The sequence below is a fragment of the Limnobacter sp. 130 genome, from assembly GCF_902506325.1.
Lineage (GTDB): Bacteria > Pseudomonadota > Gammaproteobacteria > Burkholderiales > Burkholderiaceae_B > Limnobacter.
This window is the reverse complement of the sequence record NZ_LR732328.1, coordinates 743,330-800,487: the sequence shown is the minus strand read 5'-3', so window position 1 is coordinate 800,487 and position 57,158 is coordinate 743,330. Positions and strand designations below refer to the sequence as shown.

The 57,158-nt window shown below is 52.1% G+C and carries 56 protein-coding genes (2 of these 56 running past the window's edge); 19 read left to right on the top strand and 37 right to left on the bottom strand.

All coding sequences use genetic code 11. The features are described 5' to 3' along the window. The 8 genes from FRIGORI9N_RS03860 to FRIGORI9N_RS03825 all read left to right on the top strand — a co-directional run. Positions 1–128 carry the 3' portion of a hypothetical protein gene (locus tag FRIGORI9N_RS03860; protein ID WP_159568561.1) on the top strand. 448 nt of this gene lie to the left of the window's left edge, so 128 of the gene's 576 nt are visible here — the last part of the coding sequence; its start codon lies beyond the left edge, outside the window; it ends in the stop codon at positions 126–128. Positions 129–130: 2 nt separating this feature from the next. After that, positions 131–1,861, top strand: a complete 1,731-nt coding sequence (locus FRIGORI9N_RS03855; protein WP_159568560.1) for a GspE/PulE family protein — start codon at positions 131–133, stop codon at positions 1,859–1,861. A 2-nt stretch (positions 1,862–1,863) separates the two neighbouring features. After that, entirely contained in the window at positions 1,864–3,015 is a 1,152-nt protein-coding gene (locus FRIGORI9N_RS03850; protein WP_159568559.1) for a type II secretion system F family protein, read from the top strand. 115 nt (positions 3,016–3,130) lie between these two features. Beyond that, positions 3,131–3,685 (top strand): type 4 pilus major pilin, encoded by a 555-nt coding sequence (locus FRIGORI9N_RS03845; protein WP_159569613.1) that lies wholly within the window; start codon positions 3,131–3,133, stop codon positions 3,683–3,685. A gap of 69 nt (positions 3,686–3,754) precedes the next feature. After that, positions 3,755–4,759: a hypothetical protein gene (locus tag FRIGORI9N_RS03840; RefSeq protein ID WP_159568558.1), complete on the top strand. Its 1,005-nt coding sequence runs from the start codon at positions 3,755–3,757 to the stop codon at positions 4,757–4,759. Positions 4,760–4,761: 2 nt separating this feature from the next. Further along, the gene (locus tag FRIGORI9N_RS03835; RefSeq protein ID WP_159568557.1) at positions 4,762–5,292 is read left to right on the top strand and encodes a D-Ala-D-Ala carboxypeptidase family metallohydrolase; all 531 of its coding nucleotides are present in this window, start codon (positions 4,762–4,764) and stop codon (positions 5,290–5,292) included. 153 nt (positions 5,293–5,445) lie between these two features. After that, a complete protein-coding gene (locus FRIGORI9N_RS03830) occupies positions 5,446–6,027 on the top strand; it encodes a hypothetical protein (protein WP_159568556.1) in 582 nt (193 codons plus the stop codon). A gap of 7 nt (positions 6,028–6,034) precedes the next feature. After that, positions 6,035–6,649: a hypothetical protein gene (locus tag FRIGORI9N_RS03825; protein WP_159568555.1), complete on the top strand. Its 615-nt coding sequence runs from the start codon at positions 6,035–6,037 to the stop codon at positions 6,647–6,649. Here the strand turns inward: FRIGORI9N_RS03825 and FRIGORI9N_RS03820 are convergent. Together FRIGORI9N_RS03820 and FRIGORI9N_RS03815 are read right to left on the bottom strand one after the other, a co-directional pair. Then, positions 6,646–6,903 carry a hypothetical protein gene (locus tag FRIGORI9N_RS03820; protein ID WP_159568554.1) on the bottom strand — a complete coding sequence of 86 codons (258 nt, stop codon included), beginning with the start codon at positions 6,901–6,903 and terminating at the stop codon, positions 6,646–6,648. The genes FRIGORI9N_RS03825 and FRIGORI9N_RS03820 overlap by 4 nt on opposite strands. A gap of 50 nt (positions 6,904–6,953) precedes the next feature. Then, positions 6,954–7,778 (bottom strand): cobalamin-binding protein, encoded by an 825-nt coding sequence (locus FRIGORI9N_RS03815; RefSeq protein WP_236550793.1) that lies wholly within the window; start codon positions 7,776–7,778, stop codon positions 6,954–6,956. Positions 7,779–7,894: 116 nt separating this feature from the next. Between FRIGORI9N_RS03815 and FRIGORI9N_RS03810 the strand changes: the two genes are divergently transcribed. Together FRIGORI9N_RS03810 and FRIGORI9N_RS03805 are read left to right on the top strand one after the other, a co-directional pair. Then, positions 7,895–8,794, top strand: coding sequence for a recombination-associated protein RdgC (locus FRIGORI9N_RS03810; RefSeq protein ID WP_159568552.1), 900 nt, complete (start codon positions 7,895–7,897; stop codon positions 8,792–8,794). Positions 8,795–8,987: 193 nt separating this feature from the next. Next, the gene (locus FRIGORI9N_RS03805) at positions 8,988–10,151 is read left to right on the top strand and encodes an acyl-CoA desaturase (RefSeq protein ID WP_159568551.1); all 1,164 of its coding nucleotides are present in this window, start codon (positions 8,988–8,990) and stop codon (positions 10,149–10,151) included. A gap of 13 nt (positions 10,152–10,164) precedes the next feature. Here FRIGORI9N_RS03805 and FRIGORI9N_RS15440 read toward each other — a convergent pair whose 3' ends face one another. From FRIGORI9N_RS15440 to FRIGORI9N_RS03785, 3 genes are read right to left on the bottom strand one after another with little or no spacing between them, the layout of a single operon-like run. Then, complete coding sequence (locus FRIGORI9N_RS15440; RefSeq protein WP_236550792.1) at positions 10,165–11,079, bottom strand: demethoxyubiquinone hydroxylase family protein; 915 nt, start codon at positions 11,077–11,079, stop codon at positions 10,165–10,167. 43 nt (positions 11,080–11,122) lie between these two features. Further along, a complete protein-coding gene (locus FRIGORI9N_RS03790; RefSeq protein ID WP_040513673.1) occupies positions 11,123–11,335 on the bottom strand; it encodes an RNA-binding S4 domain-containing protein in 213 nt (70 codons plus the stop codon). Between the two features lie 36 nt (positions 11,336–11,371). Further along, positions 11,372–13,018, bottom strand: a complete 1,647-nt coding sequence (locus tag FRIGORI9N_RS03785) for a GMC family oxidoreductase (protein ID WP_159568550.1) — start codon at positions 13,016–13,018, stop codon at positions 11,372–11,374. Positions 13,019–13,237: 219 nt separating this feature from the next. Between FRIGORI9N_RS03785 and FRIGORI9N_RS03780 the strand changes: the two genes are divergently transcribed. Continuing rightward, complete coding sequence (locus tag FRIGORI9N_RS03780; protein WP_159568549.1) at positions 13,238–15,427, top strand: malate synthase G; 2,190 nt, start codon at positions 13,238–13,240, stop codon at positions 15,425–15,427. A 108-nt stretch (positions 15,428–15,535) separates the two neighbouring features. Here FRIGORI9N_RS03780 and FRIGORI9N_RS03775 read toward each other — a convergent pair whose 3' ends face one another. The 14 genes from FRIGORI9N_RS03775 to FRIGORI9N_RS03710 all read right to left on the bottom strand — a co-directional run bounded on the left by FRIGORI9N_RS03775 (position 15,536) and on the right by FRIGORI9N_RS03710 (position 26,071). Continuing rightward, positions 15,536–15,931, bottom strand: a complete 396-nt coding sequence (locus FRIGORI9N_RS03775; RefSeq protein ID WP_159568548.1) for a lysozyme inhibitor LprI family protein — start codon at positions 15,929–15,931, stop codon at positions 15,536–15,538. 28 nt (positions 15,932–15,959) lie between these two features. Further along, entirely contained in the window at positions 15,960–16,718 is a 759-nt protein-coding gene (locus FRIGORI9N_RS03770) for a CPBP family intramembrane glutamic endopeptidase (RefSeq protein ID WP_159568547.1), read from the bottom strand. Positions 16,719–16,992: 274 nt separating this feature from the next. After that, entirely contained in the window at positions 16,993–17,637 is a 645-nt protein-coding gene (locus tag FRIGORI9N_RS03765) for a hypothetical protein (protein ID WP_159568546.1), read from the bottom strand. A gap of 70 nt (positions 17,638–17,707) precedes the next feature. Continuing rightward, a complete protein-coding gene (locus FRIGORI9N_RS03760; protein ID WP_159568545.1) occupies positions 17,708–18,388 on the bottom strand; it encodes a hypothetical protein in 681 nt (226 codons plus the stop codon). A 302-nt stretch (positions 18,389–18,690) separates the two neighbouring features. Then, positions 18,691–18,930 (bottom strand): VF530 family DNA-binding protein, encoded by a 240-nt coding sequence (locus tag FRIGORI9N_RS03755; protein ID WP_159568544.1) that lies wholly within the window; start codon positions 18,928–18,930, stop codon positions 18,691–18,693. A 23-nt stretch (positions 18,931–18,953) separates the two neighbouring features. After that, the gene (locus FRIGORI9N_RS03750) at positions 18,954–19,601 is read right to left on the bottom strand and encodes a hypothetical protein (RefSeq protein WP_159568543.1); all 648 of its coding nucleotides are present in this window, start codon (positions 19,599–19,601) and stop codon (positions 18,954–18,956) included. A gap of 582 nt (positions 19,602–20,183) precedes the next feature. Next, complete coding sequence (locus FRIGORI9N_RS03745) at positions 20,184–20,600, bottom strand: hypothetical protein (RefSeq protein WP_159568542.1); 417 nt, start codon at positions 20,598–20,600, stop codon at positions 20,184–20,186. 327 nt (positions 20,601–20,927) lie between these two features. Then, entirely contained in the window at positions 20,928–21,635 is a 708-nt protein-coding gene (locus FRIGORI9N_RS03740) for a hypothetical protein (RefSeq protein ID WP_159568541.1), read from the bottom strand. A gap of 95 nt (positions 21,636–21,730) precedes the next feature. After that, entirely contained in the window at positions 21,731–22,072 is a 342-nt protein-coding gene (locus FRIGORI9N_RS03735; protein ID WP_159568540.1) for a hypothetical protein, read from the bottom strand. Positions 22,073–22,211: 139 nt separating this feature from the next. Next, positions 22,212–23,042 (bottom strand): class I SAM-dependent methyltransferase, encoded by an 831-nt coding sequence (locus FRIGORI9N_RS03730; RefSeq protein WP_159568539.1) that lies wholly within the window; start codon positions 23,040–23,042, stop codon positions 22,212–22,214. Positions 23,043–23,177: 135 nt separating this feature from the next. Further along, the gene (locus FRIGORI9N_RS03725) at positions 23,178–23,747 is read right to left on the bottom strand and encodes a hypothetical protein (protein ID WP_159568538.1); all 570 of its coding nucleotides are present in this window, start codon (positions 23,745–23,747) and stop codon (positions 23,178–23,180) included. Positions 23,748–23,810: 63 nt separating this feature from the next. Further along, complete coding sequence (locus FRIGORI9N_RS03720; RefSeq protein ID WP_159568537.1) at positions 23,811–24,026, bottom strand: DUF4365 domain-containing protein; 216 nt, start codon at positions 24,024–24,026, stop codon at positions 23,811–23,813. 105 nt (positions 24,027–24,131) lie between these two features. Next, the gene (locus FRIGORI9N_RS03715) at positions 24,132–24,695 is read right to left on the bottom strand and encodes a hypothetical protein (protein ID WP_159568536.1); all 564 of its coding nucleotides are present in this window, start codon (positions 24,693–24,695) and stop codon (positions 24,132–24,134) included. Between the two features lie 461 nt (positions 24,696–25,156). Then, positions 25,157–26,071 (bottom strand): metal-dependent hydrolase, encoded by a 915-nt coding sequence (locus FRIGORI9N_RS03710; RefSeq protein WP_159568535.1) that lies wholly within the window; start codon positions 26,069–26,071, stop codon positions 25,157–25,159. A gap of 292 nt (positions 26,072–26,363) precedes the next feature. On the opposite strand from FRIGORI9N_RS03710, the gene FRIGORI9N_RS03705 reads away from it, so the two are divergent. After that, complete coding sequence (locus FRIGORI9N_RS03705) at positions 26,364–27,224, top strand: pirin family protein (protein WP_159568534.1); 861 nt, start codon at positions 26,364–26,366, stop codon at positions 27,222–27,224. 72 nt (positions 27,225–27,296) lie between these two features. Here the strand turns inward: FRIGORI9N_RS03705 and FRIGORI9N_RS03700 are convergent, their stop codons facing one another. The 8 genes from FRIGORI9N_RS03700 to FRIGORI9N_RS03665 form a co-directional block, all read right to left on the bottom strand. Continuing rightward, positions 27,297–28,772 (bottom strand): hypothetical protein, encoded by a 1,476-nt coding sequence (locus FRIGORI9N_RS03700; protein ID WP_159568533.1) that lies wholly within the window; start codon positions 28,770–28,772, stop codon positions 27,297–27,299. A 154-nt stretch (positions 28,773–28,926) separates the two neighbouring features. Further along, a complete protein-coding gene (locus tag FRIGORI9N_RS03695) occupies positions 28,927–30,618 on the bottom strand; it encodes an AMP-binding protein (protein WP_159568532.1) in 1,692 nt (563 codons plus the stop codon). After that, positions 30,615–31,910 (bottom strand): thiolase family protein, encoded by a 1,296-nt coding sequence (locus FRIGORI9N_RS03690; protein WP_159568531.1) that lies wholly within the window; start codon positions 31,908–31,910, stop codon positions 30,615–30,617. Before FRIGORI9N_RS03690 ends, FRIGORI9N_RS03695 begins: the two co-directional genes overlap by 4 nt. Beyond that, positions 31,907–32,788 (bottom strand): MaoC family dehydratase, encoded by an 882-nt coding sequence (locus tag FRIGORI9N_RS03685; protein WP_159568530.1) that lies wholly within the window; start codon positions 32,786–32,788, stop codon positions 31,907–31,909. Before FRIGORI9N_RS03685 ends, FRIGORI9N_RS03690 begins: the two co-directional genes overlap by 4 nt. A gap of 23 nt (positions 32,789–32,811) precedes the next feature. Next, entirely contained in the window at positions 32,812–33,954 is a 1,143-nt protein-coding gene (locus FRIGORI9N_RS03680; RefSeq protein ID WP_159568529.1) for an acyl-CoA dehydrogenase family protein, read from the bottom strand. 106 nt (positions 33,955–34,060) lie between these two features. Next, positions 34,061–35,077, bottom strand: a complete 1,017-nt coding sequence (locus tag FRIGORI9N_RS03675; RefSeq protein ID WP_159568528.1) for an AraC family transcriptional regulator — start codon at positions 35,075–35,077, stop codon at positions 34,061–34,063. A gap of 9 nt (positions 35,078–35,086) precedes the next feature. Continuing rightward, the gene (locus FRIGORI9N_RS03670) at positions 35,087–37,126 is read right to left on the bottom strand and encodes an NADPH-dependent 2,4-dienoyl-CoA reductase (protein WP_159568527.1); all 2,040 of its coding nucleotides are present in this window, start codon (positions 37,124–37,126) and stop codon (positions 35,087–35,089) included. A gap of 92 nt (positions 37,127–37,218) precedes the next feature. Next, a complete protein-coding gene (locus FRIGORI9N_RS03665) occupies positions 37,219–38,253 on the bottom strand; it encodes an AraC family transcriptional regulator (RefSeq protein ID WP_159568526.1) in 1,035 nt (344 codons plus the stop codon). Positions 38,254–38,376: 123 nt separating this feature from the next. Here FRIGORI9N_RS03665 and FRIGORI9N_RS03660 point away from each other — a divergent pair, with 123 nt between their 5' ends. Beyond that, the gene (locus FRIGORI9N_RS03660) at positions 38,377–39,537 is read left to right on the top strand and encodes an alkane 1-monooxygenase (protein WP_159568525.1); all 1,161 of its coding nucleotides are present in this window, start codon (positions 38,377–38,379) and stop codon (positions 39,535–39,537) included. Here FRIGORI9N_RS03660 and FRIGORI9N_RS03655 read toward each other — a convergent pair whose 3' ends face one another. The 5 genes from FRIGORI9N_RS03655 to FRIGORI9N_RS03635 all read right to left on the bottom strand — a co-directional run bounded on the left by FRIGORI9N_RS03655 (position 39,538) and on the right by FRIGORI9N_RS03635 (position 44,873). After that, entirely contained in the window at positions 39,538–39,975 is a 438-nt protein-coding gene (locus FRIGORI9N_RS03655; RefSeq protein ID WP_159568524.1) for a thioesterase family protein, read from the bottom strand. A gap of 7 nt (positions 39,976–39,982) precedes the next feature. Continuing rightward, on the bottom strand, positions 39,983–41,662 hold the full coding sequence (locus FRIGORI9N_RS03650) for a GMC family oxidoreductase (protein ID WP_159568523.1): 1,680 nt from the start codon (positions 41,660–41,662) through the stop codon (positions 39,983–39,985). Between the two features lie 117 nt (positions 41,663–41,779). Beyond that, the gene (locus FRIGORI9N_RS03645) at positions 41,780–42,868 is read right to left on the bottom strand and encodes a nitronate monooxygenase family protein (RefSeq protein ID WP_159568522.1); all 1,089 of its coding nucleotides are present in this window, start codon (positions 42,866–42,868) and stop codon (positions 41,780–41,782) included. Between the two features lie 100 nt (positions 42,869–42,968). Next, complete coding sequence (locus tag FRIGORI9N_RS03640; protein ID WP_159568521.1) at positions 42,969–44,576, bottom strand: hypothetical protein; 1,608 nt, start codon at positions 44,574–44,576, stop codon at positions 42,969–42,971. A gap of 15 nt (positions 44,577–44,591) precedes the next feature. Then, positions 44,592–44,873, bottom strand: coding sequence for a hypothetical protein (locus tag FRIGORI9N_RS03635; RefSeq protein ID WP_159568520.1), 282 nt, complete (start codon positions 44,871–44,873; stop codon positions 44,592–44,594). 258 nt (positions 44,874–45,131) lie between these two features. Here FRIGORI9N_RS03635 and FRIGORI9N_RS03630 point away from each other — a divergent pair, with 258 nt between their 5' ends. Further along, positions 45,132–45,443, top strand: coding sequence for a pyrimidine/purine nucleoside phosphorylase (locus tag FRIGORI9N_RS03630; RefSeq protein ID WP_159568519.1), 312 nt, complete (start codon positions 45,132–45,134; stop codon positions 45,441–45,443). Here FRIGORI9N_RS03630 and FRIGORI9N_RS03625 read toward each other — a convergent pair whose 3' ends face one another. Continuing rightward, entirely contained in the window at positions 45,444–46,499 is a 1,056-nt protein-coding gene (locus FRIGORI9N_RS03625; RefSeq protein ID WP_159568518.1) for a hypothetical protein, read from the bottom strand. A gap of 86 nt (positions 46,500–46,585) precedes the next feature. On the opposite strand from FRIGORI9N_RS03625, the gene FRIGORI9N_RS03620 reads away from it, so the two are divergent. Genes FRIGORI9N_RS03620 through FRIGORI9N_RS03610 form a run of 3 tightly spaced genes read left to right on the top strand, consistent with a single transcriptional unit; the run spans position 46,586 to position 49,200 of the window. After that, positions 46,586–47,221 carry a TetR/AcrR family transcriptional regulator gene (locus FRIGORI9N_RS03620; protein WP_159568517.1) on the top strand — a complete coding sequence of 212 codons (636 nt, stop codon included), beginning with the start codon at positions 46,586–46,588 and terminating at the stop codon, positions 47,219–47,221. Beyond that, positions 47,218–47,874, top strand: a complete 657-nt coding sequence (locus FRIGORI9N_RS03615; protein WP_159568516.1) for a hypothetical protein — start codon at positions 47,218–47,220, stop codon at positions 47,872–47,874. The genes FRIGORI9N_RS03620 and FRIGORI9N_RS03615 overlap by 4 nt, the downstream gene beginning before the upstream one ends. 3 nt (positions 47,875–47,877) lie before the next feature. Beyond that, positions 47,878–49,200: an NADH:flavin oxidoreductase/NADH oxidase family protein gene (locus FRIGORI9N_RS03610; RefSeq protein ID WP_159568515.1), complete on the top strand. Its 1,323-nt coding sequence runs from the start codon at positions 47,878–47,880 to the stop codon at positions 49,198–49,200. On the opposite strand, the gene FRIGORI9N_RS03605 is transcribed toward FRIGORI9N_RS03610, so the two are convergent. The 4 genes from FRIGORI9N_RS03605 to FRIGORI9N_RS03590 form a co-directional block, all read right to left on the bottom strand. Then, on the bottom strand, positions 49,197–50,495 hold the full coding sequence (locus FRIGORI9N_RS03605) for a GDSL-type esterase/lipase family protein (protein ID WP_159568514.1): 1,299 nt from the start codon (positions 50,493–50,495) through the stop codon (positions 49,197–49,199). The genes FRIGORI9N_RS03610 and FRIGORI9N_RS03605 overlap by 4 nt on opposite strands. Before the next feature lie 151 nt (positions 50,496–50,646). Next, positions 50,647–53,757: an efflux RND transporter permease subunit gene (locus FRIGORI9N_RS03600; protein WP_159568513.1), complete on the bottom strand. Its 3,111-nt coding sequence runs from the start codon at positions 53,755–53,757 to the stop codon at positions 50,647–50,649. Next, a complete protein-coding gene (locus FRIGORI9N_RS03595; protein WP_159568512.1) occupies positions 53,754–54,866 on the bottom strand; it encodes an efflux RND transporter periplasmic adaptor subunit in 1,113 nt (370 codons plus the stop codon). The genes FRIGORI9N_RS03600 and FRIGORI9N_RS03595 overlap by 4 nt, the downstream gene beginning before the upstream one ends. Beyond that, on the bottom strand, positions 54,863–55,510 hold the full coding sequence (locus tag FRIGORI9N_RS03590; RefSeq protein WP_159568511.1) for a CerR family C-terminal domain-containing protein: 648 nt from the start codon (positions 55,508–55,510) through the stop codon (positions 54,863–54,865). Before FRIGORI9N_RS03590 ends, FRIGORI9N_RS03595 begins: the two co-directional genes overlap by 4 nt. Positions 55,511–55,685: 175 nt before the next feature. Between FRIGORI9N_RS03590 and FRIGORI9N_RS03585 the strand changes: the two genes are divergently transcribed. Both FRIGORI9N_RS03585 and FRIGORI9N_RS03580 read left to right on the top strand, forming a co-directional pair. After that, positions 55,686–56,102: a hypothetical protein gene (locus FRIGORI9N_RS03585; protein WP_159568510.1), complete on the top strand. Its 417-nt coding sequence runs from the start codon at positions 55,686–55,688 to the stop codon at positions 56,100–56,102. Positions 56,103–56,115: 13 nt separating this feature from the next. Continuing rightward, positions 56,116–57,158: the 5' portion of a hydroxymethylglutaryl-CoA reductase gene (locus tag FRIGORI9N_RS03580; protein WP_159568509.1), read on the top strand. It continues 127 nt past the right edge of the window; 1,043 of the gene's 1,170 nt are visible here — the first part of the coding sequence; the start codon lies at positions 56,116–56,118; its stop codon lies off the right edge, out of view.

Sequence of the window (57,158 nt, the reverse complement as noted above, 5' to 3'; positions counted from 1 at the left end):
GCACGCTTCGTGAAGGCGAACAACTGGGAAAATTCAATATCAAACGAATTACTCAAAATGGACTTGAACTGATCGCAAGCAACGGCAACACGCAGCATGTCTCCGTGGGTGCGCAAGTGAGGTTTTGATCATGAACAGAGATCCTGCACTGAATGTGTTGGCCACGCAGGCGGACAAATCACTGAAAGTTGAAAAACTCAGCGAGTTGCCCGCGTTTTCACGCGTACTGACGGACGGCAGTGCGGGGGCTTTGTTGAAGCTGCCAGCGGCGGTAGAAAAACATGTGTGCGCCATTGAAACCGGCGTAAAACGCGCAATCATTTTGTACGACGCCGAAAAAGTTGCGCTGGTCCGCCCTTTCATATCCCACCTGCGCGGCAAACTGATCGCTGAAAAATTTACGTTCGAACGGCCGGAAATTGGCTGCGGCGGCGGTGTTATTGAACACCTGATCGAAAACTCAAGAACCAAAACAGACAACACCGACGGGGAAGAAGACCCCGCCTTGGCACAGTCCAAAGCCAAGGAAATTTTTGAATCCTGGGTGGCATTGGCCGTGCAGGAAAGAGCCACCGACATTCACGTGCAGGTGGTCAATAATATTGCTGAAGTCAAACTTCGTGTAGACGGCGAACTGGAATTTCTGCGCGACCAGCAAGGCGGCGTGTACACCCCCCTTCAAGCTGAGCGTGCCGTGGCCTGGGCCTACAACAACGCATCGGGCAAGGGCTCCAACAGCAACAGCCAGTTTTCTGTCGGCGAAAACCTGTACTGCATGATCGCCGCACGGGAAGTGGGTGGCAAACGCGTGGCCATGCGTTATCAATCCATTCGCGGCTGGGCGGGCATCAAGGTGGTGTGCCGTTTGCTGTACGTGGACATCGATGCGCCAACCCTTAGCTATGAACAGTTGGGCTATGCGCTCTCGCACATGAAGCAGTTAAAGAGCGCATCCAACACCCCTTCGGGCACGATCATTTTTGCGGGGGTTACGGGCTCCGGCAAAACCACCACGCTAAAAACTTTTATTGAAACCCATCCGGGCAATGGCACCGATGCTTTTTATTCCATTGAAGACCCCGTGGAATATCCGCTTCGGGGCGTACACCAAATTCCGATTCAGCGCGATTTGCTGGACCGCAAAGGTTCAGCCGCGAAATATGCGGAGGTGGTTGCCGGCCTGATGCGTGCCGACCCTGGCTGTGTGTTGATGGGTGAAATTCGTGACCCGGCCACTGCGATATCAGCCCAGCAAATTGTTGAAACAGGCCACATGGCCTGCGGTACAGTGCATGCGCATTTGATCTCGGGCATTGTGCCCCGCCTGACCAATGAGGAAATCGGGATGAGTCGCGATGTGCTGACCAACCCGAATATTTTGACCTTGCTGGTTTACCAGGCCTTGGTGCCCAAACTGTGCCCCCACTGCAAAATAGGTGGTCGACTTTATCAACAAGGCATGTCCGACGCCGAGCATGTGTTTGAACTGCTCGACACGCTGGAAAACCGGTTTCAACTGGAACGCGATCTGTTTTACTTCAAGAAACAGGGTGGCTGCCCACATTGCAAACACCGGGGAACTGCGGGCCTAAGCGTGGTGGCTGAAATCTTAACGCCCGACCGAAAGTGGCTGAACCTGATACGCCAAGGCAAGGACTACGAGGCCATGATGTATTACCGTTCCAAATCGGACGGCAATTTCCGATCGGAAAACATGGATGGCAAAACCGTGTTTGAACACACCCTGTACAAAGCACTACTGGGCGAAGTGGATCCACGTCATTGTGAACGTTTTGACAGCTTTGATCGATTCGAAATCATGAACGACGCTGACCGCGCCGAAACCGCCTGCTACACCTGAACATGACATTCAAAAAGAAACTGACCAACCTGTTCAATGCCATCAACTTGATGGATTTTCGCGGCAAGCGTGAGGCGTTCTATGAGCAACTCGCCAAGTCGATTGAGAACAAAGAACAGTTCAAAACCTTCCTTGAAGAAGAACTGAAAATTGCGCGCCACAAGCGAACACGCAACAGCAGTCGGGAAGCGGCGTTGAAGCTGATGGTTCGCAAACTCAGCCTGGGCGATGATTTTTTGATCAGTCAAATTCTGGGCGCGGTTATGCCCCAGAACGACCGCATGATGCTTGCCGCAGTGGATGAAGCCAAAGACAAACCAGGCACGCTGCGTGCCTTGGCCGCTGCAATTAAATCGCAAAAAGATGCAAAAAGCGTGATCTGGAAAGCGATATTTCCCCCCATGGTACTGATACCGGGCGTAGCGGGCTTTAGCTATGTACTTGCCACGCAATCCATTCCGATTATTGTGAAAGTGGCACCGCCCGAGGTGTGGACACCGTTCAACATGTCAGTCCGAATCGTGTCGGAAATTGTTGCCTCTCATGGCGGTTTGATTGTGCTGTGTATCATTGGCACTATCGCAGCATTTACTTACGCGCTGCCCCGCTGGAAAGGCAATTTGAGAAGCCAATTGGAGCAAGTGCCACAGGGCTGGGGCTTCTTGCTGTTTCCGGTTGCGCCGTTTTTGTTGCCACTGTCGATTTACCGCGACTTTCAGGTCAGCTTGTTGGTCACTTCACTGGCGGTGTTGCTGAAAAGTGGTGCAACACTTTCCTCCGCGCTTGACACACTGAAACGCAACGCCGACCCGTGGATGCGCTGGCATTTGAAAAAGATCATGAACCACTTGAACGTGGCCCCCACCGATTACATTCCTGCGTTTAGCAAGGGATTGATGAGCCCGAAACTGCTGGCTCGCCTGGCCACCACCATACGCAACAACCCGCAATTCGACAAAATTCTGATTCAGCTTGGCACTGAGGGCGGTGAAGACATTCGCAATGAAATTGGCAACACCGCCAAGGGTTTGAATGCTGTTTTACTGAGCGTTGCAGCGGCTGTAGTGGTGTTTTTGTACGTGGGGCAACTGTCGATCAGCCAAAGCATGACCGAAGAACTGGACCCTGTGAAAAGAATGCAACGCATGCGTTGAAATAAGTGCTTGACACTGCACGCATTTAATCTACAATTAATTCGTCTGTTGGTATATATACGGAATGCTTGGGCCAACACGTACTACACAATTTCCCTTCGGAGAGGAATCAAAAATGATGACATCACACACACTGAATGCCCGCCGCAAACAAAGCGGTATTACCCTGATTGAAGTTTCAATCGGCCTGATCATTGCAGCGATTGTTGCTGCTGCAGCCTTTATCGCATTCCAGAACAATGCGCGCCGTACTGAAGTGCAGGACAACATTAAGCAGATTACAGAAGTGATCAGTGAGTCTAAACAAAAAGTGGGTTCCACTTCTGGCTACACCGGCTTTGACCAAGATGTTGCTGCCCAATTAGCGATCTTGAAAGTTGATAGCACTGGAGCCGTACTACCCAACAGCTATAACGGTGATGTGACTATTGCAAGCACTGATCCCAATGAAGCGGTTCTGACTTGGGAAGCTGTAGAGGGTGATCAATGTGCAGACATCGTGCTGGCAGTATCCAACGGCGTTACATCAATTCAGGGAACTATTGGTGGAACCGCAGGCACTGCTGTGCCGGTGGTTAACGGTCAAATTACGCTTACTGACGCTACTACTACTATCTGTGGAAGCGGCGATGAACCAGTCAATATCGCAATGACCTTCGGTCGTCGTTAATCACATCAATTGAAATACTCAAGGGGGCAGCATTGCCCCCTTGTTCATTTGAATCAAGGCGGCTTGCACATGCTTGACTCACTGAAACGGAGCAACAAAAACCACACCGGCTTTCTCAGCATTGAGTTGGCACTGGTGCTGATCATCAGTGCAATCATTGCTTTCGCAGTGGTTCAGCAACAAGCACGTTCTGCAAAATCTTCTGTCGCAAAAATACAAGCCGACCAGCTTAACCAGGTTGGCAACGCACTGAATTCTTACACTGATCTTTACCGGCGTGGCCTGTCCGCCCCAGGCGATTTGCGAGTCGACCTGAACAACGACGGCATTACCGACGTGACCATTCCCGAGAACCCGGTCAGTGGTAACGAGGGCAGCAAATTGACTCCCACAATGCAAAACCTGATTGATGTAGGTCTGCTGCCTGCAAGTTTTGTGAACCGCCCTGCTGCATCGAATGGTCAATTTATTACCCGTCTGTCTGTGCTTCCGGCCAACTGTTCGGTCGCAGCAGACAACTGCCGCATTGAGGGCTACATTACGCTGAGCCAGGCAGTCACCATTGGCGCGCAAGATCCTACTGCGGGTGAATTCGACAACGACATTGCGGGTGACATGCTGAGCTTCATGGGCGGCAATGGTTTTGTCACATTGCAAGCTGATACTCCTGCAGTGAGTGCTGGCGGCAACTTCACAGTGGCACTGGACATTGATGGTGACCGAGTAACCGACTCAACAACACCGGCAGGTTTGCCCGGAGTTCGAGTGGGCGCACTGGCCTCTCGGTACGATGTACGTAATCCCATTGCCGATGTTGACTTTTGCCGGGGCAACCGCACTTTGAACTGGGTACAAAGCGGAGTTGCGTGCACAACAATCATTTTCAATGACACGCCTGTTGGCTATCGCTTTGTAGCAGTGGACGCCGACACGGGCGGTGGCGCAGGCGCTGGCGGCAGCGCCTTTATTCGCTGTGTGTACAACCCCAATGCCAATCCGCCAGCGCAATTGTCCATTCTTAGCAGTTGCTGTCAGAACGGTAACCAGGCCTGCACACCACCCGCAGTGCCTTAATCATGAACAGGCGACAGTTTCTTGCTGCAGCAAGTTCGGTTTCGCTGGCAGTTCACCTGGACAAACTGGCTTGGGCCACACAATCCCCAAGCTACACGCTGCTGGATGTTCAGCGTGGTTCTGACCGCTTTCAAATCGATTTCAGCACGCAAGAAGGTTTTCGCACCGCGGCCTGGTTGTTAAGGGACATTCGAGCAAATCGTGTTGGAATACCCAACATTGAAATGTTGCAACTGGCGGCATGGGCCCAGGTGGTTTTGGCTGAACACCATGCCTACACCGTGTTCGAAGTTACCTCGGGTTTGCGAACCCAACAGACCAATTCCGTGGTGGAAGGCGCCGCCAGAAACTCCCGACATCTGCCCGACGCCGGTGGGCAGTTTTTCGCCATGGACATTAAACCAATTGGTGTGAATATTGATCAATTGGCTAAAATCCTACAGTACCCCGCATTCGGGGGGGTTGGGATTTATCGCAGCCATGTACATTTTGACATTCGAGAAAAAGTGGTGCACTGGAACTCAAAAAAGTGATTTATTTCATTCACTTGAACGATTTTTAGTCAACCACGAAGCGACATGATGCGTTGTCTATTTGTGTTAAATATTCTTTTTTAACTCAAATTACAATTTCAGTGCCTGAATTCCGTATCATTACTAACCAACGAGATTGCTTTATCACGCGTCATGCCTCAAATTAACAATAAAAACAAACCACGTACAGGTGCCTATCTCAACCTGTTCAAACAGAAATACGGTTTAACCGTGTCCAAAATGTGTGCCTTGTTCGGCATTAGTACTCAGGCGAAATTCAATTCGATTGTTCGCCCTGCGGTGGGAAGCTCAAGCGATGAATTGCTAGATCCAACCGTTGCATTAATTTTACGGCTGTACGAAACCCACGAGTCTCTGGTGCCTTTGAACAATGAACTCAGCCTGGAAGACACCTACAAAATGTTTCAAAGGGTGTTCGGAAAAACCAAAGTGACTGAAAGTACATTTGGTCAATTATTGGGTCGTAGCGCGGGTTCAGGTTATAGGTGGCTAAACGGGTCTGGAAATGCCACACCGCAAGTGGGCATTGTGCTGGAAAGGCTGCATCACATGCTGTCCAGCGGAATGGAAGAACCCGAGGTGTGTTACTTGTGGCTGGATATTGTTCATCAAGAGTACAGAGCACGCAATCAGGTGCCACCGCTTAGTGATACAGACGCAGTGAAGTTATTGATTCAGAAGTATCCACTCAAATACAAACACATGGCGTCATGAACACAACATGGAATACACCGAGGTCAAACTGATTGCAGTGTGGAGCGGCCCCAAAGCCCCACCCAGCCAGTTGAAACTTTCTGATTACAAGTTGCCGGTTGCAGGCCGCATGCCGAAGAATTACTTCAATGCGCTGTATGGCAACCGCAATGCCTACATGGCCTTGGGCGAGCTATTGGCACAGGCTCAAAAATCGGGACATTATTTTTCAACAGCCACCATCACCGTGGGCATAGAAACGCCTCGCAAACCTGGCGTGGTTCATCTTGAAGACATTGGAGAGGACACCGGCGCCCAGTTTGTCAATTTGTCGCGTGTGTCCAAAGAGGTGGTGTCTGAGGTTGCCGACATTTACAGAACGTGCAGCGCTTTTAAAAACCTGCCCGATGACGAAGTGGACTGGCGCAAACCCTTTCGCTTCATGCCGGAATGTCCCGAACATTTGCCAGTTGTATTCGACTTGCTTCAGTGCTCGGTACTGGTGCACCCGGTTGCCTTTACGACCACGCCGGAAGGCAAGCACCACTTTATCGCCAGCTTTGATCCTGAACGGATCACGATTCTGGACGCTCAACCCAATCGGCATGAAATCGGCCCGCACCCGGACAAAATCATCCTCTAAATTTGGTACTGGGGCTTCGAACGCCCGGGCACGTCAGGACCCGGTTGCTGTGACGGAATAATAGTAATCACGGGTTGCGAGAGCTGGTTGCTAAGCGAAAACGCCTTCGGAACCATGCCATTTTCATCGGCATGCATGTAAATAATCGACATGACTGCCGCGCAAAAGCTAATCACCAATACAGCGACCATGGTGAAAATCACCGCCAGTATCCGTGTTGAACGCCGTGGCCTTGTCGGGTTGAGTCCGTTCATGCTGCAATCCTCCGCACCTTGGCATTTAACATTACAACTTCTGTAAAAAATTACAAGGCATTCCTTTGCTCAAGGAAATGCCATTGTTTGATGATTTCATGCAGGGCGGCCAAGCCGTCTGTAAGTGCTGCAGGCCCGGGCTGCAAAATCAAAGGCGATTTCACCTCGACAATCTGCCTGTTTTTCACGGCATTCACATCGCCCCACCCTGCCCGCGCAGCCACGGTTTCCGGGCGAAACTTCTTTCCACACCATGAACCAATGATGATGTCGGGATTCCGGCGAACAATTTCTGCGCTGTCGGCAATAATTCGGTTTTTACCCAAACTTTGCGTGGCCAGTTCGGGAAAACAATCATCACCCCCGGCAATTCCAACCAACTCGCTGACCCATCGAATCGCACTAATGGGCGGCTCATCCCATTCTTCAAAATAAACCTTGGGGCGAACTGCCCATTGGCGGGTTTCCGCCCGGATGCCCTCTACTTTCGCCTGAATGTCGGCGATCAACTGCAAGCCCTTCTCGGCTGCACCCACCATGGCTGCGACCTGATACATCATGCTGAAAATTTCAGGCACAGACCGTTGATTGAACACCGTGACTTGAACGCCATGACGAATCAAGGCGCTGGCAATGTCGGCCTGAAGATCAGAAAAGCCGAATACACAATCGGGTTTCAAGGCCAGAATTTGATCAATTTTGGCGGTAAGGAATGCGCTAACCTTTGGTTTTTCAAGGCGTGCCTTACGCGGGCGCACCGTGTAACCGGAAATACCAACAATTCGATGTTCTTCACCCAACAGGTAAAGCCATTCGGTGGTTTCCTCGGTGAGGCAAACAATGCGTTGGGGGCCGTAGCCAGAACTGGGCAACAAGGAATCTCCGCAAATGAACGTTAGAAATCGCCCTTATAGTACTGGAATTGAAATCACCCGCAACTTTGTTTTGCGTTACACTGCGTGCCCCAATCTTTACTCTACGGATCCTAAGCATGTGGTTTAAAAACCTGTTCATCTTTCGCCTTACCAAATGGGAAGAAACACCCGAGTCGCTGGAGGACAAACTGGCCAAACAAGCGCTGCAAGCCTGCGGCGGCATGGATTTACAAACACGCGGCTGGGTTTCTCCCAAAACCGAAGGCGAGCCTTTTGTACACAAAAGTGGCAAGCAGTTATTGATTTCTTTGGGTCTGGAAAAAAAGCTGCTGCCCAGCACGGTGATCAACCAGTTCACCAAGGCACGTGCCGCTGAAATTGAAGAACGCGAGGGTTACAAGCCCGGCCGCAAGCAAATGAAAGAAATCAAGGAAGGCGTGACGGATGAGTTGCTACCCCGTGCCTTCGCAATTCGCAGCCGGATCAATGCCTGGATCGACACTGAGGGCAAATGGCTGGTGATTGATGCAGCCAGCCCCGCCAAAGCCGATGAACTGGTGGGCATGCTGATGAAAAGCGTAGAAGGTGTGGCCATGGCCTTGGTGAAAACCAAAACATCGCCCACGGTGGCCATGACCGCCTGGCTGGCCGAAAATGACAACCCCCCACCCTTTACCATCGACCAGGACTGCGAACTGAAAAGCCGTGGCGAACAGGCTGCCACCGTGCGCTACGTGAAGCATTCACTGGAAGCCGAGGAAATTGCCAAACACATTAAGGGTGGCAAGGATGTAACCAAACTGGCCATGACCTGGGCCGACAAGGTTTCTTTTGTACTGCATGAGAACCTGCAGGTAAAACGGGTTGCGCCTTTGGATGTGATCAAGGAGCAAGCCGCCCTGAGCGCTGATGACGACGCCTTCGATTCGGACTTTGCCTTGATGACCGGCGAATTGCGCAAGTTGATCCCCGGATTGATCGATATTCTGGGCGGTGAACTGACTGGCGCGAATTAACAAGTACCCCGGTAAACTTCCGACACTCAGTGTACAAGTGTTACTTTTTGCCGCATCGAAATTTACGATTTCGTTGCGGCAGAACCTCAACAAATAAGAACAATTATTAAATATTTAAATTGGGGTTCATCAGAAGGCCAAGAATCAGTATGATTCATCATCCTTTGAACCAACTGGTAAAAACCAACCTTCAATGACCACTCGAGTTGACCCCAATAGCCCGATCCACTGGCCCGGCGCAATCACCCTGTTTGGAACCACCATCGCTGCACTCATTCTTGTACCGGCCTACGCCTGGTTCAACGACTACAGCACGGCTGCCTGGGTGTCGTTCGTCGTATTGGCAATTCTGAATGGCATTTCAATTACCGCCGGTTACCACCGCCTTTGGGCGCACCGCACTTACGAGGCGCATTGGTCGGTTCGCTTCGTGCTGATGTTCTTTGGCACCATGGCCGTTCAAAACAGCGTTCTGGTTTGGGCCTCGGGCCACCGCACGCACCACCGCCATGTGGACGACACGGAAAATGATCCCTACTCGGCCAAGCGTGGTTTCTGGTTCTCGCACATGGGCTGGATGATCCGCAAATATGAATCTGGCAAAGAAGATTTCAGCAATTCACCCGACCTGTTGAAAGACCCGCTGGTGATGTTCCAGCACAAGCACTACACCGTATTGGCCTTGGGCATCAACTTCATCTTGCCAGTGTTGCTTGGCCTGTTGGTGGGCGATTTGTGGGGTGTTGTGCTGCTGGGTGGCCTGGCCCGCCTGGTGTGGTCCCACCAAACCACGTTTTTCATCAATTCGCTGGCGCACATTTGGGGTCGCCGCCCTTACACCGATGAAAACACAGCCCGCGACAACGATTTCCTGGCGATTTTCACCTACGGTGAGGGCTATCACAACTACCACCACCTGTTTCAGTACGACTACCGCAACGGCATTAAGTGGTTTCACATTGACCCCACGAAATGGCTGATCGCCGGTTTGTCGTATGTAGGTTTGACCAAAAACCTGAAGCGCTGCGACAAATTCGCCATTGAAAAAGCACGCATTGCGATGCAATTCAAGCGTGCCGAAGAAAAAATGCTGGCCCACCCTTCTACCATGCAAGCACATGTGGATGCCATGAAAGCCCGCTTGGCGCTGGAATATGAGCACTACAGCAAAGCCTTGCAAGAATGGGCCAAGCTGAAAGAAGCCTGGTACCAGGACACCAAAAACGCCATTAAGAACGGCGACACATTGGCAGCGTACAAAGCGAAATTCAAGGCCATGGAAGTTGAAATGCGCCTGCAGCGCAAGCGCTTGCAAGCCTTGGTGCGCCAGGTTCAAAAACCGGCCCTGGCCGCTTGATTGGTTAAACCTTTCAGATAAAGCGGGCCAAGGTCACCGCGACCCTGGAGCCTGTACCAATGGCACCCACCCAAAGCCTGGCGAACAAACCGCCGGGCTTTGTTGTTTTTGCGGCGGCTTCGTCGCGGTGCGCGCATTCGTCCATTTGAAACTCAATCAACTGCGCCTTGAGCGCTTGGTGAGTACCTAATGCGTTCAGCTTCTCGATTTGTTCCTGGTAGTGCAGGTTCACAAAAGTTTCCACTGCGGCAATGGTTCGGTACACCGCAGCGTGCCCAAACAACACTGGCAAAGCGCCTGTGATGAATCCTGCAATGCGCCAAGGCACCAATAACCAGCTACGCCTGAACACGGGCAGCAGTTCATTCATTGCGTTTAAATGGCGCAGTTCAGTTTGCAAGTGTTCACTGGAAAAAGCGCGAATTTCCGGGTCTTTGGACACCGCCAGAATGCCTTTGTAAATCCACACCGCACCGGTTTCACCAGCGTGGTCGGTGCGAATATCGGCCACCAATGTTGGCGGCAAATGGCTGGTGTCGAATTTCAAAATGAACCGCTGAATTTTCGGGCGCACAGGCAAAAAACCGGTGTAGGCCTTTTCCATCACCCACAACATGCCAGGCACTTTGGCAAGCCAAGCCAACACCCGCCAGCCTGGCAATTGCGCCCACACATGCACGAAGGCAGCCGCGCCACTGAGCAACTCACCTTGCGCCGTTTGCGTGTGAAACCGCGCCATGAGCTTTTCTTTGGACTGGCCTTGGGGAAGTGGTGTGTCGGGTTTGGACACATCAACCCAAGCAATGGGCTGATCGGGGGTAATGTTTTGGTACACCGCAATTTCGCGGCGACACATGGGGCATGAGCCGTCGAAATACACTTCAACACACCGGGATTGATTTGAAACTGCCTGGTCTTTTACTGCCATGACCGTACTGCCTTACTGTTGAGAACGCGTAGAACTTAAACGCTTAACCCAGTTTAACTGTGTACTTCACCCCGTCAAACTCAATCACATCGCCACCCACAATTTTCTTGCGCTTCTGGGTTTCAATTTGACCGTTGACCAGCACGTGGCCGTCGGCAATCACGTTCTTGGCTTCGCCACCGCTGGACAACCAACCCTGAAACTTCAGGATTTTGTATAGCTCAACGGGTTCTTTGTTGATGATGACTTCGTTCATGGCGAAATGTTCCTTGCGATCAATGCCCGAAGTGTATCAGCCTTCGAGTATCCACCTAGCCGCCTTCTCTGCAATCATCAACGTGGGGCTGTTGGTGTTGCCACTGGTAATGGTCGGCATTACGCTGGCATCGGCAATTCGCAAATGCTTCACACCAATGACGCGCAAGCGCGAGTCAACCACCGCAGCGGGGTCATTGGCTGCACCCATTTTTGCCGTGCCCACCGGGTGAAAAATGGTGGTGGCAATGTCGCCGGCCAGCCTTACCAATTCCTCATCGGTTTGAAACTCCACACCAGGCTTGAACTCCTCGGGCTGGTACTTGGCCAAAGCGGGTTGTTGCGCAATGTTGCGCGTGACGCGCAGGGAATCGGCCGCCACCTTTTGGTCTTCTGTTGTGCTGAGGTAATTCGGAGAAATGGCAGGTGCATCGGAGAAATTGCCATTCTTGATGTGCACAGCACCACGGCTTGTGGGGTTCAAATTGCACACACTGGCCGTGAAGGCATTGAAGTTGTGCAAAGGCTGGCCAAACGCGGGCAAGCTAAGCGGTTGCACATGGTATTGAATGTTCGGGTATGGCCGGTCAGCACTGCTTTTGGTGAAAGCACCCAGTTGCGAGGGTGCCATGCTCATGGGCCCGCTGCGCTTGAACACATACTCCATGCCAATTTGAGCCTTGCCCCACAAGCTGTTGGCCAGCGTGTTCAGGGTTTTAACACCTTGCACCTTGAACACCGCGCGAATTTGAAGGTGGTCTTGCAGGTTGGCGCCCACACCGGGTTTGTCGAGCTTGACCTCGATGCCGTGTTGTTGCAGCAAACTGCCCTGCCCTATACCCGACAGTTCAAGAATTTGCGGCGTACCAATGGCGCCTGCGCACAGCACGGTTTCGCGCACGGCCTTCACCACCACTTCTTCGCCGCCCTTGATCACAACTGCGCCGTTGCACACCAGCTCGCCACTTGGGTTTCGTTCGATGGACAAGTTTTTAACCTGCGCATGGGTCCACACCGTAAGGTTGGGGCGTTTCATGATGGGGCGCAAGAAAGCTTTGGCCGTGTTCCACCGCCAGCCACTGCGCTGGTTCACTTCAAAGTAACCCACGCCAAAATTGTTGCCACGATTGAAATCATCATTGGCCGGAATGCCCGCTTGCTGCGCCGCCTGCGAGAAGGCTTCCAGAACTTCCCAGCGCAAACGCTGCTTTTCCACGCGCCATTCGCCCTGGCCGCTGTGAAACTTGCGCAATTCAGTGTCGGCCAATTCAGCATGCGGGTTGTCGTAACGCCAGTTGCTTTCATGGGCCAGAAAGTCGTGTAAACAACTTTCCCAGTTCCACGCTTCATCGCCGGTTTGGGCAGCCCAGCTTTCGTAATCGCGGGCCTGACCACGCATGTAGATCATGCCGTTGATGCTGGAACAACCACCCAGCGTTTTGCCGCGCGGGTAAATCAGCGAGCGGCCATTCAGGCCTGCATCGGGCTCGGTTCTAAAACGCCAATCGGTGCGGGGGTTGTCAATGCAATACAGGTACCCCACCGGAATGTGGATCCAGTGGTAGTTGTCTTTGCCGCCCGCTTCCAGCAGCAACACCGAATTGTTGGGGTTGGCGCTCAGCCTGTTGGCCATCAAAGCACCTGCCGTTCCCGCACCCACCACAATGTAATCAAAAGTCCGCATGTCTACCCCGAGTTGATTTCTAGATAGTAACCAGCATCGAAATGGCGTGGAGCGCTACGCTGCAATGATTGGATTGGGGTTTTCCAGAGTTTTGCAAAAAAGTTAAAGATGAAATGACCAATCACCCGCGCTTGTGACGATTCCAAGCATGTCAGAATGACACCCAATTCCTTTACAATCACAGGCTAATCACCTATTCCAACAGCTCGAGGTTTCAAAATGACAGAACGCACCACCGTGCATGGCTTGAAAGTAGCCACCCCACTGTACAACTTCATCAACAATGAAGTGCTGCCCGGCACCGGCATTGATCAGGCTGGTTTCTGGAAAGGCTTCGACGCCATCGTGAGCGAATTGGCGCCCAAGAACGCCGCCTTGCTGGCCGAACGCGACCGCATTCAGCTGGAAATGGACGCGTGGCACAAAGCCAACCCCGGCCCCATCGCCGACATGGCCGCTTACCAGGAATTCCTGAAGAAAATTGGCTACCTGGTTGAACAGCCTGCCAAAGTGCAAGCCACCACCGCCAATGTGGACAGCGAACTGGCCACACAAGCTGGCCCCCAGTTGGTTGTACCCATTTTGAACGCACGCTATGCACTGAACGCTGCGAACGCACGTTGGGGCAGCCTGTACGACGCACTGTACGGCACCGATGTAATTTCCGAGGAAGGCGGTGCAGAACGCGCAGGTGGCTACAACCCCGTGCGCGGCGCGAAAGTAATTGAGTTTGCACGCAACTTCCTGGACCAGTCCTTCCCACTGGAAGGTGCTTCACACAAAGACGCAACTGGCTACGCAGTGGCTGGTGGCAAGTTGCAGGTTAAATTGCAAAACGGCAACACTGCTGGCCTGAAGAATGCCGCGCAACTGGTTGGCTTCCAAGGCGACGCAGCAGCGCCCTCTTCTATATTGCTGGTGAACAACGGCATTCACGCCGACATCATCATTAACCGCTCAACACCGATTGGTTCTAGCGACGCAGCCGGTGTGGCCGACGTGGTGCTGGAAGCAGCGTTGTCGACCATTCTGGACTTGGAAGATTCTGTTGCAGCCGTAGATGCTGAAGACAAAATTGTGGCCTACAAAAACTGGCTGGGCATTTTGAAAGGCACGCTGACAGAAAGCGTGAGCAAGGGCGGTAAAACCTTCACCCGTGGCTTGAATGCCGACCGTGTTTACACTGGCGTGAATGGCGAGAAAGTGACCATGCATGGCCGCTCCATGTTGTTCTTGCGCAATGTGGGCCACTTGATGACCAACCCTGCCATTTTGTGGGGCGACAACAAAGAGATTCCCGAAGGCATTCTGGATGCAGTGGTGACCACCACCATCGCTTTGCACGACCTGAAAGGCAATGGCGTGAACGGCATTCGCAACAGCCGCAAGGGTTCTGTTTACATCGTGAAGCCCAAGATGCACGGCCCGGTTGAAGTGGGCTTTGCTGCCGAGTTGTTCACCCATGTAGAAAAGCTGCTGGGCCTGCCCGACAGCACCGTGAAGCTGGGCATTATGGACGAAGAGCGCCGCACATCGGTTAACCTGAAGGCCTGTATTGCTGCTGCTGCCAGCCGCGTGGCATTCATCAACACTGGCTTCTTGGACCGCACTGGCGACGAAATGCACACTGCCATGCACGCAGGCGCAATGATTCGCAAAGCCGACATGAAGAGCAGCGCGTGGATTGCCGCTTACGAGCGCAGCAACGTGCTGGTTGGTTTGAGCTGTGGCCTGAAAGGCCGTGCGCAAATTGGCAAGGGCATGTGGGCCATGCCCGACCTGATGAAGGCGATGCTGGAACAGAAAATTGGCCACCCCAAAGCCGGTGCGAATACCGCTTGGGTACCTAGCCCAACGGCTGCAACACTGCACGCCATGCACTACCACCAAGTTAGCGTAGCGGCTGTTCAAGCCGAGCTGGAAAAGATTGATGCCGACGCAGAACGCCCAGGCATTTTGGCCAACTTGTTGCAAGTGCCAGTGGCCACCAACACCAACTGGAGCGATGCAGAAAAGCAGCAGGAACTGGACAACAACGCCCAAGGTATTTTGGGTTATGTGGTTCGCTGGGTTGACCAGGGTGTGGGTTGCTCGAAGGTGCCCGACATCAACAACGTGGGCCTGATGGAAGACCGCGCCACTCTGCGTATTTCCAGCCAGCACATTGCCAACTGGATTCTTCACGGCATTGTGACTGAAGCCCAGGCCATGGAAACCATGAAGCGCATGGCCGCCGTGGTTGACCAGCAAAACGCCGGTGACCCCGCGTACAAGCCCATGGCTGGCAACTTTGAAACATCAGCCGCGTTCAAGGCTGCATGTGATTTGGTGTTCAAAGGCATGGAACAACCTGCCGGTTACACCGAGCCACTGCTGCATGCATGGCGCTTGAAGGTGAAAGCTGCTTAAGCTTGAGTGGTTTGTTTTGAGAAAGCCAGGTGCTGAAAAGTGCCTGGCTTTTTTGTTGTGTGAGTTGGATATTTTGTATTGTCGATTAGCGATTTACTCAGACGCTATTCACTCCCCTAAAGCATCCTCATATTCCTTTAACTGAAGCGCGCGGGCTCGAACCAATTCCATGCCTTCGTTGGTGGCTGTGACTTGCCACATGGTGCCTTCTTTCGATGCGATGATTTTTGAAATTACTTTGCCCTCGGCATCGCGAAACTTCAACCAAGCCCGTTGCGCTTCCTTTAACGAGACTCGCTGCTCTTTATTCAATCGAGACATCAGCCGAGTGTAGATTTGGTTCATTTCCTGATCCCACTTTTCTCTCGCTGTGTTCATGGCAGCGCGCATGCCCATGGTGGTGTAATCTTTTTCAAGGGTTTGCTGCAACCAAGTGTCGATTGGGTGCGCGGTAGGCGCTTGCGCAAAAGCGCTGTTCGCAATACACAGCAGCAATGCAATCAATATTTTTCGAATGTGCTTGCTCGCAAAGTTAAGTGTTAAATGCAGACTGCAACACGGCAACTGAAACCAAATGGGCAGTTGCATGCGCCAGCATGGCGGCTTCCAGGCTCAGGCGCCAGTACAGCACTCCAAACAAAATTCCGGGCAAGGTGTTTCCAAGCATGACATACGCAACAACTGGTGCGCTCAGCCCACCGCCCATGGCCACCACAGCAGGCAAATGCCCCGCCGCGAACAACAGGGCTGCGGTAACAATACCGAACACAATAAATGCTGTTAGCGGGGGCCCCGAGCGCTGCTGCAGAAAGCGCCAAGGCAGCCAGATCAGCAAGGTCATCAACCCCCAACGCATCAAGATTTCTTCAGTGATACCGCCGTAGAGAACCTTGGCGACAAGGGGAATTTGGAACTGGGTACCCAAGGATTGAATTTCGGGAGGAGCCGCCCCATTCAAGTAGACGAGCAAGGCTGCCACAAGCAAACCAACAAGCAATGCAGGGAGCAGTTGGCGCCTTAGGGGATCGGTACAATTTCGACCGAGGACGAAAGCCTCAAACACAGGTGAACCAAGACCAAGTGGCTTGGATAGCGCAACGCCAACCCACACAGCCAATGCCAGTAAAGCCCCACTTTGCAACAAACTTGCGGCGATTGCCAGGCCGGCAGGTACCTGTTCCGGTGCAGAAAGCAACAGCAGAGGAATTACCGCGAACGATATGGCAGCAACACCTGCCATTCCGGCCAACCAAAGGGCTACGCCGAGGCGTAACCGGGGATTCTTAAACACTCAAATTTCCTTGAAAGCAAAAAAACATTTAAATCGCCCTGCTTTGCATTGGGCCGTATTTAATGTTGACACACCATGCCGGGAAAATTTGAAAGTCGGAACCTATTTTACCAACAAGACTTCTTCGATCCCTTGTTGCGTAACGTTTAAACGCACTTGGAAAAAATTCTTGGCATGACACTTAAATCATTTGGTGGTGATATCAACTAATGTCGAGTTCAAGTACTGGCTCTGATTGCCCTGTGACAGCTCCATCCGAAGATCAGACCGAGCGCTATTGTAGTTTTACCAACAAACGTTTGACTGTAACTTGCGACGCTTTTGCAAGTGCAGCTTTTAACGTGGCAGGTTCATTTTGATAAGTTTCCAAAGACTGCCCTTGGTCATTCTCAGAGGCAAAATCTGAAACAAATTCACTTTCTTGCCAGATGATCTCATTATTTGGTTTGATGAGTTTTGCAGTCATTCGAATCATCGGATTCATATGAGTTCCGAACGGGTGCGTTTTATTGAAACCATACATATCAACCGCGAATGTCAGGGTGGCATCACTTTTATCAACACTGCTTATCTGATAAGTTTTCAACGCTGCCGTCTGCTTGGAAACTTCTGAATAGACGATTTCAGAAATATCTATCTTGTTCTTTTCCATGAATTTAATCATTTTTTCTGCGTCTGTCATGCCAGCGTCAGCAGTAGCAAATGCACCAAGCGCGCCAAACAAAGCGCCACCCCAAGCTTGAGTAGTTCCGCGCCAATATATTGCGCTTGGCTTTGATACATTCTTTTCAAGATGAATATTTTTAATTGGAGATCTGTTTTCCACACTCAAGGGAATCGATTGTGGTGTGCTGCAACCGGCAAGCAGGATAACGGGCAACGCGATAAAAACCATCAAAAAACGTAATTTATCCAACATCACTATTCCTTCAATTAAAAGTTGAAATTACGCAGCCGTTCTCGGTCCGATCCCTAGTCTGCACGGCAAATCAAGGTAACAAACCCAGCCCTTGCAGCGATGTTCGCGCATTCGTAGTGACACTCGAAATAACAGCTTTCCGAATCGATTCCTTTTCGTCTGCAGTGTACTTCTCGAAGCTGTCTTTCCATACTGGATCGGTGGCTTGATTGCAGGGGATACTTTCCCACTTCGGAAAACTCCATGCAATTCCCATCTCCTTTCCTGACTTGACGTTATAAGCTGTTGTTACAAACAAACTGTAGATGCAAGACCTGTCCATCGCAAACAGCGTCCTTCTGTAAAACCCATAACCGGGGCGGAAATCAGGTTGATTGCTGTTTCCTGCAAGCGTCACCAACAGCAATGTATCTGCATTCCTCGCCGCAGCGGCTTTAAGTAACTCAGGCAATTTCGCACTCGATGTCAGCATCGATGCGTTTAGCTTTCCACCTTGATTAATCGCCTCAACAGCGCTTTCAGCGAGTTTTTCGTCAACCTGCCAATCGCTAACATTCACTTTGTAACTACTGTTGCCGAATACTGTGGTGGCAGTCAGGGAACCATTAAAAGTGTCGCCCAGCTGAGAGACAACCACCACTTTGCGGACTGACTGAATATCGGCTTGATCGACCTGACGGATCATGCCGGTACAACCAGCCAAAGCAAAGCTGAGAGTCGCAACTACAAATAACCTACTGACTAAATTCATGATGAAGTTTCCATTTCAATTCATTCGGTTTTATCAACCAAAATTATCCAGAAAATTGATATACCAATCCAAGCCATAAACAATGGCTACAACAGCGACAGAGACGACGTAATACAAACCTACCTCGCGACCTGAGAGCATCATTGTGTAGAACTTAAACACACGTTTTTTGCACTCGGGGCATCGTCCGCGAATGCGAAGATCTTCTCCCCACATTGAATACAACTGCGCAAAACAATGCGGACATATCTGAGCAGTCTTTATTCTCTGAATTGGACTTTCAGGAGTGTCCAAAGGATTCTTCATGTTCTCGGATGGCTTTGTGATGCGAGTGTAGAAAGATACAGTTGCTCCACCTGCTCTCTGGCCCAAGGCGTTTTTCGAAGAAACTTCAAACTGGATTTAACAGAAGGATCATTCTTGAAGCAATTGATTTTGATTCTATTGGCGAGCTCATCCCAGCCGTAGTGCTCAACAAGCTTTACGACGATGGTTTCAAGCGTGACTCCATGCATGGGGTTATTTGTCTGTTCCATTTTCATGCTTTAGGTATGCTCTTCGGGCTTCATTTCACAACAGGATCTTTGAGTGAATACGAGTTACCAAAAAGTTGTGTTTCAAAGAGTCCATGTCGAACTGGCACATGCTTCACGAACGGAAATTGTTGCCTGAAGCCATTCACATACCGTTCGAAATCTTTCCGACCCTCGATATAGTTTCGCCACAAGAATGGTTCTGCTCCACAGTCAAGACCGAAGTGGCCTATGTAAACCACTTCTCCGGGACCCACTGTAAATGAACCACCAATCGGTTTTCCGTCCTTGATCAGATCGTCTTTGGATCCTTTGATGTGAGCAACCTCCGTCACTGAGCGAGCAACTTTTACGTCGAAGGCAGTCAACACATATTCACCCGGTTCGATCACAAACGTATACGGCAAAAATTGATTGTCTGCAGACAACTTGGAGGGTGTTTCAAGCGCCAAAGCTGAAGACGTTTCGTTATCGATAGGTGATTTAGTGAATGTAAGTGCTTGTAGCTGCGCATTTTCGAACTGCCCACATTTCCAGGCACGACCCCAATTTACCTGAACGACGATCATTCCAAGGTCGGCTTTGTAAGTGTCTTCAGTGAGCTTTACGGGTTCTACCGCAGTAGCCATTGTTGGCAACAGTCCAACCATTAGTAATAAATGCGATAAATACTTGGACATTCTCATCTCCTCGTGATTGAGCCCAATGCCGGCTGCAACAAGTTCAATGATGGCAGCATAATCAACGTGATAATACGCAGTGTTCTCATGGAAGTGTCCTACGTGAAAGTGAGCAACTGGGCTGAGTGGTCCGTTTGAATGTGAGGCTAAAGATCATGCGTCTTCATGACTCTCACACAGAAAATTGACGCGTACAAACCAATTCCAATATGGGACAAAACTAACGCCATCTGCTCATGCAAGGACAACGTAAAAATTGATTCTGTCGCAACAAAGAAGATGAATAACATTACAAATACCAAAGTTAGGCCTAATTGAAGCCTATCGGCCAACACTGCACGCCAGCATCCATAACAAATTAGTCCTGCTAAGACATTCCCAAAAATAAACCACGCCCCTGGCCTGAAGAGAACATTTAAAATGATGGCGATCAGCAGTAGCGCAACTAAAGTAGGGCCAGCGCTTCGCTCCATGATTAGAAATAATGATTTAGCGTCTTGCTGAGGTGGCTTATGTAGGCTCATTGGGTTTAACGTTCAGTCTAAGGCGCGTGGCTTTGCCACGTCGCTCTTGAGGCTGTTGTTATGCACTAAGCACCTCGATAAACCATTTGGGCTGCATAGCCTCGAAGTCGTTACGAATATTGGAGGGCAGGTAGCGAGCTGAATCCAGCACGAAAGGCTGGCCATCCACGCGTTTGAACACAACCCAGTGCCAGAAATTCACACCATTTTCTTGATGATGCGTGATGGACAGCAGCGCCAGATCAGGCAATGCCTCCCAAGATAAAAAAGGAATTTCGCTTTTTGATGTTTGAATGCCTGCGTACGCTAACATACGACGAACATACTGTGTGTCAGACCACAAGGCCTCGTCCGACGCATAAATATCCATACCGTTTGCGATGGCCTTCATTTCTGCATAAGTTTTGCCGAGGATGTTAGCAACCGATGCAATTCCGCAACCGCTAGTTTCTTCTTGTATTACAGGTGCACGCATTGGTAGCCCTTAATGCATAACGTAAAAGTCACGGGCTGCCGAAGGCAGTCCCGTGAATTGTTGGATTGGGCAAGTTATTTGCCAAGAACATGGCCTTTTGATGGACTTTTTTGGCACATACCGCCAGCACTGACCTTATTGCCACAATAAATACACTTGTCAGGTCCATTGTTCACCTCGTGCGATTTATTTGGGCTTTTGCCACACAAACCACCCGCACTCACCTTATTTCCGCAGTAAATACACTTTCCGGGAATCTCTACAACGTGAGTCTTAATCGGACTTTTTAAACATGCACCACCAGCACTGACACTATTCCCGCAATACCTACAACGAAACATGACTTTCTCCATTTTTCATTTGTTTTTCAATTATCTTGTGAATGACGTGAATTGGTGGTTTCAAAGCAGCGACATATTCATCAGAAATACCTCGCGCTTGAGGGTGTGGCAGACTGATAACTTGTGTCTCTCCGAATTTTTGAGCAAGTAACTTGAACTTTGTACCTGTGTAGTTAGGAAGTTCGGCGCGATAAATCTTCGCGTTGCCAGACCTTTCGCCGAGAATCGAAACGACTCGCTCACGTATTTTTATATCGTTTAAGGCTTCAATCATTAAGCTACCAACAAAAACAATGACGGATGGTTTTCTTGTTTCCAATAATCTTAAAAAACCATCGGATTCTTGTACCAATATTCCTGTCGTAATTGAGCCGCTGCTCGTGATGCTTCTCGTTTGCGTATCAAGCCAGTTAGTTTGAAAAAAAGCATGCTCAAATGCACCCTCTTTGCCATTTTCAGTGACAAACTCAAAACCCCAACTCGACAGCCAAGCCAGAACCCTGTTTTTAAAGCGTGTGTTATTGACAGCATTGTCTGAGAAAAATGATAGGGGTTCTTGTGCAGCAATAACTCCAGATTTTTCCAAGGCTTCATCCTCGACAGAGTAGCCAAAGTTAATGCCGCAAATCATGATTCCGCCGAAAAGATTTTCGGGGTATTCCTTGGTGATTACTTGATGCGTTAAATTACTCATGTGTACCCAGTGATGCCCAACGTAAAGATGACCGGACCATCAAAACACGCGGCGACGCTGCAGCTTGCTGTTGTGGGTCCGTGTCGATTGAGATGTTATTTATTAACGCCGCCTCGCTGCAAAGGCTTCCATACGTATAAAAACCAAAACACAGGCATTGCGATTATGTTCCCCATGAACAGGACGACGGCCCAAAGCGCCTTTTTGTCTTTTGGAACATGCTCAGTCCTGAACAAGTAAACGATGTAGATAATGAGTAGGCCTACCATAAGGGCCATGGTGCTCAGATGGAGTCGGAAGAGCAACTCAAATTTAACTTGAAACTCTTCGGGTGTCATTTGATCATCCATCTGACCGAAGGCGGCAAAAAAATAGAACATATACCCGACAGGTAAAAATGTCGCGATTGCCAACACGATTGCAGCGCTTCGATTCATATGGACCTCATCTGTGCCACATAACGCTTTAGCTCAAGTGCGCTTGAGGCGATGCGTGCTTTTGCGAAAGCAAAAGTGGGCAGCGGGTCAAGCGTCACCTGCAGCGATTTGTTGGGCGTCACCCGGGCTATCACAGGTCTCACACCTTCCGAGCAATTAGTTCAACTGGCGCAATGATGCCCCGCGCAACATTCTCGACCATGTTCTGAATCTTCATAGGCGCTTGCGCGCCCATAATCACCGGCAGTCCAAGTGGTGGTGGTCCATCGGCGGCACTTGCACGAGCCTTGAGGTCTGCGAAGAACTTCAAAGCAAACTTGCCACGATTTCTCTCGCAAATGATCTCGAAGCCACTTTCCAAGAGCGCATTTTTGTATTCTTCCGGCGATGCAAGCCAACTTCCCTCTGGAACGGATGCCCAAGGGACTGGAAAAGTAACGGTTCCCTCGCCACATTTCATAATGTCGTAGATTCCGAATACTGCCCCTGGTTTCAACACTCGAAAGATCTCCGATCCAAGGGCGACCTTATCTGGAATATTCATGCCGACATGGAGCATAAACGCTTTGTCGAAGGTGGCATCGGCGAAGTCGAGTTCGAGCACATTCCCCTGAACAAGGCTGACGCTGGTGTTCAAGCCAAGCCAGTGACACAACGTGCTCCCCGTTTCAATGTACTCGTCAGTCAGGTCAACGCCAGTTACTCGACACCCGAACTCTTTCACAGTAAATCGACTTGCGCCTCCGATTCCACACCCGACATCCAGTACATGATCGCCAGATGAAAGCGACAGTTGACTAAGAAACTCACAACTAGCCTCGCGACCGCCAATATGAAACTCATCTACAGGAGCGAGATCATCAATCGTTACCGTTTCCGGAGTTTTCCCCATCTTCTCCATGCCAGCGAGAATCGCATCCAGTAGATCTCCACGTGCGTAGTGGCGAGAAATGTCGTTGTCATGATCCATGCTTAAGTACCTTTTCGAAGTTTTGACGCCCAACGCTTGAGTTCAGCGGCGTTTGAGGCGACGACCGTTTTTGCGGTAGCAAAAATGGGCGGCGGGACAAACGTCCGCTGCAACGATTTGTTACCTTCGTACTGATTAGTACGCCGAAAGACCGTCGTTTTCCAAAACAAAATTCTGTACCATGTCCATCCCGGCCATGCTTTGTGCAAGCATCTCGAAATTATGCGCCTCTGGAGGCTCGGTGCTGCGACCTTCCGGCGTATCGAGGCCAGTGATGTATTGGATCAATGCATCGACACTTTGCCTACTGATGCAGCATTCATTGCGCGTAAGTAGCACATTTAGCCGTCGGGCACGATAAGCACGATTTTTGAGTTCTGCTATCACCTCCTCGCTAACGTCGTGCATACCAGCGCGAATGGCGCTAATTCTGTTTCCAATATCCCCGTATATCTCTGAGAACTCAGCAAGCTCCTCCAAGTACTTTGGACGAAAAGCAATCCCCTCAATTTTATTTATGCCGTCGGGGAGATTGTTTTCTGGGGGAATGCGAACTGTTATTGAATGTTCCTCGTCCTCACGCCACATTGGCGTCTCACAATCCATGACATCCTTGATGTAACGTTGAATCCAAAGGAAATAAACCTTCTGAGGATTGGCAACGCTCACACGAAACAGGAAAAACGGAATACTAAATTTCTCCACATAGGAGAGCGATTTTTTGTCGATGCAGTAGTTGATTGTGCCCGCACGGACCGGCTCAAGCGACTATTCAGTGCCCTTGATCTGAATATGGAATACGGAACCAGTTGCGGCGAAAGCTTCTTTGCCCTTCGCATCTTTCAGGCCCGGTGAAAAAATTTCCACCATCAGATCAATGCCATAGTCGCGTTCGGTAAGTTCTCGCAAGACCCAATGGTGCGGCAACTGTGCCATGACGGCCTTGACGGCCCTGGAATCGACGATGTGTGTTTGAGTTCTCATCTAAGAAGCTAACATATTTGTTCAGCGGCGACCTTTGCGCCGCGAAGCGGAGAAAAGGGCGTCCGGTGGAGGGCTATGAGACCCGGAACGACCTGAAACTGATAGTTAGGTATCCGCTCCAAATTTCCCCATAAACGTCTTTGCCGCTTTAAAGTTCTCAGCCGCAACTAAGCACATGATAGCAATCAAGAGCAAAGAACCTGAAAAAGCAACCAAGGGCAACTCACCTAAGGCCGAAGTGCCTCTGATGTACACAGGGATAAGCCCCAAAAACGCGGTTATGGAATACCAAAAGTAGTACCATTTCACTCTATGCTTTTGGGCAAGTCTACTCTTGAGCCGACCTTTCCATCTGTAGTGATTTTCATCTGGCCTGAACTCCACAAATCCTGCGGCATCAGATCTTTCGTTTATTGATGAGCTTGGGTCTGTACTGCTTAGAAGTAGCTTCATTTCTTCGACCGGATAAATTTTTCCCGTAAGCGCTAAGAATCCCTTTTCAAGGGTGAGTCTGTGTATGTTCTCGTTGTACAAGTCACTAATAAACTTTTTAGAAAATTCGTACTCATCTCGCCTTTTATTGGAACGAAAAACGACCACCTCAATGATGATTTTGTACAGGGCAAATAGGCTGGCTAGCATCCCAACTATCTTTACTGCGAGTTCCATATTTTTCCTTGCCTAACTAGTTTTATAGAACAATAACGGCGATATTCATTTATCCGAACATCACCCCTGAGAGCACCTCAACCGAGTAAAACCTTTGCACAACTTGGCAACCAAGAAACAAACTGTACTTATGAGGCGTATATTCTAAGAAAAAGTCGCTACGTCTGCCTGACCAATATGACGACCACAGCCCACCATAGCTACCGCAAGCCAATACTGAAGCCCACTCTTATTGCGCAAAGTTTTTTGAATTGTTTTGAAAAGTAAAATAATCCCGCACCAACATCAAGCATTTCTCTTCCCCCACCCCGCTGCTTAATAAATAATCAACCACCAAAACCCGCACCCAGCCTTGTTATCAGCCATACAGCAAAAAACACCACCCCTCATTTGCGGGAATAAAAAAACCGGACCCACCCCGCTACGAATGGTCCGGTTTTTAAAAACGCGAAGTTGCTGTTTTATGCAGCCACTGGCGCTTTGCTTACAGCTTTGCTCATGCGTGCACGCACCGCTTTTTTGACTTCTGGATTGGGATTGCGCATGGCCTGGTTGACCTTCTCCACGAATGAATCAATTTCGTTCATAAAGTGGCTGTTGTCATGGTCCCAAGGGTGGAAGTCGGCGCGGAAGTAGTCGAAGAAATCGCTCATCGCGTTGCGGAAAATGCCTTCCTTGCCCAGCAACATTTTGGCCACGGCTTTGTAGCCACTCAAGTGCTTGCCCTTGGTGTTAGGATCGGCAAATACCAGGCGTGCGTGGAAGTACATAATCACTGGCCAGAAAATTACAGTGGCCAGCACCATGCCGAAGCGGCGAATGAAGCGGTTGTACACATTGTCGGGAACTACTGTGTTCCACACGTCGTACGCAACTGCTTTGTGTTCGGTTTCTTCGTATGCGTGCCACTGCCACATTTGCTTGAAACCTTCGTTTGATTTCTCGCCAGTTACTTTTGGATCTTTCAACACGGCGTCGGCCATGATGGCGGTGTAATGTTCCAGCGCAATGGTGCCAGCCAGGGACAACTTTTTACCCAGGCCTTTTTGCAAACCACCCAACAGGCTCCACAGCATTTTATCGAGCTTCAATGCGGGCACACCACTGCGGTCCATCATCTCGTTGTATTCCTCATGCTCGCGGCTGTGCAGCGCTTCTTGGCCGATGAATGCAGTAATGGCTTTTTTCAGGTCAGGATCAGTCACCTGATCTTTGTAAGCGCGCACGGAGTCCATGAACAAACGCTCGCCAGCCGGGAACAACACAGACAAGGCATTGAAGAAATGAGTAACGTGTTCACCGGCTTCGTGCCAGTTGTTGATGCGGGACTCGTCGAGGTTGATTTTGACGTCACGGCGCACTGGAATAATTTTCATGGTGTACTCCTTTGGTTGCAGCTATTTTTATGCTTTGGTACTAACGTTGACACTGATCAATGTATCAATCATTTACGGCATTAACAACTGTAAACATTAGAAAAACACTCTAAATTTCAAACGAGCGTTTGTTTTTAGAAACAGGGCAAACCCTTGATTCAATTGCGTTAATTATTTTGCACTGCAATATGAAATTAGGGAAACCCTGCAGAAGTGTTTGTTCCGCAAGGTGTTCTTGCGCTTGTGGTGTGCGGTAAAATTGAAATATTCACCAGTTCATTAAGAGGTATGTATGAACGAAAAGCACACACCATCAGTTAGCAATCCACGCTCGGTTGAACACATCATTACGGGTCAGCCCACCAGCGATGGCGCGGGCGTGAAATTGACCCGCGTGATTACCCAAAACCTGCAGCGCAGGCTAGACCCCTTCCTGATGCTGGATAACTTTGGCAGCGACAACCCCAACGATTACATTGCGGGCTTTCCGAACCACCCGCACCGTGGGTTTGAAACCATCACCTACATGATTGCCGGCCGCATGTTGCACGAGGACAGCAAAGGCAACAGGGGCTTGCTGGAAAACGGTGGCGTGCAGTGGATGACCGCAGGGCGCGGGGTGTTTCACAGTGAAATTCCGCAGCAGGAAGAAGGTGTAATGGAAGGGTTTCAGCTGTGGTTGAACCTGCCTGCGAAAGACAAAATGTGCGCGCCCTGGTACCGCGATTTCACCAACGCTGATCTGCCCCAATTCACTACACCGGAGGGCGTGGCGGTAACCGTGATTGCAGGCAATAGCCACGGCGTAGAAGGCGCAGTGAGCCGCGAGGGCACAGAACCTTTGTACCTGGATTTGCACCTGCCTGCCGGTTCACAGTTTGTTCAAAACTTACCCGCCCAACACAATGCGGTGGTGTTTGTTTACCGTGGAGAAGTGAAGATGAGTGGCCAAACCATTGGCGACAAACGCATGGCCATTTTGAAAAATGAAGGCGATGGTGTGGTACTTGAAGCAACAGCCGGTGCCAAGGTTTTGCTGATTGCAGGCAAGCCATTGAATGAACCGATTGCGCAGTACGGCCCGTTTGTGATGAACACCGAGCAGGAAATTCGGCAGGCCTTGCAAGACTTCCGCGAGGGCACACTGGCATAAAAAAAGCCCGGCAAACTCCGGGCTTTTGAAGAAACGTTTTGCGAATCGAAATATTACATATTGCGGCTTCGCCTACGGGGCTGGCGCTGCTTGCTCAAATTCACCCACGCGTTCGCTCAGTGAAAGAATGCGGAAGATGGTAAAGACATCTGTCTCACTCGGGTCGCTTGAGTCGGTCAATTCACGGTTGGTGTCATTCAGCATTGCTGCACTCACTGCCACGGTTAAACCCGCTTCCAACGAGGGATTATTCACCGGATCAACACTGACTGTGTCTAGCAGAATATTGTTGAAGGTTAATGACGTACCTGTACTGTTCAGCGAATAGTCTGCCACGACAATACCGTTTCTTTCATCTGAAGTCATTTCTGCATCGAGATCGGTGTAGACCAACATGACTCGTGAACCGGGCAGAAAGTAGTAGAAGATGGAAGCAACATCGGAACCGAAAGTAACCCGACCATTGTCAGGAGCCGCAGCGGGCGTAACCCCAGGATCGCCTTCCGCAAACACCTCGTACCAAGTGCCAACCAAGCTGTCTTTAACGCTGTTGAAACGCTCGAAGGTGGCCACAATGGTGATGTTGTCTTCAATCAGCGTCAGTTCCAGCTGATTACCACTCAGTACAATTTTTGATGTGAAAAATGCAGCATCATTCTCTGTTGAAGAGTTGTTGAAGCCAGAGACCAACCTGCGCATGGGCAAGGACGTAAACTGAAACTCGCCGGTTTCGCCGTTGTAGTTGGTGGTGCCGACACCAATGAAAGCAAATGGATCCATCGAGTCTGTGATGTCGTACTCGGAGAATACAAAGGAATTCACGATACCGTCTTCCGCCGCATTCGCATTGCCTACATCAAAGCTCAACAACACCTGGTAGTTCGCATTCGTTGTGGTTGTCACACCCTCTTCAACCGAGCTGACCAAACGCCAGTTGCCTTGCAGTTCGTTGCGGTAAAAACGCAGCATGGCCTCAACATCTGTAACCACTGTAGGGGGAGGTTCGCCCTCGTCACGCAGTTCTTCGCCACTGGAAATGGCTGTGCTCAACTCGCCCTGAAAAGTTGCAGGAGCTTCGTCCAGGTTGGCCAACAAGGCAGCCGTATTACCCAAAGTGGCGCCTTCACGAATGGCAATCGAACCGTTCTCGGGATCACCGTCGTTGTCCAATGTTTGGAACAGCGTAGCCAGGTTTGCAAGAATATTGGATTGCGTGGCTGCGTTACCAGCAGCCAATGATTCAGCAATGGTTTGTGGCGTAATTCGGGTTCCACCGGGTACGTCAATTTCAAGGCCTGCAATGTTGAAAGTCACTGTGTCGCCAGCCTGGAAATTGAACATGCCACCACCTGTAGTGGTGCCTGTCAGGCCACTGGGCGCTGCGCTGTAGCCCACGCCATCAATTGGAGAATTGGTAAGCTGCCCTGAAGTGGTGGTTCCACCACCGCCGCCGGCCGCAGGAGCACTACTGTCACCACCGCCACCGCCGCAGCCTGCCAAAATGGCCAGGCTCAATACGCTGGCACCGAAAAAACGACTAAACCCCATACAACACCCCTTTTTGAGTCGGCTATTTGTTTCACCTTGATAAACAGATAGTTAACACATTATTGATTGTGCAAATATGCGTTAACTACTTAAGAATACCGAAGCAATTTAGTGCCTACCACCCACTCAAATTGGGGCCTGTAAAAATACTGACTTACTGCTCAATCACGACCGACTTTTTCATCTTCACCCAGGACTCGGCCTTGGGCAAATAGTGCTCCTCAATCACATTGCGCTTGATTTTCATGGTGGGCGTCAGGAAGCCGTTTTCCATGCTCCACAAATCTTTCACCACCACAATGCAACTCAGTTTTTCATGCGCTTCAAGCTGATCATTTACATTTTGAAGCAATTCAGCCATTTCACTTTCAACCCGTGCAGCCTCAGAAGGGTTTTGTTCCACTTTTTTGTGTTCCTCAAGCGGCAACATCACCAAGGCAAAAGGCTTTGAAAACGAGGGGCCAGTTACGCACACGGCTTCAATCAGTTCATGACCGTTCAAGCGGTTCTCGATTGGCACAGGCGCAATGTATTTGCCCTTGCTGGTCTTGAAAAGTTCTTTCACGCGGCCAGTGATTTTCAAGCGTCCTTGCTCATCGACCACACCCATGTCGCCTGTTTTCAGGAAACCGTCTTCGGTGTACGACTGCGCAGTGAGTTCGGGATTCTTGTAATAACCCATCATGTTGCAGGGGCTTTTTACCAGCACCTCGCCCACTTCGGAAATCTTGCATTCAACGCCTGGGTAGGTGTTGCCCACGTAACCAACGCGCACCTTGCCGGGCAGGCTGCAATGCGAGTAGGCGAAGTTCTCGCTCATGGCATAACCTTCGAGCAAATCCAGGCCCAGGTTGCGATACCAGGACATCAGCGCGGGGGCCAAAGGCGCTGAACCGCTCAGCGCCATGCGCACTTCGGACAAGCCCAGTTTTTTCAGCAAGAATTTTTTGAACAAAGCCGAAAGAATCGGAATTCGGAAAATGACGTGTTGCACGCCCAGCGGAATTTTTCCGCAAATACCGTTGTAAAACTTGGTCCACAAACGGGGCACCGAGAAAAACAGGGTTGGCCGCGCACGTTGCAAGTCTTGAATAAAGCTATCTAGCCCAAACGAGAAGTACACATGAAAGCCATAGAACAGCGAACCAGTTTCCAGAATGGCGCGTTCAGCGGCATGGGCCAGCGGCAAATAAGAAATCATGCGGTCGGTGCTGTTGAAGGTCATTACCTTCGATGTGCCACGCAGCGCGCTGATCATGGCATTAAACGAAATCATCACACCCTTGGGCTTGCCTGTACTGCCAGAGGTATACAGCATGGTGGCCATTTCATCTTTGCTGCGCTTCACGGGGTTTTGTGTGGGTGCAGTGCTGGCAACAATGTCGTCCCATTTTTTTGCGTGGGCCAATTGCGGCGCCAAAGGCAAAGTGATGGTGGGCATGTCAACAGGAATTCCCTTCTCGACCACGCGCCACAGCTCGTCCATTTTGCCGATGAAGATCATTTTTGAATCGCTGTTGTCCAGCACGTACTCAGCGGTTTCAGCATTCAGCGTGGGGTACAAAGGAATGGACACATGCCCTGCCCGCCAAATGGCGAGGTCGGCCATGATCCAGTGCGCGCTGTTCTTGCCCAAAATTCCAATGTGGGTTTTCTCGGGCAAGTTGAGCGACTGCAAATACGCTGCCATGCGGTTGACCTGGTCGGCCACTTGCGCCCAGGTGTAGTCCACGGTTTTCTCGGCCGAAAAAGGCTGCGTGAAATAAACCTTGTTCGGTTGTGCGGCAGCCCAATGGTCCAGGCAATCCAGCAGGGTTTCGAATTTTTCGTACTGCGCTGCACTCATGTGTTTTTCTCCATATTTTTTATTAGTATGGCGGCACCCAATCCACCGCCCGCACAACTGGATACTACAGCGTACTTCGCTTTTTCCGCCTTTAATCTTTTTGCAGCCGTGGTCAGCAAACGAATGCCCGTGGCTGCAAACGGGTTGCCCAGCGAAAGCGAGCCACCCCAGGTATTGAGTTTAGCGAGTGGCAACTCTCCGGGCACCACACCACCGTAATACTCTTCTGCGAATTCGCTGCGCTGCATGCACGCCAAATTCACAAGTATTTGAGCCGCGAATGCCTCGTGGAGTTCCCACACACCAATATCGGCCATGCTCAGTTTGTTTCGCGCCAGCAGTTCAGGAATTGAAACCGCAGGGCCCAGTAACATTTCTGTTTCGAGATCTTTCACGGCGGCCAATTGATAATCGACCACCTCAGCCAAAGGCTGCAGGCCCATTTCCTGGGCGGCTTCCTGACTGGTCACCAGCAAGGCGGCTGAACCGTCTGTGAAGCGGGAAGAACCGGCCGCAGTGATCACACCGCTTTTGCTGAAAATGGTGCGCATGGTCGAGAGCTTCTGAATATTACTGTCTTCGCGCGGCGTGTTGTCTTGTGTAATGGGTTGTGCAAAACCGGGCACCTGTACAGGAATAATGGTGCCATCGAAATGGCCTTGGTTCATCGCCTCAATGGCCAGCTTGTGGCTGCGCACGGTGAATGCATCGCAATCTTCACGACTCACCTTGAATTTTTTCACCATTTGCTCGGCGCACACACCCATGGTTTTACGCGTGGTGAAGTCAGTGCCGGTGGGCATTTCAGGTTTCAAATCCGAAGGGCGAAGCTTGGCCAGGTTCTTCAAAATATTTTTGGCGGAAGAATCCTGGCGAACCTTCATGGCAGCACGGCGAATTTTCTGCGAGTAGCGAATTGGAATGTCAGAGAAACTTTCCACCCCGGCAGCAATGCCAACATCAATTCGACCCAGCGCAATCATGTCGCACAAGTTGGCAAAACCCACGCTGGCCGACAAACCCGCCATGGAGGTGGTGTAAGCCGGAATGGTGGCGGGAAGCCCTGCACTCAACATACTTTCCCGGGCCACGTTCGAGGTTTCAATTTCATGCAACACCGTGCCCATGGTCAGCATGTCCACGCGGCTTGAGTCAATGCCAGTTTTACTCATCAAGCCTGCGATGGCTTTGCCACCGAGTTCATACGTCATTAATTGGGAATACGCACCACCCGAATCGAGAAACGGGGTGCGGACACCATCAATAATCACTGCCTTGCGAATCGACTTCATTTGAAACGCCCCACCATATGAAGTGTGCCGTCTGCTGAAGCCAAACGCAGTTGCGTGTAGCCCTCGGCATCTTTCGTGTTGCTTGTTTGCACTTGCATGTGCGGGCTTGGCAATGGCAGTGGCTTAATCCAGCGCACATCCAGATCCGCCAACGAATGCCCAGCGTTGTTCAACACTTCCCAGGTTCGGGCCAATTGCCCAAAACCATGCAAAATACAGCTTTTGAAGCGGGTGCGTTTGCCCACTGCCTTCATGGTGTGAATGGGGTTGAAATCGCCCGTCAACATGGCGAAGGCCAGCCCATCTTCCTCTTCGGCATCCCAATGGCCTGCGGTTTTGAATTCGTATTCTTCACGCTTGGCGGGTTTGCTTTTGCTTGCAGGTTTGGCACGGGGCACAGTGGAATAACTGTCGATGACAATGGCCAGTTCGCCCTTGGGGTTGCTGGCCTGTACGCGGGTGTGAATGCGCACTTTGTCACCGTCGTCGGTCACATCCACTAAACTGCCACGCAGCGCGATCGACTCATTGCGGTTCAAAGGCTTGTGAATTTGCATGCGCAAACCCTGATTCAACAGAGACAACAAATTGTAAGGCGCAAGGCTACCCAGTTTGGCCAGCATGGGCATGGCCCAGTGGCTGCAAAAATGCGCGGGCATGTCGCTGCTGTAGCGATTGGCGGGTGCGCCTGTCCAGGCCACGTATTGGTCTAGCAACTCGTTGTTCAGCGCAGGCACATTCATGCTGTGGTGCACGGGCAATTCCGGCAAGGTGCCAGGGCGTATAATGGGCGTTGCATTGCGAATGGCGGCCCAACCCATGGCGCGGATATTGGGCCAGTGCAAGGCCAGGTACTTCAAGGGGTAATCTGCCAACATGGTGTATGTATTCCTTTAACTTTTTACAAGCCCAACTGCTTGCCAATAATTTCATTCATGATTTCATAAGTGCCACCGCCAATTGATGCAATGCGGTTGTCGCGGTACAAACGCTCCACCAAACTTTCGCGCATGTAGCCCATGCCACCGAAAATCTGCACGGCTTCGTAAGTGATGAAGTCCGATGTTTTCGTGGCAAAGTTTTTCGCCATCGACACTTCTTTCAAAGCGGGCTTGCCAGCCTGCATGCGCGCTGCAACCCGGTAGGTGAATTCGCGACTGGCTTCCAGTTGTGTGGCCATGTCGGCCAGCTTGTGGCGAATCACCTGGTGTTTGCTCAAGGGCTTGCCAAAGGTGCTGCGGTTTTTTGCATAAGCCAACGCCTCATTAAAAGCCAATTCAGACAAGGTGTTTGAGTAGTAGGCCAGGCCCAAACGCTCGGCTTCGAAGTTGGTCATGATCATCATGAAGCCGCCGTTCTCGATACCGATCAGGTTCGACTTGGGAACCACCACATTGTCAAAAAACAGCTCGGCTGTGTCGCTGCACCACCAACCCATTTTCTTCAAAGGCTGACCGGTTGTGAAGCCGGGTGTGCCCTTTTCAATCAGCAACATGCTGATGCCGCCGTAGCCATCACCACCCGTGCGCACGGCCACGGTGTAATAGTCAGCGCGAATGCCCGAGGTAATGTAGGTTTTAGAACCCGACACTTTGTAATGGTCGCCGCAATCCACCGCGCGTGTTTTCAAGTTGGCCACATCAGAACCACCACCGGGCTCGGTCACCGCCAAGGCGATGATTTTGTCGCCGCTCAGCACTTCGGGAACAATGCGCGCTTTCATCTCGGGGCTACCCCATTTGGCGATCGGTGGCAGGGCAATGCCATGCGACATCAAGCTGGAGAAGAAACCACCCGAACCTGCACGCAGCAGTTCTTCAGTGACCACCAGGCTCATGAAATAATCGCCTTCGGAATTGCCGCCGAATTCCTCTGGGTAACCAATGCCCAGAATGCCGGCATCGCCAGCCAGTTTGTAAATTTCGCGGGGGAAGGTGCCAGCCTCTTCCCAAGTATTGATGTGGGGCTGAATATTGCGCTCGACAAAACGCCGAATGTTGCGGCGCACTTCTTCATGCGTTTCATTGAAGTAATTGGTGAACATGCGTGCCTTGTGATGAATTCAATAAAGAGAATTCATCATGCGTGGGCAAACCAAATTCGGCGAGGGCAAAGCTGGACAGAATGGGGGTAAATAGTGACAGCTTGTCTTAATTTACCCTGTTGCGCTGAATGAACTCTATCGGGGACATGCCAAACCAGCGTTTGAAAGCGCGGCGAAAGTTCGACACTTCTTGATAACCCAAGCTCAGCGCCACCGACTCAACCGAGTTATTGCTGACCAGTAAACTGAGTTTGGCCTGCCGGGCCAGTTCAGAATCGCGCAGAGTTTGATAGCTGGTTTCCTCATCGCGCAAGTAGCGCATCAAGGTGCGCGAGGACAAATGAAAGTGCTTGGCCACTTGCTCGCAAGTCCAGATTTGGCCTGGGTTGCCGCGAATCAGCTCGGTAACCCGTGCCGACCAGCTGCTGGGCCTGCGCTGTTCAAGCAGCAGTTGCTCGCAGCGCGCCAAGGCCATGGCGTGGGTTTCCGGGTCGGCCATTGGATTGGGCATCAAGGCCAAACCATGGGGAATCACAATTTTTGTTTTGGGTTTGTTGAACAGGCAAGGTGCATGCAAAAACCCCGGGTATTGCGTGGCATAGGCCGGGGCAGAATACGCCAGCTCCACGCGCAATGCGGGGCGGGAATTTCCAATAATCATGCCCAGGTGATTCACCATGGTGGCCAGCACAGCCTCGCATAAAAAGCGCCCTACTTCGTCCAGTGCAATGCCCATATTGATAATTACTGCGAAGTGATCGCTGGCAATGTGGCCTTCCATGCGGGCGAAGCCACCACGAATGTCATGAAATTTCTCGGTGGCTTTCCAGGCATGGCCCAAGGTGGGTGACGACGCAATCAAGGTACCCAAAGGCCCATGTGCAGACAAATGCAGATTGGCACCCCAGCGCAAACCCAAGGCCGGGTTGTTGCTCAATTGCAGGGCGTTGCGCACAATTACGGCCTGGGTGTCGGCATCAATGTACTTGTTCAGCTCCAGCAAATCGGCCGGGGCCAGCCGCGTGCCCTTCAACAACAGAAGCTGGCCTTTGTGGTCCAGCCCCTGCTCCCGCGCAAGCGTTCGCGTGTACGCGGTGGGAAAAACAACGTGATTGTTGGTCACGCTGATTGCTTACAGCACGGCGGCCAGGCGGGCACCTTGGTTAATCGCTTCCTTGGCATCGAGTTCAGCCGCCTTGAAAGCGCCACCAATAATGTGCACTGGCATGCCCAAGGCGCGCACCGATTCTTCCAGTTCTCGATTGGGGTGCTGGCCTGCACACACAATCACATTGTCGACTTCCAGCAAATGTTCTGCGCCATCGGGAGTGCGAATACGCAAGCCCGCATCTTCAACGCCGATGTATTCCACACCCGACAACAAGCGTACGCCTTTGGCTTCAAGCGCTGCACGGTGGATCCAGCCCGTGGTTTTTCCGGGGCCTGCAATCTTCTTGGGCTTGCGTTGAAGAATGGTAATTTGGCGTGTGGCTTTTTCTGGATTGGCCTTGACACCGGCAATGCCGCCACGTGCTTTTTGATCGCGATCAATGCCCCAGAATTCGCAAAAATCGTCGATGCTGGTGGAAGGCGATTGCTCGCTTTCGTGATGGGTTAGAAACTCGGCGGTATCCACACCAATACCACCCCCACCCACAATGGCCACGCGCTGGCCCACAGCTTTACCGTGTTTCAACACATCGAGATAACCCATGACTTTGGGATGTTCAACACCGGGCAGACTGGGCACATTGGGAATAATGCCAGTGGCCAAAATCACTTCATCAAATTCTTTCAAATCATTTGCACTCACACGCTTGCCCAATTGGAATGTCACGCCTTCCTTGTTCAGCATGGTGCTGAAGTAACGAATGGTTTCGTGAAACTCTTCCTTGCCGGGCACTTGCTTGGCAATATTGAACTGCCCGCCAATTTCGTGCGCTTCATCAAACAGCGTTACGGCATGGCCGCGTTGTGCAGCGGTGAGCGAGAACGACATACCCGCCGGGCCAGCACCCACAACCGCCACTTTTTTCTTCGCTGTGGTTTTCACAAAAATCAATTCTGTTTCGTGGCAGGCCTGCGGGTTCACCAGGCAACTGCAACGCTTGCCGCCAAAGGTGTGGTCCAGGCAAGCCTGGTTACAACCAATGCAGGTGTTGATTTCATTGACTCGATCTTCTTTGGTTTTCAGCACCCAGTCCGGGTCGGCCAAAAACGGGCGCGCCATGGCGATCATGTCGGCATCGCCGTTTTGTAACACGCGCTCGGCATCACCAGGCATGTTCAAGCGGTTCGACGCTGCAACTGGAATGGACACCACTTCCTTGATTTTGCGGGTTGCCCAGGTGAATGCGCCGCGCGGTACTTGCGTGGCAATGGTTGGAATTTTTGCTTCGTGCCAACCAATGCCTGTGTTCAGAATGGTGACACCGGCCTTCTCGAGTTCGCGGGCCAGCAGCAGTGTTTCGTCCAGACTTTGACCATCAGGCACCAAATCGAGCATCGACATGCGGTACACGATAATGAATTCAACCCCCACTTTGGCGCGAATGCGGCGAACCACCTCGAGCGGAAAACGCATGCGTTTCTCGAAAGTGCCGCCCCATTCATCGGTGCGTTCATTGCCGCGCTCGGTCAAAAACTGGTTCAGCAAATAACCCTCGGAACCCATTACTTCGACACCGTCGTAGCCCGCCATTTTTGCAAACGCGGCCGAGTTGGCGAAGCCATCAATTTCCTGCTCAACTTCAGCAGCTGTGAGCTCTCGCGGTGTAAATGGAAAAATTGGAGATTGCTTGGCAGAGGCCGAAACCATGTTCACGTTGTAGGCCTGTCGACCTGCATGCAGCAATTGAATGGCAATTTTTCCGCCCGCGGCGTGCACTGCATCGGTCACCGTGCGGTGGCGTGTGGCATCTTGCTCACTGGTCATTCGGCCTGCTCCGGGCCACAGCACAGCAGTTTCTGAGGTTGCAAAACCACCGGTAATCATCAAGCCCACATCGCCTTGCGCACGCCTTGCAAAAAAAGCAGCCAACTTCTCGGGCGCTTCTTCTTCAAGCCCGGTGTGCATGGACCCCATGATGACCCTGTTTTTCAAGGTGGTGAAACCCAGGTTCAATGGCTCGAGTAGCTTGGTGTGCGCGTGGTTGGACAATGCTGCTGGCATTTCAATTCCTCGGTGGTTGATTCATCAAAAACATTACGAATTTAGCTGAATATTACGTCATTAAGAAATTATTTATGGTGACCCCGTTACTTTCACGATGAATGTTCCTGGCGATACGCCTTGGGGGTTTGCCCACACCAGCGTTTGAAGGTTCGGCTGAAATTGGAGGCATCTTCGTAACCCAAGGCATAGGCGATGTCTTCGACCGTGTTGTGGGTGTTCGCCAGCAGCCAGCAGGCGCGCTCTTGCCGCACCTCGTCCAGCAATTGCTGAAAACTGGTGCCCTCGGCCTGAAGGTGGCGCATGAAGGTGCGCTCGGTCAGGTTTTCTTTGGCGGCCATGGTTTGCAAGGTGGGCATGGGGCCTTCTGTTTTCTGCAACTGCATGCGCACGCGCTGGGCCAAAGTATCGCCCTGCTGCAAGCGTTGAAGCTGCAAGTCGCAGTCGCGAAGAAGGCGCTGCAAGGCTTCGTCATCGGCAGCAAGGCTTGGGCTGTTCACCAGTGTGCTGTTTAGCACCACGCGCAATTGAGAAAAACCAAAGCTGTTGTGCTGCGCAATGCGCTGGTATTCATGCGCCCATGCGGGCTCATCAAACGGCCATTCAATGCGCAACTGTTGTGGAAGCTCTTGCCCGGTCATTGCAGTTAACAACTGCACCAAACCACCCAGCAATTGGCAGTGCAGGTATTCACGCACGGGCCCCAAGTCCACCCACTCTTCCAGCACGGCTGCAAAGTCGGGTTCAAGCTCAAACTGCAAATTGGCCAGGTTTTGGCGCAAACCGGCATAGCGCTGCAACAGCAACATGGCACTGGGCAAATTCTTGCTGGCGATCATGGCTGCACCCAAGGTGCCGTGAGCAGACGCCGGGGTTCGCAAGCCCACCTCCAGGCCAAGCCAGGGGCATTGGCTAAGCTGCACGCCGCGCTCAATGAGTTGCCGCATTTGATCAAAACTCATGAACTGGTTGCTTTCATGCAGGTGCTGCCAGTTCAGGGGCAAACCATCAAGAATGTCGGCTGGCGCAAAGCCACGCCGCTGCAATTCGGCACACAGCAAGCGCGCATACACCGGGTGCAGCGCAGGCGAAAGGACTGCAGTGAAATCGTGCAAGGACTGGGGCAAGTGTTTGTCTCGTGTGGTTTTGTTTTTGTCACTTTATGACGATCTTATGCCACCCTGTGCGGTGTTGTCCATCGCCTTGCGCGCCTAAGATGAAATCATCCTGAATAACCCGGTGCACAAAAAATGACATCAAACACAATGCCCGCAACTCAATACAAAGATCCCAAGAAATTCCTGTGGCTGCTTTCGGTGATCGCGCCCTTTGCAGCGCCGCTGGGCCCGATCATGTATTTGTACACCGGCCACACACAATGGCTTTGGGTGTTTCTGGCATTTTTCTACATCGGCCTGCCCGTGCTTGATTTCATTTTTGGCGAGGACAAACAAAACCCGCCCGAGCAAGCCGTACCCCAGCTGGAAGATACAGCCTACTACCGCGTAATCACTTACCTGCTGGTGCCGATTATTACTTTTGGATTCCTGTTCAATGTGGTGTTTCTGGCCACGCACGACCTGCATTGGCTGCACTGGTTGGCAGTGGCCATTACCACAGGTTCACTGCTGGGTTTTGGTTTGAACCTGGGCCACGAGATGGGCCACAAAAAACGCAAACTGGACAAAGCACTGGCGCTGTTTACGCTCTCGCTAGGTGGTTACGGACACTTCTCGATTGAACACAACCGTGGGCACCACCGCGATGTGGCCACGCCAGAAGATCCGGCCACTTCACGCATGGGTGAGCACATTTATGAATTCATGCTGCGTGAAATTCCTGGTGCCTTCAAGCGCGCCTGGAAGCTGGAAAGTGAACGCCTGGCACGCGCAGGAAAAAGTCGCTGGAATGTGGGCAATGAAATGCTTCAGGCCGGGATAATGACGGTGATTCTGTACACCGCGCTGATTGCCATGTTTGGCTGGCCCATGGTGCCTGTGTTGGCTGTGGTTGCCTTTTGGGGTGCCTTTCAGTTGACCAGCGCCAATTACATTGAACATTACGGCCTGATGCGCCAGAAGTTGCCCAACGGCGAGTACGAGCGTTGCGCCCCGCACCATTCGTGGAATAGCAACCACCTGGTATCCAATCTTGTTGTGTTTCAGTTGCAACGCCACTCGGACCACCATGCCAACCCGGCACGCAGCTATCAGTCACTGCGAGATTTTCCGGAACTGCCCAGCTTGCCATCCGGTTACTTCGGCATGTTTCTGGCGGCTTATGTACCCCCGCTGTGGTTTGCAATCATGAACCCAAGGCTGCTGGAAGTGGCTGGCAAGAATGCGCAGAAAATCAACATTCACCCCCGCAAGCGAGCACGCGTCATTCAACGTTATTCATTGGCAGCCTGATTAGCCAGCCTGGTTGATCTGCTTGCCCACAGCGCCCTCTTGCAGGGCGCTTTTTATTTCAGCCGGAATTGTTTGCTTGGTGAATTCTTTCGCGTCCACCAACACGTAAGTGGCTTGTGCAGTGGCCACTAAAACATTGGTGCCGGCGTTTATAAATTCAAAGATCAAAGTGAAACTGGTGTTTCCGAAATGGCTCGGGTACACACTCGCTTTTAACACATCGTCGAATCGCGCAGGGGTTTTCCATTCGGTGAGCAAGCGAACCACTTGGGTTTCAAACCCCATGTGCACCAGTTCGTTGTAGCCACCCATGGCAGCCCGCATGTATTCCGTCAGTGCCAAGTCGACGTAGTCACCGTAACGGGCATTGAATACGACACCTTGCGGGTCGCATTCGCTGTAGCGCACCCTGAATAAAAACTCAAAAGGTTGATTCATTAAACAATTACACCGGTTGAGGAATCAGGGATTGAGCCAGGTGTTCCTGACGCGCTCTTGCATTGTGCTCGGCCTGCTCCAGTGCGGGCACGCGCGACACACCGCGAATCAGGTCCACTGCCTTTTCAGCCATCATCATGACTGGCCCGTTGGTGTTGCCACCGATCAGGCTGGGCATGGCCGATGCATCCACAATGCGCAAGCCTTCAAGCCCGTGTACACGCAACTGCGAATCGACCACCGCCATGGAATCGGTGCCCATTTTGCAAGTGCCTGTGGGGTGGTACACCGTGTCCACCCGGTTGCGCAACACCTCGCGAATTTCATCATCGGTGTGCACATTCTCGGTGAATTTGTCTTTCACAATCCACTTGGCCAATGCGGGTGCATGCATGATTTTGCGGGTCAGTTTGAAACCCTCCACCAACTCATCCAGATCGCGCGAATCGTTCAAAAAACCGATGTCGATCAACGGTGGCGTGTCCATGGTGTTGCCCTGCAAAGTCAGGCTGCCACGGCTGCGCGGGCGCAACAAACACACATGGCAAGAAAAGCCATGACCCATGTGCATTTTGCGGGCGTGGTCATCGACCATGGCCACCACAAAGTGCAATTGCACATTGGGGTCTTTCAATTCGGGGCTGGTTTTCAGAAACGCGCCACCTTCGGCAAAGTTGCTGGTGAGTGCGCCCCGGCGGTGTTTGCGGTAGCGGAAAATTTCACGCAGCAAGCGGATGCCACCGCGAAGCGACAAACCCAAGGTGTCGAGGCTTTTGGTCGAGTAACCAAAAATGAAATCAGGGTGATCCTGCAAATTTTTGCCCACGCCTGGCAGGTGGTGAATCACATCAATACCCTGGCGTGCCAGCTCGGCGGAATCGCCCACACCAGAAACCATCAGCAGTTGCGGCGTTTGTATTGCGCCCGCAGTCAGAATGATTTCCTTGCGCGCTTTCAACACGGCGACTTGCCCGTTGATGGACACTTCAACACCCACCGCACGCTTGCCCTCGAACAACACGCGCTGAACCATGGCTTTGGTGTGCACAGTCAGATTCTTTCGGTGCATGTGCGGGAACAGGTAGGCACGCGCTGCGCTCCAGCGTTCGCCGTTTTTCTGGGTGACCTGATAAATACCAACACCTTCCTGGTCAGCACCATTGAAGTCATTGTTGATTTTGAAGCCAGCCTGCTTGGCAGCCTCCAGATAAACCTGTTGAAACGGGTTGTCAGAACGCAGATCGGCCACATTCAAGGGGCCGCTGTTGCCGTGGTAGGCATCGCGAATTCGTTCATTGCATTCGCTGAGTTTGAAGTAAGGCAGCACGTCTTTGTAAGACCAGCCTGCGCAACCCTCATCGTTTGCCCAACGGTCGTAATCTGAAGCAGTGCCGCGAATGTAAACCATGGCATTGATGGCTGAAGAACCACCCAGCGCTTTACCGCGCGGCTGGTAACCTTTGCGGCCGTTCAAGCCAGGTTGCGGTGTGGTCTCGAATGCCCAGTTGTTGATTTTGGTGGGCAGCATGGCCACCGCACCGCTGGGAATATTGATGAGATTGCCGGTGCCCTCACCCCCTGCCTCCAGCAGGCAGACATCAAGCGTTGAGTCTTCACTCAGGCGACCCGCCATGGCACAGCCACCGGAACCACCACCCACAACGATGTAGTCGTGCTCTGTCTTCATCTGCTCCTCCTGATTTCAAACTCGCTTGGGGCAAGTTTTATGATTTTGTTACTTGATCATAGAGGAAGCCGGGCAAAAAGAAACACGTCAATGCCGACAAAAAATTGATAATTCCGGTCAAGCGATGCGACTGATTTTCTCGGATGTGGCTGGTGTACTCGTCGAAGCATTTCCCGCCAGCAGATTGATTTGCGCCAAGGCTTCATCAATCTCTTTCATCACGCGCTGAGTCAGCTCTTCAACTGAGGGCACGTCTTGTACCAGGCCCTGCACCTGACCAATCAACTGCACACCCTGCGTGTGGTTGCCATCAATGGTGGCTTTTTTAATTTGAAGCACTGCTGCACCGTAGAAGGTTACAGTGAGCGTTTGCTCCAATCCCATTTTGAATACGTCTTTGACAATGCCGAGCAAAGGCTTGTTCATTTCCCGTGCCGCCAAATAGGCGCGCCACATGGCACGAACCGGATTGAACGGTTTGGACATCACTTTTCTGGAATTGGGTGTGGTCATGACCCGGCAAGGAATGCTGTCGAAGTTCTTGCTGTATATGGTCTCTTCCACTTCTTTTTTCACAATCAATTCTTTGGTGTTGGCATGCACCGGGCTTTCTTTGGAAGCAGCCCAGCGTGTGCCCATGGCCACGCCATCGGCACCCAGTGCCAGTGCAGCAACAACGCCACCGCCCGTGCCAAAACCACCTGCAGCAATGATGGGCAGTTTTGTGACCTGCCGAATTGCAGGCACCAGAACCAGTGAAGTCACTGCGCCACCGTGTGCGGCCGCTTCATGGCCGGTGACCAACAAGGCATCTACACCCGACTGCTCGGCTTTCAGCGCGTGTTTGGCATTCACCACCGTGGCGATGACTTTGCCACCATAATCGTGCACGCGTTTGCACACATCCGCAGGGCTGCCCAAACTGAAATTAATCACAGGCACTTTTTCGTTCAGAGCCACTTCAAGATTGTCGAGCGCGCCAGGCATGATCAGGGCGCAACCAATGCCGAACGGCTTGGAGGTCAGGCTACGCACCTTGCGAATTTCAGCCAGAGTTTGTTCGGGATTCAAATGACCAATGGCCAGAATGCCCAGCCCGCCTGCATTGGCAGTGGCTGCAACCAAATCGGCATTGGCCACGTAGGTCATGCCGGGGCACACCAGCGGGTATTGAATATTGAACATCTCGGTGATGCGGGTTTTCATGGGCTGTCCGTAGATCAAGTGGGCCGAGTCTGGCAATCCAATCAATATTACATCAACCGAGATATTCTGATAAGCAATGTAAGTATGTGCAGACCTGGTTTTATCCCAGGGTTTTGGTCAAATCACCCAGCAGTGGCAAGCCACCGAGCAAGCCACCCTCGGCGCCACTGCTTGAGCTTATCGACGAAGTGAGACCACCCAAGAGGTCGCCAACAACCGGAATGCCTGCGAGTGCGTCGCCGCCAGAGAGCAAACCACCACCGGATAAAAGATCTCCGCTCAGCACATCATCCAATGCAGGCACGCCAGCCAACAAGCCACCTTCAGCGCCACCCTCTAGAAAACCGCCGAGTAGCGGAATTTCGCCCAACACACTGCTGCCACCTAGCCCACTGGTCAAACCATCCAATGCGCCGCCGAGGAACGGAATATTGGCCAACGCAGAACTGACATCACCCCCCAGTGAACCGGCAAGATCACCAATCAAATTGGTGAGCGGTGCAGCAGGTGTGCTGGCACCAACCGATGAAACAGAATCGCCGACACCGCCCAATAATCCACCCACCGTATTCAACAAGGTGTTGCCGCCCTCGCCGATCAGCGCCAGCGGCGTTGAGGACAAACCTTCTTCAAGGCCACCGCCCAAGCCACTCAAAATGCCGCCCAAACCGCCTTCGTTGTTGCCGGTGGCCACGGAATCAACAACACCGCCCAGTGTGCCAGCGATATCACCAAGCACAGGCACGGGTTCAAGCAGCTGGCCCACGCTGTCGGTAACATTCACCACCGTGCCAACCACACCACCCACACCATCATCGGTGTTGGGGCCAGTGGTTCCCAACAAGCTGGCTACCAAATCCGACACGGGTGCCAGCGGTGTTCCTTCGCCAAAACCACTCACCTGATTGGCCGCAACTCCCAAAAGATCGGTCAGGGTACCCAAGCCCGTGTCCAGCACATTCGCCACCGGTGCCAGGGGTGTGCCCTCAAGGCCAGTGGTCAAGCCATCGGTCAAACCAGTCAAAATACCGTTCAAGCCACCGTTGTTGTTGCCCACCAGTGTGGACTCAATTACATTTCCAACGGCATTCACAACGTCGCCCACCACCGGCACTGGTTCGGTCAATTCGCCAAGGTTATTGGTCAAATCACTGACTGTTTCAGCAAGGCCACCTGCATTTTCAGCAGGCAAGTTACCCGGTGTGTTACCGCTGTTGCCGCCACCACTGTTGTCATCGCCAGACCCCGCAAACAAGGCTGCGGCGCCCACTGCACCGGCAACTGGCAAGGCACTCAGGCCTGCACCTGCGCCGAACAAGCCAGCACCAAACAAGCCGCTCATTTCGCCGTTGGCCTCTTGACCGTCAAGTACAGCAGCCTGATTTTCGCCATCGAATTCAGACACCAGTGTGACGTTGCCCAGGCCATCACCTGCATTGGATGAAATCACCACTTGCCCATTCGGACCGACATCGGGATCGAAGGCCAAAGTGGCCACGCCACCATTGGAAATTTCCAGGAACGCCGGGATTTGCTGCTGAGTGCCGGGAATGCTGAGCACTGCAATTGAGTTGCTGGTGGATCGCAACACGTCACCGGCTTGCAACACCATGTCTTCACGCAATGGCGCTTCAATGCCGTTTCGCTTTACAAATACGTCGCCGTCAATATTGGTCACGGAGGCTACTACTGGACTGTCAAAGTTCATGTTGTTTTCCTTGAATCAAGCAAAGTCAGCGTTCTGAACCACAATGGATTCTGCAAATGCTGCGGCGGAGTTTATGGGCGAAGAAGACTGGGAGAAATCAGAGAAATCAGTCGGAAAAATTGCAGCGGTCGCAGCATCAAATTGACTGTTCATGCCGTACAGTGACAAATCGATTTGCGTGATCAATGACACAATGCTTTGAAACAACTCACCCGGAATGAATGAGGAAGCCAGCGACAAATCGATTGCGTTCAATTCGGGAAGCGAATCCATGCTTTCAAGCAAGTTGTTTGACATACAAAACCTTTAATGGAATGAGCCACAGGTTGGTTAACCCTTTTTGGTTAACCATTTGTAGGTAGCAAATATACCTAATTTGTAAGGTTTTTACTTACAAGTTGTAAGGGTTTTTGTAAAAAACAACAAACCAACCCATTTTGGGGGGTGCTTTGCCCGCACAGCAAAGCAGGACTTTCTGGCAAGCCCGGGGCTGTATTTCACCGAAATTAAGGCATCATTCAGCATCCGAATTTTTTGCAATCAAGGGGAAATCAAATGGCTCAATTCGAGAACGTGACGGTGGTGAAAGCCGCCAATATTTACTTCGACGGCAAAGTGACCAGCCGCACTGTGTTGTTTGCCGACGGCACGAAAAAAACCCTGGGCGTGATGCTGCCCGGCGACTATGAATTCGGCACCGCCGAAAAAGAAATCATGGAAATTCTGGCTGGCGACATGGATGTTTGCCTGCCCGGTGAAAGCTGGAAAAACATTCAGGGCGGCCAGTCTTTTGAAGTACCAGCCAATGCCAAGTTTCAGTTGAAAGTGAAAACGCCTGTGGATTATTGCTGCAGCTACATCAAGTAACTAGGCAGGCGACACAAATTTTCCGAATTCCAGACTGCCCGTGCGCAAGGTAGGGGCAGTCCCGGGGAACAGCCAGTAGGGTTGTGCTTCGGAAGACGGAACCACATTCGGAAAACGATCATCGGCCGGGCTCGGTCCGGCAATGCTTTTTTCCTGCACCATGGAAATGTACTGATCCACCACGTATTCCTGCGTGTTGCCGTTGATGATCACTTCAGCCCCAGTTCTTTTCGCAAAGTCAGCAAGCCCGGTGATGCTTGAGTGCTTGGGCTCGTAAGCGTCCAGGCTGACACCATTTTCACTGGTCACCAACAATCCCTGCTCGGTGTGCGCAACAATCGAATGATTGCCCTCGGTGTGGCCTTTCGTGCGCACAAGCGCCACCGCACCGTCACCCAGCCAAACACTGTCATCCAGCAATTCAATGCGCTCCGGTGCAATACCCTGTGTGCCCTGTGGGCAGTACCACTGGTTTTGCCAGGGAATCAGCGCCTGCGCACTTTCCCACTCTTCGCGCATCACCAACAACTTCGCATTCGGGAAAATGGGAACTTGGCCATTGGCACCCAACCAGCGGCTTACATTTTGTGTGTGAAGGTGATCATAGGTGATGTAATCCACGTCTTCCGGGCGCAAGCCGATGCTCGCCAAACACTGCAACACGGTGGATGTTTTCTTCAGCACCAAAGCTTCCATGACGCCGACCAAGGGTCCGGCTTTTTTATCAAGATGCGCAAAAAATGGTGTGGCACGTTGGTTTTCCCAATCGGAGGGGCTCACCAAAAGTGTTTTCACGCCCTTACTGCTGGAGAACTGGATGACGAACAATCGGTTGCACAAATGCACAAAAGGCGTGGGTAAACCAAACGCATTCAGGTAGGCAAACTTGCTGGGATACGGCACGCGCACCAACTCAAAGGTTTTATAGAAAAGCACGCGGGGCTTGGCCAGCATGTCACGGCGAAAGTCTTTGCCTGCTTGGCGCACATTGTCCACGCGTTGCATGGGGCGCAAGGCCTCTCGGCTGCCGTCAAAATGACCGATGCGTGTGAACATGGTAATTGCCCTCAATCAGTGGTTGCGCTTTGTGAAACAAGCTCACTATAATTTGGACAAGAAATCTTGTCAAAAGTGAAACCTGAATGAGCAAAACACCCACAAGGGCTTACGGGGGCGTTGCCGCTGAGCAGCGTGCCGAGGAAAGAAGAGAACGCCTGCTGGCTGCAGCACTGGAGTTGTTTGCAAGGCAAGGCTATGCACGCACCACCATTGAAGCCTTGTGCAGCGAAGCCAAGGTAACGGCACGCCACTTCTACCAACTGTTTGACAGCCGGGAAGCCATACTGCGTGCGCTGTACAACAACATCATCGCAGATTTGCGGGCTGGCGTGTTGCAGGCCATGTCAGCACCAAACTTGAACTTGTCTGAACAAATCCCCCTTGGTGTAAGCGCCATGGTTCACCACTACCTGGAAGACAGCCGCCATGCACGCGTGGGAGTGCTGGAGGTGGTCGGTGTCAGCCCGCAAATGGAAGCTCGCAGGCGTGAGGCCATTCACGACATGGCTGGCCTGATCGAGGCTTACCTGAACAATTTGGCGGAGAAGGGAGAATTGCCCAAGCGAAACTACCACCTGGTAAGTGTGGCTTTGGTGGGTGGCATCAATGAATTGCTGGCTGAATGGCTAACGTTGGAGAACCCGCCTGACATTCCTACATTGAGTGAGGAAATCATCAATATATTGAACGCATTGATACGGGGCGCCGCCAGACAATGACCACGGTCGACTCGAAAGGCGTGCGCGACGCATTGGTGTTTCACGCTGCATTTTTTGCAATCGCAATTCCGGTTGCGCTCAATACGTCAGGTAATTCACTGGGTGTGGCATTGGTGGTGTTTGCGCTGGCTTACAACATTGCCTTGCCCCTGGCTGGCGCAATTCGGGGTCATGGCGAATGGGTGCGCTTGTGGAAATTTTTATTGCCTTTGTCGATCGCCCTGCCCTGCGCAGACTGGATGCTGGTTGAACGCATGGGCACCCTGACTTTTCCAGACCATGGAATTCCCCGGCTCGGCGGTGCAGTGCCGCTGTATTTCATGGGACTTTGGATTATGTTGCTGTGGCAGGTCTGCTGGCTGGCACTGGCCACACGCAAACCCTACCCCGTGGTGGCCATGCTGTCGCTGGGTGGTTTTCTGATTTGGGAATGGGCAGCCCGGCCCATGAACCTGTGGCATGCACAAGATGTTCTCCAAGTGCAGGGCTTTGCAATTTACCCCTTGATTCCTGAAATGTTGTTGGCGATTGGTGCACTGTGGCTGTGGAATGTACTGGGTAAAAAATCAACTATTCAACAAATTACTGGCGCACTGGCCTTGGCTGTTTTTTATGCAGGTGCCCTGTCACTTTCACTGCTTTGGATTGGCTAAACCATGAACTCGATTGAACTGAAACAACCCTTCACACTGCCATGCGGCGTGGTCATTCAAAACCGCTTGTGCAAAGCGGCCATGACCGAGGGCGTGGCCAATGCCAGGCTTCAAGCCACCGAACGACATGCCACCTTGTACAAGCGTTGGGCAGAAGGTGGTGCTGGTATTTTGATTACCGGCAATGTGTTGATTGACCGGAATATTCTGGAACGACCCGGCAATGTATCCATTGACCCTGCCCCTGAACATGGCGACCCTGAAGGCATGGACGCACTGCGTGCATGGGCCAAGGCAGGCACCAGCAACGGCAACCAGTTGTGGATGCAAATTTCCCATGCCGGGCGGCAATCGCCACGCTACGTCACCACGAAACCGGTGGCTCCGTCTGAAGTTCAACTGGAGTTGCTGGGCAACTACGCACCACCACGGGCACTGCGTGAGGATGAAATTCTGGATCTGATTCAGCGTTTTGCGCGTGTGGCCCGCATTGCAAAAGATGCCGGGTTCACGGGTGTGCAGGTGCATGGCGCACACGGCTATTTGCTGTCGTCATTTCTTTCGCCCATTACCAACCAGCGTGCCGACCAATGGGGCGGTAGCCTGGAAAACCGCGCGCGCTTTTTGCTGGAAGCGGTGCGCGCCGTGCGTAATTCAGTGGGCCCTGCTTTCCCCGTTGCGGTGAAGCTAAATTCAGATGACTTCCGCAAAGGTGGATTTTCCAATGAGGAATGTTTGCAGGTGGTGAAGTGGTTAAATGACGAGAAAATCGATCTGCTTGAAATTTCAGGCGGCACCTATGAGCAACCGCGTTTGCTGGGCCACACCGGTGCGACCGATTCCATAAAGGATGAGCAACCCACACAGCGCGAAAGCACCAAAAAACGCGAAGCCTATTTTCTGAATTATGCAAAAGCAATTCGCGAAGTGGCTACCATGCCCTTGATGGTGACAGGCGGGTTCCGAAGCCGCGAAGCCATGGAAGAAGCATTGAATGATGGTGTTTGCGATGTGATCGGGCTGGGTCGCCCGCTGTGCACACACCCGGACACACCCAAGCAATTGATGAACAGAAAAATTGATCGCGCGGCGAATTTCGAGAACATGTTGAAACTGACTGACAAAGGTATATTTTCGCCAGTCAGCCCGGTACTGCCGCTGAAATTAATCAATGTGCTCGGTGCGCAAGCCTGGTACTACCAACAAATATTCCGGCTGGCCGATGGGCTGGAAGCAAAACCTTCCATGACCCTGATCGGTGCCTTTTTCAAATACTTGTACAACGAATGGACCACCGCATTTAAAGTTAAACGCGCCAAATCTTAAGGCTTCGTCTTTTTGACCCATTCAGCCAATGGTGTAGCCGCCGCCCACAAGGCATGGCCTGCATCGTTGGAGTGAATGGAATCTCCACTGTTGTATTGCGGCAAGAAAGTCAGGCCACCAGGGGCCTCTACTTCTGCATTGTAATCGGCAACCCCATCGCATTCGCCGCTGTTCAGAATCCAGTCGTTCAGCTTGGCGCGCTCGCCGCTCAAATTGGCCTGAAACGATTGCGCACCGGGAATCCAGGTGGGGCAATATACATTGATGCCTTTGGCATGGGCCTTCGCAATCAGCTCCTGGTAATTGGCAATAATTTCATCAGCACTTCGGCTCGACAAATCGTTGGTTACCCACACCACCACCGAGCTTACACCCGCGGTATCAAACACATCCCGCTCAAGCCTTGTTGCACTGGCGTTTTGCAGTGTGTCGCCGCCAATGCCACGGTTCACAATGGTGTCGCGTTGGCCAACCGGGATTTCGTTCAACATGCGAACCGACAGCAAATCGCCCACTCGCTTGAAACCATTCTGGGTGGTGTTAAAACCATGAAAACTGGAACTGCCCAAAAACACCATGGCGCCCTTGGCATCTTTCGTCAGCACCTCAATGTCACGAAGCGCATACACCGTGCAACCATTGCAGAGGAGTGGCAAGCCCGGGGGCGTTGAAAAGCGGCTGTCGTCAATCAGGCCGTAACCCGCGCCTGAATCCTCGAGCGTTTGGTTGCCCGATCCATCAGGCAATTTGTAAGACTCAATCCACGTGGCACCAAACTCACCAGGGTTGTCCGCGCCTTTCACATACAAACTCACCGCCAAGTCGTCTTGGTTGTTGACTTTGAACTGAATTGGATCGCTGTAAAACGACTCGGTTTGCGGTGGAATGGTTGCACTGGTTTGCCCACAATTGAAGGTGATTGCCTTGCTGGTATTCAATTTCAGGTTGGCACCCGTTGCCCCCTCACGCATGCCCACTGCTGCCGCACCGATTTGCATGGGTTGATCGCTCAGGTTAATGAATCGAACCCGAATGGCGTTGCCACTGGCTGTAACCCGCGCAATGTTTCGCACTGTGGTGTCCAAAGGTGCAGTACCGGTTACATGAGTAACGCCCCAAGCCGACATCCAGCGTGCTCCATCGGCTGCATTGGCATTACTGTTGCACGCCAACCCCGAGGCCTGCGTGTTGGTGCCAGAAGTACCGGCGGAGGTACCATCCGATTCCGAAGAACAGGCAGCCACTGCCAACAGAAGCAGCGGCCAAAGAAATTGTTGTAGTTTATGGCGGTTCAAAACATGTCCCCTGAAGTTATATTTCTAGTACTTCAGAGGATGCTCTGCTGGATGTATTCCCGCATTAGTGGATAGCCGCAGCAGAAATCTACCTAAGGGGTTTTACGCTTAGATTCGAAGTGGGTCTGCGTTGTGCACCGATCTGCTGCTGTCATGTTTTGCGTACTCCAGACTGCTTGAAGATTGAACCGCATTTTTGATACAGACTCTTCATGCCATGCTCGAAATCATCCATCAGGGTGTACACCACGGGAATCACCAAGAGGCTCAAGAAAGTGGAGGTCATCAAGCCGCCGATGACCGCAATGGCCATGGGGCTTCGGAAGCTGGTGTCAGCGTCGCCCGTGCCAATTGCAATGGGCAGCATGCCTGCGGCCATGGCAATGGTGGTCATGATGATGGGGCGAGCCCGCTTGTGGCAGGCATCCACCACCGCATCAAGGCGGCTCATTCCTTTTTCATTGCGCGCCATAATGGCGTACTCCACCAGCAAAATCGAATTTTTGGTGGCAATGCCCATCAGCATGATCAAACCAATCAGCGAGGGCATCGAAAAACTTTTTCCAGCCATTAGCAAACCAACAAATGCACCACCCAAACTGAGTGGCAATGCGGCAAGAATGGTAACGGGTTGTAAAAAATCTTTGAACAACAACACCAGCACCACGAAAATACACAACACCCCGGTGAGCATGGCCAGGCCAAAACTGGCGAAGAGTTCTTCCATCACTTCGGCATCGCCAATGTTTCGCTGGGCAACACCCGGTGGCAGGTTTTTAATGCTGGGCAGTTGTTGAACCGCCGCAGTCACGTCGCCCAAAGGCTGCCCCTGCAACTCAATTTCAAAGTTCACATTGCGGGCCCGGTCGTAACGGTCAATCACCGAGGGACCCGCATTCATACCCAAAGTGGCGACCTGATTCAAAGGCACACTGGGCACACCCAGTTTTGCGGAAGGAACGGCCAACCGTTCAAGCACGCTCAAGTCCTTGCGGGCTTCGTCGTCCAGGCGAACCACAATGGGTACCTGCCGTTGTGGCAGGTTAAGTTTTGGCAAGGCGGCGTCATAATCGCCCACGGTGGCCACGCGCAAGGTTTCGCCCATGGCTGCGGTGCTAACGCCCAGGTCAGCAGCTTTGGCGAAGTCGGGTTTGATCCAGATTTCAGGGCGAACCAGTGCGGCACTCGATGCAATTGAACCCAAGCCCGCAATGGTGCGCAAATCACGCTCGACCTCGCTGGCGGCTCTCGACAGTGCCTCGCCATCTTCGCCCGACAACACCAACACATACTTCTCGCCTGAAGCACCCAGCCCCACTTTGTAGCGCACGCCAGCCAGGTTGCTAAGCGCTTCGCGCATTTGTGTTTCAGTAACCTGCTTGCGAACGGCGCGTTCACCGCGGGGGTCCAGAAGCACTGTAAGCGTGGCTTTGCGCACCTCGGCTTGCCCGGTCATCATGAAGGGGTCGGTGCCCGCCGCACCACCGCCAATGGTGGTGTAAACGCTGCGGACATATTCCACCTTGCTAATCAGTTCACGCGCTTTTTCCGCAGCCTTGCGGGTTTGCTCGTAAGTGCTGCCGGGTTGCAGTTCAATATAAACCTGGGTTTGCGACAAATCATCGGGCGGAATGAAACCGGTGGGCAACAAGGGAATCAACATGACCGAACCGATGAAAAACGCACCGGCTGCAATGCAGGTAACAAGCCGGTGAGCCAACGCCCAGCGTACCCAGCCCAGGTAGCGGCGCATCAGTTTGCCGGGCTCATTCTTCTCATGCTCCTCACCTTTTGATTTCAACATGTAGGCTGCCATCATGGGCGTTAACATGCGTGCAACCACCAGCGAGGCAAACACTGCCAAAGCAGCTGTCCAGCCAAACTGCTTGAAAAATTTACCGGCTATGCCACTCATGAATGCGGTGGGCAAGAAGACGGCAATCAAGGTGAATGTGGTGGCGATCACGGCCAGGCCAATTTCATCGGCCGCCTCACGGGCCGCATCCAGCGGGCTTTTTCCCATGCGCAAGTGGCGAACAATGTTTTCCACTTCCACAATGGCGTCGTCCACCAAAATACCGACCACCAGCGACATGGCCAACAGCGAAACCACATTCAAACTGAAACCCAGGTAATACATGCCAGCGAATGCAGGAATAATTGATAGCGGCAAGGCCACTGCTGAAACAAACGTGGCACGCCAGTCACGCAGGAAAAACCACACCACGACCACCGCCAGGAACGCGCCCTCGTAGAGCATTTTCATGGAGCTGTTGAAATCTTCTTTCACTGGCTCAACAAAATTGAAGGCTTCGACAATGGTCAAATCGGGTCGCTGCGCCTTCAGGTCGGCGAGCGCTTTTTCAACGCCCTGCCCCACCTCTACTTCGCTGGCACCCTTGCTGCGGGTAATCTCGAAACCCACCACGTCTTGACCATTGAGCAAGGCCGCCGATCGCCGGTCTGCAATGGTGTCTTTGATGGTGGCAATTTCAGGTAATTGAACCCGGCGACCATTGCTAAGCACAATCGAAATTTCTTTCAACTGGTTCGCATTGTCCACAGTGGCAATGGTGCGCAAAGGTTGTTCGCCCACACCCAGGTCGGCCCGGCCACCGGCCGTTTCCAGTTGGGTATTGCGCAATTGGCGCGACACATCGAGTGCACTCACGCCCAAGGCCTGCATTTTCAGGGGATCAAGCTCAACCACCACTTCACGCGTCACGCCACCCACCCGGCTTACCGCGCCCACGCCCTTCACATTCAACAGGGTTTTGGTAATGGTGTCGTCGACGTACCAGGACAAACCTTCTTCATCAAACGCTGTGGATGCAATGGTGTAGGCCAGCACGGGTGCGCCGCTTAACTCCAGTTTGTTGACCACCGGGTCACGCAAATCAGTTGGCAAATCTGCACGCACACGCGACACCGCGGAACGCACATCGTCGACCGCTTCCTGTGTATCTTTTTCCAGATTGAATTCAACTGTAATGCTGACAATGCCGTCTTGAATCTTGGTGTAAATGTGTTTGAGTTGTTGCAGTGTGGCCAGCGAGTTTTCAATTTTACGGGCCACATCGTTTTCAAGCTGTGAAGGCGATGCGCCGGGCAAGCTTGCTGTGACCAGCACCGTGGGCAGTTCAATATCGGGAAACTGCTGAATTTTCATGCTGGAAAAGCTGTACAGGCCCATCACGGTGAGCAGGAAAAACAGCATCACCGCAGGAATGGGATTTTTAATGGACCAGGTCGAGACGTTCACTGAACCACCTTCACCAAGTCGCCGTGCGCCAGAAAGGCCACACCGCCTTTCACCACTTTGTCGCCCGGCTTCAAACCTTCCAGCACTTCGATGAATTCGCCTTGTGCTTTGTTCACCCGCAACTTGATGCGCTGCACTTTGCTGCTGGCTTCGTCCAGCGTGAAGGCATAGGTAAACCCGTCGCGTTCAATGACGGCTGTTTGAGGTATTACCGTGGCGGTTTGCTCGCCCAGATCAAATTCACCGCGCAGGTACATACCGGGCTTCAGGCCTTTGGCATAGGCGCCGGGCACATCGACATACACCATGCCCGTGCGCGATTGCGCATTGATCACCGGGCTGATGGTGCGCACTTTGCCTTTCAACGCTTGATCGTTGTTGAACACGGTCACCGCCATGCCGTCGGTAATTCGAGCCAATTCAGAATCAGTGACCTCAGCCTGCCATTCCAGGCGTTGCTGGCGCACCAGCCTGAACAACTCTTGCCCCGGTGCGGGCACTGCGCCCAGCGTGGCGGTTCGGGCGCTAATCACGCCATCGTCGAGCGCAGTGACAGTGGTGTTGCGCAAGCGAATTTCCTGTTGGGTTTGCAAAGCCTTGGCGGACAACAAACGGGCCTGGGCCGATTTTTCAGCGGCCAAAATCTGATTGCGTTCTTGCGCGCTTACAGCACCTTGGTCGGTGATGTTGCGAATCATGTCTGCATTCAGTTTGGCCTGATCAAACAGCGCCTGCGCTTCGGCCACACCCGCGCGGGCCTGGGCCACATCGGCATTCACGGTTTGTTGGTCGAACACCGCCAGGGTTTGGCCTTTCTTGACCTTGTCGCCCACTTCGACGCGAAGCGAATCAATGCGCACACCATTCAGTTGCGATGCGATGATGGCCTCTTGCCAGGCAGCCAGGCTGCCGTTCACCGACATTTTCAGTGGAATGACTTTTTCCTCCACCGCAGCCAGTTCAACCGACAAGCTGGCTTTGCCGGGAACTTCCGTTTCTGAGCCTGCGCCAGTCTCGGCTTCCCCGGTGCCCGACGAACAAGCGCTGAGCAACACAGTAAGCGCCAACAAGGCAGCCTGGTATTTCTTCGAAACCGTAGACATTTTCATTTGCTGCAATCCTGTTTGCGTCGTTTGCTTTCACTGTCGAGCATGGCGCGGGCGTACCCAGCCAGGCGTTCACTCAAGGTGTCAATTGCTCGTGCACTGCCCATCAGCTTTGGACAAACCACATCCACCACGTCTTGTGCCACATAGAAATTCACAGCCATGCCCATCATGGCGAAGGCCAGGCGCTGAATATCCAGGTCGGGCTTGTTCAAGCCAAAATACGCGGTCAGCATGTTCACCAAGGCCATGTGCTGCGGCTTGATTTCCGCATCAATTTCATGCTCCCAGGCACCTGTGGGTTCAATCATTTCCCGGAAATGCAATTTCATTACCAGGCGTAAGGTTTCACCGTGTTTCAGGGGTTCCAGAAAATCCCTGAAAAGCTGCCTTAGTGCCTTGTCCACATCGGTGCTGTTCAGGTCGGGAATGACCTGCTCAAACGGTGTGCCACACAAAGGCTCGGTGTAAGCGGCCCGGTACAGGCCCGCTTTGTCGCCAAAGTAATAGCGGATGGAGGAAATATTGGCGCCTGCTTTCTCAGCGATTTCGCGTGTCGAGGCACCTTCATAGCCTTTCTCTGCGAAGGTGGCGAGTGCGGCCAGCACCAGCTTTTGCCGTGCCGACTGCTGCGTGTCTTGAAGCATGGGGAAATCCGGAAAATTAATTCAATCGATTGATTTAAAAATATATCAAACGAACGATCAAACAGCAATCGGAACAGGGCGGTTTGTCCGGATTGAAAGGTTCTGCACCACCAAATTCCATAATCTTGATACTCTTTGTTGGCAAATTCAAAAAACAATAATCTGGAGACACAACATGGGTGTGGCACAAAAAGGCGGCAACGCGCTGCGAAAACTGAAATCAGTGGCTCAAAAAAGGGCGTCCAGTCTTCCTGCCGGGAATTTGATCAATGCAGTGGTTGAGCAGGTCAACCAGTTTGAAAGTGGCATTAAGCAAACTGTGGACGGCGTTCAAGACAAGGTAAAAGGCCTGCAGGCCAACCTGCTGAAAATGTACCAGGCCAACAAAGAACTGGAACAGGAAAACCGGGAGCTGAGCAAGGCCATGGTGGGTCTGGAAAAAGACAATGCCCACCTGACCATGAAACTTGACCGCACGCAAATGGAACTCGATGTGCTCAAGGCCAAACTGGAAAACATTGGCAAACTGGTGAGTGGTTACGAGGAATCGATTGCAGTAGTAACACGCACCACGAAATCCAAGCGCAAATAAAGGCAAACCACTGATGACTCGCACACCCATTCCACGATTTGACGACAATTATTCCGAAGACGCTGCCAAGGCCCGCCGCGAGTTTTTAACGCAGCAAACCGGTGCCACGCTGCAACACACTGGCACCTATTCCCTGCCCCCTGAAAGCCTGAAAAGCAACACCGAGAATTTTATTGGTGTGGTGCAAATGCCGGTGGGTGTTGCAGGGCCAGTGCTGATCAACGGCGAACATGCTCAAGGCTGGTTTTACGTGCCCATGGCGACAACGGAGGGCACGCTGGTGGCCAGCTACAGCCGTGGTATGCGCATGGTGAGTGAATCGGGCGGTGTGAAAGTAACAGTGGCTGAGGAATTCATGCAGCGCGCGCCCTTGTTTGAATTTGAAGATGCGCGGGCTGCAAAACGATTTTTAAATTGGCTCAATGAAAACCTGCTCACCGTGAAAGCCGAGGCAGAGAAAACCACAGGCTTTGGCAAACTTGAACACATTCAAACCTGGCAAGTGGCCCGCATGGTGTACACACGTTTTAACTACACCACGGGCGACGCAGCCGGGCAAAACATGTGTGGCAAGGCCACCCACGCTGCCTGCCAGTGGATTTTGAAAAACTCACCAGAAGCAATCAGTTACTTTGCGCTGAGCGGCGCGATAGAAACTGACAAAAAACATTCCCACATGAATTTGTTGCACAGCCGGGGTAAACGGGTAATCGCAGAAGCCACCATTCAGCGTGAAGTGCTGCAACGCCTGGCCCGCACCACGCCTGAAACGATTTTCAAGCAACGCCAGCGCAGCGCCATTGGTGCTCAACTGGCGGGCAGTGCCTACAGTGGCCCCCACTCGGCCAATGGCATTGCAGCCCTGTTCATTGCCACCGGGCAAGACGAAGCCAATGTGGTGGAAAGCCACACCGGCATGGTGTTCATGGATATTACAGCCGATGGGGATTTGTATTTTTCTGTCACATTGCCTTCCGTAATTTGTGCAACAAAAGGCGGCGGAACTGGGTTGGCCACACAATCTGAATGCCTGAAAATGCTGGGCTGCGAGGGCAC

Coding starts and splice junctions, on each gene's coding strand:
- FRIGORI9N_RS03680 (WP_159568529.1), bottom strand. CDS start 33,954: ATGTTCACCAATTACTTCAATGAAACGCATGAAGAAGTGCGCCGCAAC.
- FRIGORI9N_RS03670 (WP_159568527.1), bottom strand. CDS start 37,126: ATGCCAGCAGCATTGTCCAACCACGCGCACACCAAGCTACTCGAGCCA.
- FRIGORI9N_RS15440 (WP_236550792.1), bottom strand. CDS start 11,079: ATGGCAGTAAAAGACCAGGCAGTTTCAAATCAATCCCGGTGTGTTGAA.
- FRIGORI9N_RS03785 (WP_159568550.1), bottom strand. CDS start 13,018: ATGCGGACTTTTGATTACATTGTGGTGGGTGCGGGAACGGCAGGTGCT.
- FRIGORI9N_RS03730 (WP_159568539.1), bottom strand. CDS start 23,042: ATGGATCATGACAACGACATTTCTCGCCACTACGCACGTGGAGATCTA.
- FRIGORI9N_RS03720 (WP_159568537.1), bottom strand. CDS start 24,026: ATGAGAACTCAAACACACATCGTCGATTCCAGGGCCGTCAAGGCCGTC.
- FRIGORI9N_RS03635 (WP_159568520.1), bottom strand. CDS start 44,873: ATGTCAAACAACTTGCTTGAAAGCATGGATTCGCTTCCCGAATTGAAC.
- FRIGORI9N_RS03750 (WP_159568543.1), bottom strand. CDS start 19,601: ATGTCCAAGTATTTATCGCATTTATTACTAATGGTTGGACTGTTGCCA.
- FRIGORI9N_RS03850 (WP_159568559.1), top strand. CDS start 1,864: ATGACATTCAAAAAGAAACTGACCAACCTGTTCAATGCCATCAACTTG.
- FRIGORI9N_RS03695 (WP_159568532.1), bottom strand. CDS start 30,618: ATGAGTGCAGCGCAGTACGAAAAATTCGAAACCCTGCTGGATTGCCTG.
- FRIGORI9N_RS03820 (WP_159568554.1), bottom strand. CDS start 6,903: ATGAACGGACTCAACCCGACAAGGCCACGGCGTTCAACACGGATACTG.
- FRIGORI9N_RS03825 (WP_159568555.1), top strand. CDS start 6,035: ATGGAATACACCGAGGTCAAACTGATTGCAGTGTGGAGCGGCCCCAAA.
- FRIGORI9N_RS03685 (WP_159568530.1), bottom strand. CDS start 32,788: ATGTTGGCAGATTACCCCTTGAAGTACCTGGCCTTGCACTGGCCCAAT.
- FRIGORI9N_RS03625 (WP_159568518.1), bottom strand. CDS start 46,499: ATGTTCACACGCATCGGTCATTTTGACGGCAGCCGAGAGGCCTTGCGC.
- FRIGORI9N_RS03645 (WP_159568522.1), bottom strand. CDS start 42,868: ATGAAAACCCGCATCACCGAGATGTTCAATATTCAATACCCGCTGGTG.
- FRIGORI9N_RS03755 (WP_159568544.1), bottom strand. CDS start 18,930: ATGAAAATGGAACAGACAAATAACCCCATGCATGGAGTCACGCTTGAA.
- FRIGORI9N_RS03595 (WP_159568512.1), bottom strand. CDS start 54,866: ATGAAAATGTCTACGGTTTCGAAGAAATACCAGGCTGCCTTGTTGGCG.
- FRIGORI9N_RS03835 (WP_159568557.1), top strand. CDS start 4,762: ATGAACAGGCGACAGTTTCTTGCTGCAGCAAGTTCGGTTTCGCTGGCA.
- FRIGORI9N_RS03745 (WP_159568542.1), bottom strand. CDS start 20,600: ATGCGTGCACCTGTAATACAAGAAGAAACTAGCGGTTGCGGAATTGCA.
- FRIGORI9N_RS03780 (WP_159568549.1), top strand. CDS start 13,238: ATGACAGAACGCACCACCGTGCATGGCTTGAAAGTAGCCACCCCACTG.
- FRIGORI9N_RS03660 (WP_159568525.1), top strand. CDS start 38,377: ATGACATCAAACACAATGCCCGCAACTCAATACAAAGATCCCAAGAAA.
- FRIGORI9N_RS03705 (WP_159568534.1), top strand. CDS start 26,364: ATGAACGAAAAGCACACACCATCAGTTAGCAATCCACGCTCGGTTGAA.
- FRIGORI9N_RS03610 (WP_159568515.1), top strand. CDS start 47,878: ATGAACTCGATTGAACTGAAACAACCCTTCACACTGCCATGCGGCGTG.
- FRIGORI9N_RS03650 (WP_159568523.1), bottom strand. CDS start 41,662: ATGAAGACAGAGCACGACTACATCGTTGTGGGTGGTGGTTCCGGTGGC.
- FRIGORI9N_RS03710 (WP_159568535.1), bottom strand. CDS start 26,071: ATGAAAATTATTCCAGTGCGCCGTGACGTCAAAATCAACCTCGACGAG.
- FRIGORI9N_RS03690 (WP_159568531.1), bottom strand. CDS start 31,910: ATGAAGTCGATTCGCAAGGCAGTGATTATTGATGGTGTCCGCACCCCG.
- FRIGORI9N_RS03790 (WP_040513673.1), bottom strand. CDS start 11,335: ATGAACGAAGTCATCATCAACAAAGAACCCGTTGAGCTATACAAAATC.
- FRIGORI9N_RS03760 (WP_159568545.1), bottom strand. CDS start 18,388: ATGAATTTAGTCAGTAGGTTATTTGTAGTTGCGACTCTCAGCTTTGCT.
- FRIGORI9N_RS03620 (WP_159568517.1), top strand. CDS start 46,586: ATGAGCAAAACACCCACAAGGGCTTACGGGGGCGTTGCCGCTGAGCAG.
- FRIGORI9N_RS03830 (WP_159568556.1), top strand. CDS start 5,446: ATGCCTCAAATTAACAATAAAAACAAACCACGTACAGGTGCCTATCTC.
- FRIGORI9N_RS03590 (WP_159568511.1), bottom strand. CDS start 55,510: ATGCTTCAAGACACGCAGCAGTCGGCACGGCAAAAGCTGGTGCTGGCC.
- FRIGORI9N_RS03585 (WP_159568510.1), top strand. CDS start 55,686: ATGGGTGTGGCACAAAAAGGCGGCAACGCGCTGCGAAAACTGAAATCA.
- FRIGORI9N_RS03615 (WP_159568516.1), top strand. CDS start 47,218: ATGACCACGGTCGACTCGAAAGGCGTGCGCGACGCATTGGTGTTTCAC.
- FRIGORI9N_RS03765 (WP_159568546.1), bottom strand. CDS start 17,637: ATGTTGGATAAATTACGTTTTTTGATGGTTTTTATCGCGTTGCCCGTT.
- FRIGORI9N_RS03715 (WP_159568536.1), bottom strand. CDS start 24,695: ATGGAACTCGCAGTAAAGATAGTTGGGATGCTAGCCAGCCTATTTGCC.
- FRIGORI9N_RS03655 (WP_159568524.1), bottom strand. CDS start 39,975: ATGAATCAACCTTTTGAGTTTTTATTCAGGGTGCGCTACAGCGAATGC.
- FRIGORI9N_RS03845 (WP_159569613.1), top strand. CDS start 3,131: ATGATGACATCACACACACTGAATGCCCGCCGCAAACAAAGCGGTATT.
- FRIGORI9N_RS03640 (WP_159568521.1), bottom strand. CDS start 44,576: ATGAACTTTGACAGTCCAGTAGTAGCCTCCGTGACCAATATTGACGGC.
- FRIGORI9N_RS03630 (WP_159568519.1), top strand. CDS start 45,132: ATGGCTCAATTCGAGAACGTGACGGTGGTGAAAGCCGCCAATATTTAC.
- FRIGORI9N_RS03855 (WP_159568560.1), top strand. CDS start 131: ATGAACAGAGATCCTGCACTGAATGTGTTGGCCACGCAGGCGGACAAA.
- FRIGORI9N_RS03700 (WP_159568533.1), bottom strand. CDS start 28,772: ATGGGGTTTAGTCGTTTTTTCGGTGCCAGCGTATTGAGCCTGGCCATT.
- FRIGORI9N_RS03740 (WP_159568541.1), bottom strand. CDS start 21,635: ATGAGTAATTTAACGCATCAAGTAATCACCAAGGAATACCCCGAAAAT.
- FRIGORI9N_RS03735 (WP_159568540.1), bottom strand. CDS start 22,072: ATGAATCGAAGCGCTGCAATCGTGTTGGCAATCGCGACATTTTTACCT.
- FRIGORI9N_RS03805 (WP_159568551.1), top strand. CDS start 8,988: ATGACCACTCGAGTTGACCCCAATAGCCCGATCCACTGGCCCGGCGCA.
- FRIGORI9N_RS03810 (WP_159568552.1), top strand. CDS start 7,895: ATGTGGTTTAAAAACCTGTTCATCTTTCGCCTTACCAAATGGGAAGAA.
- FRIGORI9N_RS03840 (WP_159568558.1), top strand. CDS start 3,755: ATGCTTGACTCACTGAAACGGAGCAACAAAAACCACACCGGCTTTCTC.